The sequence below is a fragment of the Sphingomonas sp. Leaf30 genome, from assembly GCF_001422525.1.
GTDB lineage: Bacteria > Pseudomonadota > Alphaproteobacteria > Sphingomonadales > Sphingomonadaceae > Sphingomonas > Sphingomonas aerolata.
Genome location: NZ_LMKZ01000002.1, coordinates 438,972 through 495,970, shown reverse-complemented (window position 1 = coordinate 495,970; position 56,999 = coordinate 438,972). Strand labels below are relative to the sequence as shown.

50 protein-coding genes and 1 other annotated feature (1 of these 51 only partly in view) are annotated in these 56,999 nt (G+C 65.9%); of the genes, 24 read left to right on the top strand and 26 right to left on the bottom strand.

Annotated features, from left to right (window positions below; all coding sequences use genetic code 11):
- Positions 1 to 904, top strand: the 3' portion of a protein-coding gene (locus tag ASE89_RS08915) for an anhydro-N-acetylmuramic acid kinase (RefSeq protein ID WP_056676220.1). Its footprint begins 194 nt before the window's first position; 904 of the gene's 1,098 nt are visible here — the last part of the coding sequence; its start codon lies off the left edge, out of view; its stop codon occupies positions 902 to 904.
- Positions 905 to 962: 58 nt separating this feature from the next.
- Here ASE89_RS08915 and ASE89_RS08910 read toward each other — a convergent pair whose 3' ends face one another.
- The 5 genes from ASE89_RS08910 to ASE89_RS08890 form a co-directional block, all read right to left on the bottom strand.
- Complete coding sequence (locus ASE89_RS08910; protein ID WP_056676217.1) at positions 963 to 1,271, bottom strand: hypothetical protein; 309 nt, start codon at positions 1,269 to 1,271, stop codon at positions 963 to 965.
- An 83-nt stretch (positions 1,272 to 1,354) separates the two neighbouring features.
- Entirely contained in the window at positions 1,355 to 2,533 is a 1,179-nt protein-coding gene (locus ASE89_RS08905; protein WP_056676210.1) for a vWA domain-containing protein, read from the bottom strand.
- Positions 2,534 to 2,597: 64 nt separating this feature from the next.
- Positions 2,598 to 3,143 (bottom strand): CHAP domain-containing protein, encoded by a 546-nt coding sequence (locus ASE89_RS08900; RefSeq protein ID WP_031394952.1) that lies wholly within the window; start codon positions 3,141 to 3,143, stop codon positions 2,598 to 2,600.
- A 73-nt stretch (positions 3,144 to 3,216) separates the two neighbouring features.
- Entirely contained in the window at positions 3,217 to 4,656 is a 1,440-nt protein-coding gene (locus ASE89_RS08895) for a hypothetical protein (protein ID WP_056676207.1), read from the bottom strand.
- 93 nt (positions 4,657 to 4,749) lie between these two features.
- The gene (locus ASE89_RS08890) at positions 4,750 to 5,604 is read right to left on the bottom strand and encodes an AAA family ATPase (RefSeq protein ID WP_031394950.1); all 855 of its coding nucleotides are present in this window, start codon (positions 5,602 to 5,604) and stop codon (positions 4,750 to 4,752) included.
- 171 nt (positions 5,605 to 5,775) lie between these two features.
- Between ASE89_RS08890 and bla the strand changes: the two genes are divergently transcribed.
- The gene (bla, locus tag ASE89_RS08885; protein ID WP_156363371.1) at positions 5,776 to 6,642 is read left to right on the top strand and encodes a class A beta-lactamase; all 867 of its coding nucleotides are present in this window, start codon (positions 5,776 to 5,778) and stop codon (positions 6,640 to 6,642) included.
- Between the two features lie 18 nt (positions 6,643 to 6,660).
- Here the strand turns inward: bla and ASE89_RS08880 are convergent, their stop codons facing one another.
- Positions 6,661 to 7,329 (bottom strand): DUF6975 family protein, encoded by a 669-nt coding sequence (locus tag ASE89_RS08880; protein ID WP_056676204.1) that lies wholly within the window; start codon positions 7,327 to 7,329, stop codon positions 6,661 to 6,663.
- 401 nt (positions 7,330 to 7,730) lie between these two features.
- Between ASE89_RS08880 and ASE89_RS08875 the strand changes: the two genes are divergently transcribed.
- Positions 7,731 to 9,935 (top strand): S9 family peptidase, encoded by a 2,205-nt coding sequence (locus ASE89_RS08875; RefSeq protein ID WP_056676202.1) that lies wholly within the window; start codon positions 7,731 to 7,733, stop codon positions 9,933 to 9,935.
- A 98-nt stretch (positions 9,936 to 10,033) separates the two neighbouring features.
- On the top strand, positions 10,034 to 11,062 hold the full coding sequence (locus tag ASE89_RS08870; RefSeq protein ID WP_056676199.1) for an aspartate-semialdehyde dehydrogenase: 1,029 nt from the start codon (positions 10,034 to 10,036) through the stop codon (positions 11,060 to 11,062).
- Positions 11,063 to 11,246: 184 nt separating this feature from the next.
- Here the strand turns inward: ASE89_RS08870 and ASE89_RS08865 are convergent, their stop codons facing one another.
- Positions 11,247 to 11,888 carry a YitT family protein gene (locus ASE89_RS08865; RefSeq protein WP_056676197.1) on the bottom strand — a complete coding sequence of 214 codons (642 nt, stop codon included), beginning with the start codon at positions 11,886 to 11,888 and terminating at the stop codon, positions 11,247 to 11,249.
- Positions 11,889 to 12,222: 334 nt separating this feature from the next.
- On the opposite strand from ASE89_RS08865, the gene ASE89_RS08860 reads away from it, so the two are divergent.
- Together ASE89_RS08860 and ASE89_RS08855 are read left to right on the top strand one after the other, a co-directional pair.
- Entirely contained in the window at positions 12,223 to 12,984 is a 762-nt protein-coding gene (locus ASE89_RS08860) for an alpha/beta fold hydrolase (RefSeq protein ID WP_056676196.1), read from the top strand.
- Positions 12,985 to 13,160: 176 nt separating this feature from the next.
- Positions 13,161 to 14,993 (top strand): M2 family metallopeptidase, encoded by a 1,833-nt coding sequence (locus ASE89_RS08855; RefSeq protein ID WP_056676500.1) that lies wholly within the window; start codon positions 13,161 to 13,163, stop codon positions 14,991 to 14,993.
- A 161-nt stretch (positions 14,994 to 15,154) separates the two neighbouring features.
- Here the strand turns inward: ASE89_RS08855 and ASE89_RS08850 are convergent, their stop codons facing one another.
- The 3 genes from ASE89_RS08850 to ASE89_RS08840 all read right to left on the bottom strand — a co-directional run bounded on the left by ASE89_RS08850 (position 15,155) and on the right by ASE89_RS08840 (position 17,735).
- Complete coding sequence (locus tag ASE89_RS08850; RefSeq protein ID WP_056676194.1) at positions 15,155 to 15,619, bottom strand: hypothetical protein; 465 nt, start codon at positions 15,617 to 15,619, stop codon at positions 15,155 to 15,157.
- A gap of 78 nt (positions 15,620 to 15,697) precedes the next feature.
- Positions 15,698 to 17,134 carry an AMP nucleosidase gene (locus tag ASE89_RS08845; RefSeq protein ID WP_056676192.1) on the bottom strand — a complete coding sequence of 479 codons (1,437 nt, stop codon included), beginning with the start codon at positions 17,132 to 17,134 and terminating at the stop codon, positions 15,698 to 15,700.
- Between the two features lie 121 nt (positions 17,135 to 17,255).
- Complete coding sequence (locus ASE89_RS08840; RefSeq protein WP_031394784.1) at positions 17,256 to 17,735, bottom strand: peroxiredoxin; 480 nt, start codon at positions 17,733 to 17,735, stop codon at positions 17,256 to 17,258.
- A 109-nt stretch (positions 17,736 to 17,844) separates the two neighbouring features.
- Here ASE89_RS08840 and ASE89_RS08835 point away from each other — a divergent pair, with 109 nt between their 5' ends.
- Both ASE89_RS08835 and ahcY read left to right on the top strand, forming a co-directional pair.
- Positions 17,845 to 18,405, top strand: a complete 561-nt coding sequence (locus ASE89_RS08835) for a YqgE/AlgH family protein (RefSeq protein ID WP_056676187.1) — start codon at positions 17,845 to 17,847, stop codon at positions 18,403 to 18,405.
- Positions 18,406 to 18,578: 173 nt separating this feature from the next.
- Entirely contained in the window at positions 18,579 to 20,012 is a 1,434-nt protein-coding gene (ahcY, locus tag ASE89_RS08830; RefSeq protein ID WP_037530116.1) for an adenosylhomocysteinase, read from the top strand.
- A gap of 107 nt (positions 20,013 to 20,119) precedes the next feature.
- Here ahcY and ASE89_RS08825 read toward each other — a convergent pair whose 3' ends face one another.
- From ASE89_RS08825 to ASE89_RS08815, 3 genes are read right to left on the bottom strand one after another with little or no spacing between them, the layout of a single operon-like run.
- Positions 20,120 to 21,466: a cell wall hydrolase gene (locus tag ASE89_RS08825; protein ID WP_056676497.1), complete on the bottom strand. Its 1,347-nt coding sequence runs from the start codon at positions 21,464 to 21,466 to the stop codon at positions 20,120 to 20,122.
- Positions 21,467 to 21,471: 5 nt separating this feature from the next.
- Entirely contained in the window at positions 21,472 to 22,392 is a 921-nt protein-coding gene (cysK, locus tag ASE89_RS08820) for a cysteine synthase A (protein ID WP_056676184.1), read from the bottom strand.
- Entirely contained in the window at positions 22,389 to 23,741 is a 1,353-nt protein-coding gene (locus ASE89_RS08815) for an MFS transporter (protein ID WP_056676181.1), read from the bottom strand. The genes cysK and ASE89_RS08815 overlap by 4 nt, the downstream gene beginning before the upstream one ends.
- A gap of 218 nt (positions 23,742 to 23,959) precedes the next feature.
- Here ASE89_RS08815 and pdhA point away from each other — a divergent pair, with 218 nt between their 5' ends.
- Together pdhA and ASE89_RS08805 are read left to right on the top strand one after the other, a co-directional pair.
- On the top strand, positions 23,960 to 25,009 hold the full coding sequence (gene pdhA / locus ASE89_RS08810; protein WP_031394777.1) for a pyruvate dehydrogenase (acetyl-transferring) E1 component subunit alpha: 1,050 nt from the start codon (positions 23,960 to 23,962) through the stop codon (positions 25,007 to 25,009).
- Complete coding sequence (locus ASE89_RS08805) at positions 25,009 to 26,433, top strand: pyruvate dehydrogenase complex E1 component subunit beta (protein ID WP_056407660.1); 1,425 nt, start codon at positions 25,009 to 25,011, stop codon at positions 26,431 to 26,433. The genes pdhA and ASE89_RS08805 overlap by 1 nt, the downstream gene beginning before the upstream one ends.
- An 87-nt stretch (positions 26,434 to 26,520) precedes the next feature.
- Here the strand turns inward: ASE89_RS08805 and ASE89_RS08800 are convergent, their stop codons facing one another.
- Genes ASE89_RS08800 through ASE89_RS08790 form a run of 3 tightly spaced genes read right to left on the bottom strand, consistent with a single transcriptional unit; the run spans position 26,521 to position 29,443 of the window.
- Entirely contained in the window at positions 26,521 to 27,129 is a 609-nt protein-coding gene (locus tag ASE89_RS08800; protein ID WP_056676177.1) for a TadE/TadG family type IV pilus assembly protein, read from the bottom strand.
- A gap of 38 nt (positions 27,130 to 27,167) precedes the next feature.
- Entirely contained in the window at positions 27,168 to 27,794 is a 627-nt protein-coding gene (locus ASE89_RS08795) for a TadE/TadG family type IV pilus assembly protein (RefSeq protein ID WP_056407663.1), read from the bottom strand.
- The gene (locus ASE89_RS08790) at positions 27,791 to 29,443 is read right to left on the bottom strand and encodes a TadE/TadG family type IV pilus assembly protein (protein ID WP_082451345.1); all 1,653 of its coding nucleotides are present in this window, start codon (positions 29,441 to 29,443) and stop codon (positions 27,791 to 27,793) included. Before ASE89_RS08790 ends, ASE89_RS08795 begins: the two co-directional genes overlap by 4 nt.
- A gap of 69 nt (positions 29,444 to 29,512) precedes the next feature.
- On the opposite strand from ASE89_RS08790, the gene ASE89_RS08785 reads away from it, so the two are divergent.
- Both ASE89_RS08785 and ASE89_RS08780 read left to right on the top strand, forming a co-directional pair.
- Positions 29,513 to 30,202 carry a squalene/phytoene synthase family protein gene (locus tag ASE89_RS08785; RefSeq protein ID WP_056676170.1) on the top strand — a complete coding sequence of 230 codons (690 nt, stop codon included), beginning with the start codon at positions 29,513 to 29,515 and terminating at the stop codon, positions 30,200 to 30,202.
- A 79-nt stretch (positions 30,203 to 30,281) separates the two neighbouring features.
- Positions 30,282 to 30,761 carry an EF-hand domain-containing protein gene (locus ASE89_RS08780; RefSeq protein WP_056676166.1) on the top strand — a complete coding sequence of 160 codons (480 nt, stop codon included), beginning with the start codon at positions 30,282 to 30,284 and terminating at the stop codon, positions 30,759 to 30,761.
- Here ASE89_RS08780 and trmFO read toward each other — a convergent pair.
- A complete protein-coding gene (gene trmFO / locus ASE89_RS08775) occupies positions 30,697 to 32,064 on the bottom strand; it encodes a methylenetetrahydrofolate--tRNA-(uracil(54)-C(5))-methyltransferase (FADH(2)-oxidizing) TrmFO (protein WP_056407672.1) in 1,368 nt (455 codons plus the stop codon). The genes ASE89_RS08780 and trmFO overlap by 65 nt on opposite strands.
- Positions 32,065 to 32,122: 58 nt before the next feature.
- On the opposite strand from trmFO, the gene ASE89_RS08770 reads away from it, so the two are divergent.
- Both ASE89_RS08770 and ASE89_RS08765 read left to right on the top strand, forming a co-directional pair.
- Entirely contained in the window at positions 32,123 to 32,554 is a 432-nt protein-coding gene (locus ASE89_RS08770) for a DUF488 domain-containing protein (RefSeq protein ID WP_056676163.1), read from the top strand.
- Between the two features lie 190 nt (positions 32,555 to 32,744).
- Positions 32,745 to 32,800 (top strand) — a sequence feature (sul1 is cis-regulatory element that is thought to sense ions involved in sulfur or methionine metabolism; They are found in Alphaproteobacteria).
- A gap of 71 nt (positions 32,801 to 32,871) precedes the next feature.
- Positions 32,872 to 34,353: a SulP family inorganic anion transporter gene (locus tag ASE89_RS08765; RefSeq protein ID WP_056676160.1), complete on the top strand. Its 1,482-nt coding sequence runs from the start codon at positions 32,872 to 32,874 to the stop codon at positions 34,351 to 34,353.
- 101 nt (positions 34,354 to 34,454) lie between these two features.
- Here ASE89_RS08765 and ASE89_RS08760 read toward each other — a convergent pair whose 3' ends face one another.
- The 4 genes from ASE89_RS08760 to yaaA form a co-directional block, all read right to left on the bottom strand.
- The gene (locus ASE89_RS08760) at positions 34,455 to 34,805 is read right to left on the bottom strand and encodes a DUF952 domain-containing protein (RefSeq protein WP_056676157.1); all 351 of its coding nucleotides are present in this window, start codon (positions 34,803 to 34,805) and stop codon (positions 34,455 to 34,457) included.
- Positions 34,802 to 37,582 (bottom strand): DNA gyrase subunit A, encoded by a 2,781-nt coding sequence (gene gyrA, locus ASE89_RS08755; RefSeq protein ID WP_056676154.1) that lies wholly within the window; start codon positions 37,580 to 37,582, stop codon positions 34,802 to 34,804. Before gyrA ends, ASE89_RS08760 begins: the two co-directional genes overlap by 4 nt.
- A 198-nt stretch (positions 37,583 to 37,780) precedes the next feature.
- Entirely contained in the window at positions 37,781 to 38,467 is a 687-nt protein-coding gene (locus tag ASE89_RS08750) for an SDR family NAD(P)-dependent oxidoreductase (protein ID WP_056676150.1), read from the bottom strand.
- Positions 38,464 to 39,213: a peroxide stress protein YaaA gene (gene yaaA, locus ASE89_RS08745; protein WP_056676147.1), complete on the bottom strand. Its 750-nt coding sequence runs from the start codon at positions 39,211 to 39,213 to the stop codon at positions 38,464 to 38,466. The genes ASE89_RS08750 and yaaA overlap by 4 nt, the downstream gene beginning before the upstream one ends.
- Positions 39,214 to 39,376: 163 nt before the next feature.
- Here yaaA and ASE89_RS08740 point away from each other — a divergent pair, with 163 nt between their 5' ends.
- Entirely contained in the window at positions 39,377 to 40,669 is a 1,293-nt protein-coding gene (locus ASE89_RS08740) for a hypothetical protein (RefSeq protein WP_056676144.1), read from the top strand.
- 100 nt (positions 40,670 to 40,769) lie between these two features.
- Here the strand turns inward: ASE89_RS08740 and ASE89_RS08735 are convergent, their stop codons facing one another.
- Positions 40,770 to 41,237 (bottom strand): Lrp/AsnC family transcriptional regulator, encoded by a 468-nt coding sequence (locus ASE89_RS08735; protein WP_031393257.1) that lies wholly within the window; start codon positions 41,235 to 41,237, stop codon positions 40,770 to 40,772.
- A 195-nt stretch (positions 41,238 to 41,432) separates the two neighbouring features.
- Here ASE89_RS08735 and ASE89_RS08730 point away from each other — a divergent pair, with 195 nt between their 5' ends.
- From ASE89_RS08730 to ASE89_RS08720, 3 genes are read left to right on the top strand one after another with little or no spacing between them, the layout of a single operon-like run.
- Positions 41,433 to 43,250 carry a histidine kinase dimerization/phospho-acceptor domain-containing protein gene (locus tag ASE89_RS08730; RefSeq protein WP_236701681.1) on the top strand — a complete coding sequence of 606 codons (1,818 nt, stop codon included), beginning with the start codon at positions 41,433 to 41,435 and terminating at the stop codon, positions 43,248 to 43,250.
- Positions 43,247 to 44,233, top strand: coding sequence for a polysaccharide deacetylase family protein (locus ASE89_RS08725; RefSeq protein ID WP_236701680.1), 987 nt, complete (start codon positions 43,247 to 43,249; stop codon positions 44,231 to 44,233). The genes ASE89_RS08730 and ASE89_RS08725 overlap by 4 nt, the downstream gene beginning before the upstream one ends.
- A complete protein-coding gene (locus ASE89_RS08720) occupies positions 44,230 to 44,796 on the top strand; it encodes a DNA-3-methyladenine glycosylase I (protein WP_082451344.1) in 567 nt (188 codons plus the stop codon). Before ASE89_RS08725 ends, ASE89_RS08720 begins: the two co-directional genes overlap by 4 nt.
- Before the next feature lie 22 nt (positions 44,797 to 44,818).
- On the opposite strand, the gene ASE89_RS08715 is transcribed toward ASE89_RS08720, so the two are convergent.
- Positions 44,819 to 45,088 carry a hypothetical protein gene (locus tag ASE89_RS08715; protein ID WP_031439915.1) on the bottom strand — a complete coding sequence of 90 codons (270 nt, stop codon included), beginning with the start codon at positions 45,086 to 45,088 and terminating at the stop codon, positions 44,819 to 44,821.
- A gap of 131 nt (positions 45,089 to 45,219) precedes the next feature.
- Between ASE89_RS08715 and ASE89_RS08710 the strand changes: the two genes are divergently transcribed.
- The 6 genes from ASE89_RS08710 to ASE89_RS08685 all read left to right on the top strand — a co-directional run bounded on the left by ASE89_RS08710 (position 45,220) and on the right by ASE89_RS08685 (position 54,969).
- Positions 45,220 to 47,436 (top strand): ribonuclease R family protein, encoded by a 2,217-nt coding sequence (locus ASE89_RS08710; protein WP_056676138.1) that lies wholly within the window; start codon positions 45,220 to 45,222, stop codon positions 47,434 to 47,436.
- Between the two features lie 71 nt (positions 47,437 to 47,507).
- Complete coding sequence (gene lepA / locus ASE89_RS08705) at positions 47,508 to 49,331, top strand: translation elongation factor 4 (RefSeq protein WP_031395119.1); 1,824 nt, start codon at positions 47,508 to 47,510, stop codon at positions 49,329 to 49,331.
- Between the two features lie 109 nt (positions 49,332 to 49,440).
- On the top strand, positions 49,441 to 52,839 hold the full coding sequence (locus ASE89_RS08700; protein ID WP_056676136.1) for a polysaccharide deacetylase family protein: 3,399 nt from the start codon (positions 49,441 to 49,443) through the stop codon (positions 52,837 to 52,839).
- Positions 52,840 to 52,913: 74 nt separating this feature from the next.
- Entirely contained in the window at positions 52,914 to 53,675 is a 762-nt protein-coding gene (gene modA, locus ASE89_RS08695) for a molybdate ABC transporter substrate-binding protein (RefSeq protein WP_056676485.1), read from the top strand.
- Positions 53,676 to 54,380, top strand: a complete 705-nt coding sequence (gene modB / locus ASE89_RS08690) for a molybdate ABC transporter permease subunit (RefSeq protein WP_037530133.1) — start codon at positions 53,676 to 53,678, stop codon at positions 54,378 to 54,380. It abuts the gene before it with no gap.
- Positions 54,370 to 54,969 carry an ATP-binding cassette domain-containing protein gene (locus tag ASE89_RS08685; RefSeq protein ID WP_056676133.1) on the top strand — a complete coding sequence of 200 codons (600 nt, stop codon included), beginning with the start codon at positions 54,370 to 54,372 and terminating at the stop codon, positions 54,967 to 54,969. Before modB ends, ASE89_RS08685 begins: the two co-directional genes overlap by 11 nt.
- Positions 54,970 to 55,034: 65 nt before the next feature.
- Here ASE89_RS08685 and rpsI read toward each other — a convergent pair whose 3' ends face one another.
- From rpsI to ASE89_RS08670, 3 genes are all read right to left on the bottom strand, one after another.
- On the bottom strand, positions 55,035 to 55,592 hold the full coding sequence (rpsI, locus tag ASE89_RS08680) for a 30S ribosomal protein S9 (RefSeq protein ID WP_043157976.1): 558 nt from the start codon (positions 55,590 to 55,592) through the stop codon (positions 55,035 to 55,037).
- Complete coding sequence (gene rplM / locus ASE89_RS08675; protein WP_037530138.1) at positions 55,593 to 56,072, bottom strand: 50S ribosomal protein L13; 480 nt, start codon at positions 56,070 to 56,072, stop codon at positions 55,593 to 55,595.
- A gap of 115 nt (positions 56,073 to 56,187) precedes the next feature.
- Positions 56,188 to 56,999: COX15/CtaA family protein (locus ASE89_RS08670; RefSeq protein WP_236701679.1), on the bottom strand; the 812-nt coding region annotated here is incomplete at its 5' end.

Here is a 56,999-nt window from a genome sequence, read left to right as displayed (position 1 = left end):
CGTCGCGGCGGGCGATCTCATCACGCGTACGCATGTCTTCGCGGTACACAAGCTGCTGGCGGATGCCGGTGTCGCCGCGGCGGATGTCGACGTGATCGGGTTTCACGGCCAGACGATCGCGCATCGTCCCGATCGCGGCTGGACCTGGCAGATCGGCGACGGCGCGGCGATGGCGCGCGCGACGGGGATCACGACGGTATCCGATTTCCGGTCGGCCGATGTGGCGGCGGGGGGGCAGGGCGCGCCGCTGCTGCCGGTCTATCATGCGGCGCTGGCGTCCACGCTCGACGGGCCGGTCGCGGTGTTGAACCTGGGCGGGGTCGGCAACATCACCTTCATTCCCGGCGCGACAAATGGCAACGACTCGCTGGTCGCGTTCGATACGGGGCCGGCGAACGGCCTGATCGACAGCTGGGTCGAGGCGGAGACGGGCGCGCGCTACGACAAGGGGGGCGCGCTGGCGGCGGCGGGGCGCGTCGACGAGACGGTGCTGACGGCGATGCTCGATCACCCGTTCTTCGATGCACCGCCGCCCAAGTCGCTCGATCGCAATGATTTTACCATACAGCCGGCGCGCGGGCTGTCGGCGGCGGACGGTGCGGCGACGCTGACCGCATTCACCGCGCAGACGGTTGCGGATGCGATCCGGCATCTGCCCGCGCGACCCAAGCGGCTGCTGGTCGCGGGCGGTGGACGTCACAATCCGACGATGCTGGCCATGATCGCCGCGGCGACCGGGCTGGGCGTTGAAGCGACTGACGCGCTCGGTTGGAACGGCGATGCGCTGGAGGCGGAAGGCTTCGCCTATATGGCGGTGCGGATGCTCCGCGGGCTGCCGATCAGTTTTCCGGGGACGACGGGGGTGCCGGCGGCGATGGCTGGCGGGGTCGTCCACGCGGTTTGAGGCCACTGAACATGCCAGAGGTGATGGCCCGCCTTTGTCGGCGGGCCATGCATTTCGATCAGTGGGCCTTCTTCGGCTTGCCGGGCTTCTTGGGCGCGGGCTTTGGCGGGGTCTTCTTTTCCGGTGCGTCCTTTGCGCGGAGCGCAGGTGCGGCAATCGCAGCAGCGATCCCGGCGACCAGCGTGGCGCCGACCGCGATCGCGGTCTTCGGGTGCGATTTCACCGCGTCGGTGGCGGTGGCGATGCCGGCCTTGGCGGCATCCGTCGCATCGTCCATCCAGTCGCCCTTCGCGGCGGGGGCCGGCGCGGCGTCGTCGTCATGCTTGACCTTGGCATGCGGCATGGCAGAATTCGGGATCGACGACATAAGCTATTCCTCGCACAGGGATGATGCACGCTAAACCGACCGGGTCCATGACGGTTCCGTTACGGGATCGCGCAGGCGGGGCCTTAGCGCTTGCGGGTCAGTTCACGCATCGCGTCGTCGAGACCGGCGAGTGTCAGCGGGTACATGCGGTCGGTCATCAGTTCGCGCATGATGCGGACCGATTGCGAATAGCCCCATTGCGCCTCGGGCACGGGGTTGAGCCATGCCGCAGACGGATAGGTCGTCGTCAGGCGCTGCATCCACACCGCGCCCGGCTCCTCGTTGAAATGCTCGACCGAGCCGCCGGGATGGGTGATCTCGTACGGGCTCATCGATGCGTCACCGACCAGCACGAGTTTGTAATCATGGCCGAACTTGTGGAGCACGTCCCACAAGGGCGTGCGTTCGGCAAAGCGGCGCGTGTTGTCCTTCCACACGCCCTCGTAGGGGCAATTGTGGAAATAATAGAATTCGAGATTTTTGAACTCGGTGGTCGCGGCCGAGAAGAGTTCTTCGCAAAGCTTGACGAAGGGATCCATCGATCCTCCGACATCGAGGAACAGCAGCATCTTGATCGCATTGCGGCGTTCGGCGCGCATGACGATGTCGAGATAGCCCTGGCGCGCGGTGCCGGCGATCGTGCCGTCGATGTCGAGTTCGTCCGCGGCGCCGTCGCGTGCGAAGCGGCGCAGGCGTCGCAGCGCAATCTTGATGTTGCGCGTGCCGAGTTCGCGCGTGTTGTCGAGGTTGCGGAATTCCCGCTGGTCCCAGACCTTCAGCGCGCGCTTGTGCCGGCTCTCGCCGCCGATCCGCACGCCTTCGGGATTGTAGCCGCCATTGCCGTACGGGGAGGTGCCGCCGGTGCCGACCCATTTGTTGCCGCCCTGATGGCGTCCCTGCTGTTCCTCAAGCCGCTTCTTGAGCGTCTCCATGATCTCGTCCCACGAGCCCAGCGACTGGATCGCGGCCATCTCGTCGGGGGTAAGGAATTTCTCGGCGACCGCCTTCAGCCAATCCTCGGGGATGTCGGTCGGCGTCGTGCCATAGCTCGTGGCGAGGCCGCGGAAGACCTTGGCGAAGACCTGGTCGAAGCGGTCGAGGAGTCCCTCGTCCTTCACATAGACCGCGCGGGAGAGGTAGTAGAAATCCTCTGGCGTGCGCTCGATCACCTCGGCGTCGAGCGCCTCAAGCAGGAGCAAATGCTCCTTGAGGCTGGCCGGGATGCCCGCGCTGCGCAGCTCGTCGAGAAAGTTGAGAAACATCGCCCCATCCTGCCTCTTGAGCCCCGCGAAGTCGAGGGGCGAGTCGAGGATCGGGTATGCGCGCTCAGCTGCCCGGGACGTATGCGTCGATCAGCGCGCCGACATAATCGGGATTGCGACTGGTCAGTTCGGCCGCGGGTCGCGCATCGCCGTGGATGAAGCCGTAGACGGGGTAGATGCCGCCGCCGAGGCCGTCGACATCCTTGTACCAGACCTTGACGCGGCTCCAGTCATTGGCGGGCGAGACGTCGAACAGCGTGACGTCCTGTTCGGCATGACCGCGTTCGCCGTTCTGGCGCGACCAATTGGCATGGGTCAGCATCACGACGCGCTTCTCTACGACGCGGCTGATGACCGCGACATGCCCCATCGGCAGGCGGGCCGTCTTCGCGAAGACGATGACGGAGCCCGTCTTCGGCCGATGCGTGCGCTCGTAGCGGCCATCGGCCTGACGCCACCATGTCCAGGCATCGCCATAGATCTCGATCCCCGAGGCCGCTCGCGCAAACGGAACGCACTGCCCGACATAGTCGAGCAGCGATGCCTGTGCAGCGGACCCCGCGCCGATCGTGAGGACAGCGGAGAGAAGGGCGCGACTGAAGCGATTCATCCCGTGATCCTAAAGGCCGTCCCATGACCGCCATGTTGCTGCCTGTGGTTAATGGCATGACGATGCGCCAGCCTCAATATGGATTAGTCGCCAAGGCGTTGCGTGCGCGCGGTAGCCCGTAAAGCGCCCAGTCGGTTCCCGACAGCATCCCCCGGCGGCGGACGGTCCGGAGCGTATAGACGCGTCCGCAGCGTCGCGTCGTGGCCGCCGCCGCGCCGCCGTCGTCGAGATCGACGAAGACGAATTGCACAGGTCGGCAGTTGCCTGTCAGAACGAGCGGATAACGAGCCGTTGCGGCTGCGACCCGAAGCGGGGCAACGGGCTGGAGGTGATCGACATGAACGCGTGCGCCGCCCGGTGCTTCGATGCGGACGCGGGCGATGGCGGCATCGATATCGCCGCGTCGTCGCGCGATGTCCTGCGTGATGTCGTGGTTCATGCCGATCGCGAGGAGGGTGAGGGCGAGTGCGGCCAGCATCCTTGACCGCGGGCCTTTCGTAAGCGCGGTGGCGATCAGGTCGGTCAGGAGCAGCAGTATAGCCACGCTGGAGAGCAGGAAATATCGCGGCATTCCCGTGTTGGCGATGTGAAGCGTGGCGAGGGCGATCGGCAGTCCTGCAATGGCGAGCATTGCCAGCCACGCCACGGGTCGTCGTTGCGCCACGGCGGCCATTGCAGCAACGCATAGTGTGAGCGCGAGGACCGCAATCCACCAACGTGGCAAGGCGGAAGCGCCGAGCGTCGTCGCCAGCATGACCTGCAGCGCGCTGGCCAGGCTCGCGAACGAGAAGGGCACATAGTCGCCGACCTGCATGCCGCCGGGGCTTGCGGCGGCGGCGCCGAAGACCAGGGTGAAGACGAGCATGACCGCAACGACGCTCGGCAGCATCAGCCGCGCGGTCATCGCAGCGGCCGTCCCTGTGGCAACCCGCTGGCGCAGCGTCAGCGCGACCCAGCCGGCGATCGCAACCACGAAGAACAGCATCGTCAATTGCGACAGGAGTCCGAAAATGGTCAGCAGCGCGAGCAGCCCCGGCGCATGGCGGGGCGCAGAGGCGGGGGCGTCGAGCCAGCGTGCGGCGACCAGGATCGCACCCAAGGCGCACAGCAGCATCGGCGCATAGCCGCGCGCTTCGCTGCCATAGTTGACCAGGATCGGCGACAGCGCGAACAGTGCCGCACCGACCAGCGCATGCGCCGCGGAGCGCCGCGCACCGATCGCGGCAACGACCAGCACCGTGGCGGCGCCGGTGACGATCGACAGCGCACGCAAGGCCAGCGGCGGCGTGGCGTAGCCGACCGCCTGCATCCACAGGCTGTTCAGATGGTGATTATTGTCGTGGTTGATCGAGGTGAACACGGCCCAGGGTGTGTCCGCCCTTGCCACCAGCACCGCAGACCACGCCTCGTCGACCCACAGCCCGCCATGGGCCGATAGGATCCGGACCCAGACCGCGACGCCCAGGATCGCAAGCAGAGCGTACGCCGCTGGGAGGGACTGGTTGTGACGCACCCCCGGAGCATTAGCGCGAAACTGATTAAAACCGCGTTTTCAGCGTCGCTCAGGCGGACCGTTCCGGCCGCGGCTGTCTCGTCGCTCCCGAAGCTACCCCTGGTTCTTCTGCCGCTTCGCCATGAAGGCGAGGCGTTCGAACAGCATCACGTCCTGTTCGTTCTTCAGCAGTGCACCGTGCAGCGGCGGGATCGCCTTGGTCGGATCGCGGTTCTGCAGCGTCTCGAGCGGCATGTCCTCGTGCAGCAGCAGCTTGAGCCAGTCGAGCAGTTCGGAGGTCGAGGGCTTTTTCTTGAGGCCGGGGACGTCGCGGACGTCGTAGAACAGGTCCATCGCGCGCGAGACGAGCATGCGCTGGATCCCGGGGAAATGGACGTCGACGATCGCCTGCATCGTGTCGCGATCGGGAAACTTGATATAGTGGAAGAAGCAGCGCCGCAGGAACGCGTCGGGCAGTTCCTTCTCGTTGTTGCTGGTGATAATGACGATCGGACGCTCGACCGCGCGGACGGTCTCCTTGGTCTCGTAGACGTGGAACTCCATCCGATCGAGTTCCTGCAGCAGGTCGTTGGGGAACTCGATATCGGCCTTGTCGATCTCGTCGATCAGCAGGACGGGCGGCGCCGGCTGGGTAAACGCCTCCCAGAGCTTGCCCTTGCGAATGTAGTTGCCGATGTCGTGGACGCGCTCGTCGCCGAGCTGGCCGTCGCGCAGGCGGGCGACCGCGTCATATTCGTACAGCCCCTGCTGCGCCTTGGTCGTCGACTTAATGTTCCATTCGATCAATGGCGCGCCGAGCGCCTTGGCGATCTCATAGGCGAGCACGGTCTTGCCGGTGCCGGGCTCACCCTTGATCAACAGCGGGCGGCGTAACGTCACCGCGGCATTCACCGCGACCTTGAGGTCGTCGGTCGCGACATAGCTCTGCGTGCCTTCGAAGCGCTTCATGCCCATTTCCGTCAGAATCGAATTCCCGGTACGGATAGAAGCTGTTGGGCATCCGACGCAACCCGGACGATGGCGACACCGACAGCGATCGGGTTTCGTTGCAAGGCCTGGACGGTGTACCGAGCATCCGCGCGGCGAAACGACGCGGCTGGAGGAGGCATCACGATCATCATGCTGAACAGGCGGGCTCTCCTGTCAGGCGTTTCCGCAACGCTCGTTACGCGTCCGGCCTTCGCACGCAGCGAGGCTCCTCCGCCCGGCGTCGCCGACTATGAGACCGCGAGTGGCGGCCATGTCGGGCTCTACGCGCGCAACCTGACGACGGGGAGGGCGATCGCCTGGCGTGCCGATGAGCGGTTCGTCATGTGCAGCACGTTCAAGGCGTCGCTCGCCGCGTGCGTGCTGAACCGGGTCGATCGCGGCCGGGCCCGGCTTGCGGACAGGATCGCGCTATCGCCCGCAGACCTGCAGGACTGGCACGCACCCGTTGCCCGTCAGAATCTGGCGCGCGGCGAGATGTCGCTTGGCGAGATGTGCCAAGCGGCAGTCGAGCAGAGCGACAATAGCTGCGCCAACATCTTGTTGCAGCGGATCGGCGGACCCGCCGCGCTCACCGCCTATTGGCGGGGTCTCGGCGACGATGTCAGCCGGCTCGACGATATCGAGCCGTTCCTTAACCGTACGCCGCCGGGTGGGTTGCGCAACACGACGACGCCGAGGGCGATGGCGTCGACGATCGGACGGCTGACACGTGGTCCGGTATTGTCGCCCTCGTCGCGCGCGCTGCTCATGCTGTGGCTCCGGCAATGCCGGACCGGCGCCGCGCGGTTGCGGGCCGGTCTGCCGCGCGGATGGGCAATCGGCAACAAGACGGGGAACAACGGCAAGGACGCGGCCGGCGACATCGGGCTGTTGTGGCGCGATCCCGACACGCCGATCATCATCAGCGTCTACACGCGTGGCGGCTCGCCCACCGAGGCACAGTTCAAGAGTTTGTTTTTAGAGGTTGCCCGGGGAGTTGCTACGACACTGGCCTAGGCTGCGTGTGCAACCCGTTCAGAGATCGCCGCGCGCGCTGGCGCGGGCTTCGAGCAGCGACCAGAGGCCGCGATGCTGGGCGTAGAGCTGCTGCGCGCCGAAGGTAATGGCGCGCCGCGTACCGGGCGTCGCACCCAGCGTCGCCAGCGCCTTGGCGCTGACGTCAGCGGGCGGGAGCGCGCGCGGCGGCGCGACGATGCCGAAGCGGGTCGCGGCAAGGTCGAGCACATCGCGCGTCACCGCCCAGTCGTGGAGCAGCGCGGCCACCGCCCCCGTGGCGCAACCGGCGCGCTCCGAACCGGACAGGATCTCCAGCGCGTTGCGCACGCCCGCGAGGGCGGCCTCGGTCGCCGCCTGACCCGGTGTCGAGGGCAACGGCCCCACGGCCGCGGTCAGCTGGGCGAGATAGCCGCGTTCGATCGCGAACCCGGTCGCTGCGGTTTCGAGCCAGGGCAGCGAACCCAACTGTGCGCCACGCAGCAAGGCGTCGTCGATCATTCCGGGGTGCCGTCCATAGACGTCGCACAACGCATGCACCGCATCCGACAGGTTGCGCTGGGCGGGGGCGGATTGGATCAGCCGCGCCGTGTGAGGGTGCGCGACAGCACCGTCGACGGCGCCAAGGCGCGCGACGACGTCCCAGGCGCCGGGCCGTGTTTCGTCAATGGATGCCGTCGTCGAAGCCATTAGTCCCCGGTCATGTCTGGGATGCCCGCGCGCCATATGCGTGCGGACGTCCGGCCACGGGTCCTCGCACGCGACCTGTAAAGACGGCGTGCACATGACGTTAACCGGCTGCTAACCATCCGCCGGCGAGTCCGGTCGGCCTGGGCGTGACGGCTTGGTCGCGGGCAAGCGCGTGACGCGGGGTTTACGGCTTTACGGGGGCGGGACGCGCCGCGATAACGCGCGCGGCACCGGCGCCGCGCTGGAGCCCGTCCATCGGAGACTATAGGATGCGTACATGGTTGCTTGGGCTTGCACTTGCTTCGGTCGGAACCGCCGCGATGGCTGCTGACGGCGCGTCCGCGCAAACGGCTGGCGGAGCCGACGGCGTCGCCAAGCCGAGCGATCCGGCAGCGGCTCCCATGCCAGCGGCTGCCCCGGCCGGCGATCTGACGCTGGCGCGGGTGTTCGGCAATCCCGACCTGTCGGGCCCGCAGCCGCGCGCGGTACGGCTGTCGCCCGACGGTGCGCTGTTGACCTCGCTGCGCAACCGGGCGGACGAGAAGGAGCGGTTCGATCTTTGGGCGGTCGATACCGCCACGGGCCAGGAGCGGATGCTCGTCGATTCGAAGAGCGTCGGCAGCGGCGCCGAGCTGAGCGAAGCCGAGAAGATGCAGCGCGAGCGCGCGCGGATCGCAGGTTCGAAGGGCATCGTCGCCTATGACTGGGCCCCCGATGGCAAGTCGATCCTCGTGCCGCTCGACGGCGACCTGTACATTGCGACCCTCGACGGCAAGGTCCGGCGGCTGACCGATACACCGGGTGGCCAGCTGAACCCCGTGATCAGCCCCAAGGGCGGGTTCGTCTCCTATGTCCGCGACCAGAATCTGGTCGTCCAGCCGCTCGCGGGTGGCGAGGCGCGCGCGGTCACCAAGGGCGGCGGCGGCACCGTCCATTTCGGCGAGGCGGAGTTCGTCGCGCAGGAGGAAATGGATCGCCGCACGGGCTATTGGTGGTCGCCCGACGAGCGCTATGTCGCGGTCGAGCGCTTCGACGAGGCGCCGGTGCGGATCTTCACGCGCGCGTCGATCGGCGCGACCGGGACCAAGGTCTATGATCAGCGCTATCCCGCCGCGGGCACGCCCAACGCGCTGGTCGACCTGTACGTGATGAAGCCCGACGGGTCGGGCCAGGTGAAGGTCGATCTGGGCACCAATCCCGACATCTATCTCGCGCGGGTCGACTGGACGCCCGACGGGACGATGTTGCTCGTCCAGCGCCAGAGCCGCGACCAGAAGCTGCTCGAGATGCTGCGCGTCGATCCGGCAACGGGCAAGTCGACGATCCTGTTCACGGAGAAGTCGGGGGTGAAGAGCTGGCTGAACCTGTCGGACGCCTACCGCGTGCTGAAGGACGGCAGCCTCATCTGGCGGTCGGAGCGCAGCGGCTATGGCCATCTCTACCGGTTCGCGGCAGGGCGCTGGACGCAGCTGACCAAGGGCGACTGGGTCGTGACCGGCCTGGTCGGCGTCGACCAGGCCAAGGGGCGGCTGTTCTTCACGGGCAACAAGGACGACGTGCTCGAGCAGCAGCTCTACTCGGTCGATATCGCCAAGCCGAACGCGATCACCAAGCTGACCGAGAGCGGCTGGTGGAACAGCGCGTCGATGGACGGCGCGGGGACGCGGTTCATCGTCTCGCGATCGAACCCGTCACAGCCGACCCAGGTCTATCTGGCGGATGCGACCGGCAAGCGGATCTCGTGGATCAACGAGAATGCGGTGAAGGAGGGGCATCCCTATCATCCCTATGCCGCCAGCCATCAGCAGACCAAGTTCGGCACGCTGAAGGCCAAGGACGGCACGACGCTCTATTACGAGATGATCACCCCGCCGATCGAGCCGGGCAAGAAATACCCCGTCTTCTTCCAGCATTATGGCGGCCCGGGCACCGGCCAGCAGGTCACGCGCGGCTGGCAGGGGCCGCTGCCGCAATATCTGGTCGATCAGGGCTGGATCTTCTTCCAGATCGACAATCGCGGCTCGTACAACCGCGGCAAGAAGTTTGAGGACGCGATCTATCATGCGATGGGCACGGTCGAGGTCGAGGACCAGCTGGCCGGGGCGGAGTATCTGAAGACGCTGCCGTTCGTCGAGCCGAGCAAGATCGCGACCTATGGCTGGTCCTATGGCGGGTACATGTCGCTGAAGATGCTGGAGAAGACGCCGGGAGTCTATGCCGCCGCAGTCTCGGGCGCGCCGGTCACCGACTGGCAGCTTTACGACACGCATTATACCGAGCGGTATCTGGGCGATCCCAAGACCGATCCGGCGAGCTATGCCACGTCGGCCGCGGTCGAGGATGCGGCTCTGATCAAGGATCCGCTGCTGCTGATCCACGGCATGGCGGACGATAACGTGTTCCTCGACAATTCGACCAAGGTCGCGGCCAAGATGCAGGCGACTGCGACGCCGTTCGAGATGATGTTCTACCCGGGCTATACGCACCGCGTCGCGGGGCCGGGGATCAGCGAGCATGTCTGGGGGACGATCCTGAACTTCCTCGACCGGACGGTGAAGGACAAACCGGTTCCCGGCGAAGGGACGAGCTTGCCCACGACGAAATAAAGTTATCTGGCAGGGCGCGCCGGAGACGTATACGGACGCGCCCGGATGAAAATCGGCAATGTCGCGATCGTTTCGCGGCGGCATCAAGGGACGACATAATGGGTTATCGGATCGTGGTCGCAGGGGCGACCGGCAATGTCGGGCGCGAAATGCTCAACATCCTGGCGGAGCGTGAATTTCCGGCGGACGAGATCGCCTGCGTCGCATCGTCGCGCAGCCAGGGCGAGATGGTCGATTTCGGTGACACCGGCAAGCAGATCAAATGCCAGAATATCGAGAATTTCGACCCCAGCGGCTGGGACATGGCGCTGTTCGCGATCGGGTCGGAGGCGACCGCGGTCTATGCGCCGCAGTTCGCCGCGGCGGGCTGCACCGTGATCGACAATTCGTCGCTGTACCGGATGGATCCGGACGTGCCGCTGATCGTGCCCGAAGTGAATGCCGACGCGATCGACGGCTACAAGGTCCGCAACATCATCGCCAACCCGAACTGCTCGACCGCGCAGATGGTCGTCGCGCTCAAGCCGCTGCATGACGCCGCGAAGATCAAGCGCGTCGTCGTCGCGACCTATCAGTCGGTGTCGGGCGCGGGCAAGCAGGGCATGGATGAGCTGTTCGAGCAGAGCCGCAACATCTTCGTCGGCGACCCGGCCGAGGCCAAAAAGTTCACCAAGCAGATCGCGTTCAACGTGATCCCGCACATCGACAGCTTCCTCGACGACGGGTCGACCAAGGAAGAGTGGAAGATGGTGGTCGAGACCAAGAAGATCCTCGACCCGAAGATCAAGGTCACCGCGACCTGCGTCCGCGTGCCGGTGTTCGTCGGCCATTCGGAAGCGATCAACATCGAGTTCGAGAACGAGATTTCGGCCGAGGAGGCGCAGAACATCCTGCGCGAGGCGCCCGGGGTCATGCTGATCGATAAGCGCGAGGATGGCGGCTACATCACGCCGATCGAATGCGTCGGCGAGTTCGCGACCTTCATCAGCCGCGTGCGCGAGGATTCGACCGTCGAGAACGGCATCAACCTGTGGTGCGTGTCGGATAATCTGCGCAAGGGCGCGGCGCTGAACGCGGTGCAGATCGCCGAGCTCCTGGGTCGTCGGCATCTGAAGAAGGACGCGTAAGCGGGGGAGCGGGAGGGGGAGCCTCCTTCCGCTTATCCGACGTCGAGCGCGGGATGACGTATCGCGGGCGTCATCCTGCGTGGGCGGACACGGGCAAAGCCCGTGTCGTCGACCGGCGCTGAGTGCGCCGTCGGCCGATCTTGCCTATGCGATCCTGCTTCGCTGGATCGTCTTATGGCTGCGATCAATGACCGATATACCGTCCCGGCCTATGCCAGGCGATCAGGATCAGGCTGATCGCGGCCGCGCTTAGGACTGACCAGCCGAACTGACCCGCGCTGACGACAGGGATCGCGGCGGCTAGGATTACCACGTCGAGTGCGATCTGCGTGCGGCCCGCATTCCATCCCCGCGTGCGCTGCAGCCACAGCGTCACGACCCCGGTGCCGCCGACCCCGGCCTGATGCCGCGCGAGGACGAGGATGCCGAGCCCGATCACCGTGCCGCCTACGATCGCGGCGAAGAACGGGTGCATCTGATCGACGTGCATCGATCCGCCCGCGAAGGTCGAGAAGGCGGCGATCCCGGCATTCACCAGCATCGTCTTGATCGCGAAGCGGCGGCCCATCGCGTAATGCGCGAACAGGAAGAAGGGCAGGTTGATCAGCGTGAACAGGACGCCGGTCGGCAAGGGCACCAGATAGGACAGCAGCAGCGCGATCCCGGCGATCCCGCCGGTGACGAGCCCCGCCGCCTTTAGGAAGACCAGCCCGATCACCAGCAGGATACAGCCGATGACGAGCGCGTAAAAATCCTCCGCGATACTGTGCGGGCGTCCCAGGGGAAGGGTGGCTAAGGGGAGGGTGGCGTCGGCAGATGGCGGCATTGCGGGTCCTTGGTCGGGCCCTTCGCGCATCCTCGATGAATCGTCCGACGCGATCCTTGCGCCTTAGCTAAAGGAGTTTGCGTGTCACACTACCCCTTTTTGCAATGTCGTCGTGCGGCGGGGCCATAACGATGGGCGCTCGTCATCCTGACGAAAGTCAGGATCCAGGATACCAAGCGCCGCATACGTGGCTCTGGATCCTGACTTTCGTCAGGATGACGTAGCGGTGGGTCGCGGATACTCCTCGGAGCGCGTCTCTTCGTGGCGGTTGACAGCACGGTGTCGTGTGTCGGACGGGGGCGGCAACATCCTAAGATTATAGGGATCTGGATCCGTGGCACATTCCCCGACCGAGACGCAGTATTTCCAGAGCTTCGACGGCACGCGTATCGCGTGGCGCGAGGTCGGCGAGGGGCGGCCGGTGGTGCTGATCCACGGCTATTTCTCCGACGCGAAGACCAACTGGATCCGCTACGGCCATGCCGCCAAGATCGCGGCTAAGGGGTTCCGCGTGATCATGCCCGACCTGCGCGCGCACGGCGAGAGCGGCAAGCCGCATGGGCTGGAATTCTACCCCGCGGATGCGCTGACGCTCGACGGCCATGCGCTGGTCGATCATCTCGGGCTGACCGATTATGATCTTGGCGGTTATTCGCTCGGCGCGCGGACGACGTCGCGAATGCTGGCGACGGGCGCGACCCCCAGGCGTGTGATAATTTCCGGGATGGGGCTCGCCGGGCTGACCGAGACGTCGCGGCGCGCGGGGCATTTCCGCAATATCCTCACCAATCTGGGCAAGCATGTTCAGGGCACGCCCGAGTGGCTGGCCGAGGCGTTCCTGAAGACCACGGGCGGCGATCCGGTCGCATTGCTCGGGATCCTTGAGACCTTTGCAGATACACCGATCGAGGCGGTCAAGGCGATCGAGCAGCCGGCGCTGGTGGTGTGCGGCGCGGAGGACGAGGATAACGGGTCGGCACCGGACCTCGCCGCGGTGCTGCCGCATGGCCGCTATGTCGCGACGCCGGGCGGGCATATGAGTGCGGTGGTAAAGCCTGAGCTTGGCCAGGCGATCGCGGATTTCCTGGCGCGCTAAAGCCTGCCGTCATCCTGACGAATGTCAGGATCCAGAGTTACGGAGGGCGGCACTGCTTGGCTCTGGATCCTGACTTTCGTCAGGATGACGGGGCGGGGTGCGCAGGCCGCATCAAGGGGCGGGTTGACCATCCGGCGGCGGATCATCCATCAGGGCCTAACGATAAGGGGATGATGATGGTTCGGTTCAGCGTTTCGATGTTTGCTCTCGCCGGCGCGCTGTGCGCCGCGCCGTCGGTGGCCGGTGCCCAGGCCGCCGCTGCTCCGTCCAGCCCGACCGCCGCGCAGGCGGATGCATTCGTCGCCGAGGCGGAAAAGGTCTTTGCGGCCAAGTCGGTCGACGCAGCGCGCGTGGCGTGGGTGAACGCGACCTACATCACCGACGATACCGATGCACTGGCGGCGAAGTCGGGCGCGGAGATGACCGATCTCGGCGTGAAATATGCGCTGGGCGCGGCGAAATACGCCAATGTCCCGGGCCTGTCGGTCGACACGAAGCGCAAGCTCGACCTGCTCCGCGGGGGGCTGACGCTGCCCGCGCCGACGCGGCCGGGCGCATCGGACGAACTGTCGATGCTGACGACGAAGATGTCGTCCTCCTATGGCAAGGGCATGGGGACGCTCGACGGCAAGCCGATCAACGGCTCGGACATCGAGGCGGCGATGGGCGAGAGCCGCGATCCCGCCAAGCTGCAGGAGATGTGGACGAGCTGGAACGACGCGGTCGGCGCGCCGATGCGCGGCGACTATGCCAAGATGACCGCCATCTCGAACGAGGGCGCGCGCGAACTCGGCTACAAGGATGTGGGCGCGCTGTGGCGGTCGGGCTACGACATGAGCCCCGAGCAATTCGCCGCGCTGACCGACAAGATCTGGAAAGAGGTCGAGCCGCTCTACATGGCGCTGCACACCTATACGCGGTGGAAGCTCAACGAGAAATATGGCGATGCGGTCCAGGCGAAGACCGGGCCGATCCGCAGCGATCTGCTCGGCAATATGTGGGCGCAGGAATGGGGCAACATCTATGACATCGTCGCCCCCAAGGGGTCTGGCGATCTCGGCTTCGACACGGGCGAGCTGCTGAAGGCCAAGGGCTATGACGCGGTGAAGATGGTGAAGCAGGGCGAGGGGTTCTACTCGTCGTTGGGCTTTGCGCCGCTCCCCGAGACCTTCTGGAAGCGGTCGCAGATCACCAAGCCGGCGGACCGCGACGTGATCTGCCATGCGTCGGCCTGGGATCTCGACAATCAGGACGATATCCGGATCAAGATGTGCACCAAGGTGAATGCGGACGACTTCGTCACGATCCACCATGAGCTCGGCCACAATTACTACCAGCGCGCGTACAAGGCGCAGCCGATGCTGTACAAGAACGGCGCGAATGACGGCTTCCACGAGGCGATCGGCGATACCGTCGCGCTGTCGATCACGCCGGATTATCTGGTGAAGATCGGGCTGCTCGACCAGGCACGCGTGCCGAGCGCGGACAAGGATATCGGCCTGTTGCTGCGTCAGGCGATGGACAAGGTCGCGTTCCTGCCGTTCGGGCTGCTGATCGACAAATGGCGCTGGGGCGTGTTCTCGGGGCAGATCCCGACGACCGGCTATCAGGCGGCGTGGGACCAGATGCGGCTGCAATATCAGGGGATCAAGCCGCCGGTCGCGCGCGACGAGACGAAGTTCGACGCGGGCGCGAAATATCACATCCCGGCGGCGGTGCCCTATACGCGCTACTTCCTCGCGCGCGTACTGCAGTTCCAGTTCTACAAGGCGGCGTGCGAGCAGTCGGGGTGGAAGGGGCCGCTGCATCGCTGTTCGTTCTACGGCAACAAGGCGGTCGGCACGAAGCTGAACGCGATGCTGAGCATGGGCCAGTCCAAGCCCTGGCCCGACGCGCTGCAGGTGTTCACGGGCAGCCGCGAGATGTCGGGCGCGGCGCTGGTCGAGTATTTCAAGCCGCTCAAGGCGTGGCTGGACGTGCAGAACAAGGGCAAGCCGACCGTCTGGTGAGGCAAGGCTGTCATTCAACCGCCCCGTTTCCCCGCGAAAGCGGGGATCCAGGGCCGCGAGCGCGCTTCGGATTTTAGCTGGGCCCCTGCGTCCGCGGGGGAACAGTCCCGCACCTCCCCGGTCTTAGCCGGGGGGAACCGGTCGCGCGGTCCCGGGGACGATTATTCCGGGATCGTCCCTTCGTCGGCAATCCCGGCCTCGAACGACTTCGACGAATCCGTTCCGTCCGCCTGATGTGCATGCTTGCCAGCCGGTTTGGGCGGCTTGGGCGTGCTGCCGCGAAGGGTCAGCAGCGCGGCGGCGGCGCCGAGTACCGCGACGCCGCCCGCGATCGCGGCGGCACCCCATTTGCCGCCGACCTTGTCGATCGGCTTGGCGACGGGCGGCGGTGTCTTGCGCGCCGATATCGGTCGAGGCGTGCTGCGCTTGGTCGAGCGCGGCTTGGGGGCGGGCTTGGGCTTGCGCGAGACGGGGACCGCCTTTTCGGATGCCGGCTTGTCGAGTGCCGGCGCGGCCGGCGCAACCACTGGCTTTGCCGGCTTGGGTGCACTGGCCTTGCGCGGCGCGCGGCGGCGCGTGACGACGGGCTTCTTGGCGTCCGTTTCAGGCGGGTCGGTGTCGGCCACGGCTATGCTCCCTCACAAATGATCCCGCGGGCGTAACGCATCGGCCTGCGATGCGCTCCGAAAATCGCGCGGCAGGCCTTACCGGAACGGCGGCTCGTCGAACGCGCGCAGCTTGCGGCTGTGCAGCTTGGCGCCCTCCTGGCGAAGCTGCTCGCAGGTCTCGATCCCGATCCGCAGATGCTCGCTGATCGCGCGTTCATAGAAGCGGTTGGCCTGACCCGGCAGTTTCAGCTCGCCGTGGAGCGGCTTGTCCGAGACGCAGAGCAGCGTGCCGTAGGGAACGCGGAAGCGATAGCCCTGCGCGGCGATCGTCGCTGATTCCATGTCGATGCCGACCGCGCGCGACAGCGAGAACCGCAGCGCCGATTTCGAATAGCGCAGCTCCCAGTTGCGGTCGTCGGTGGTGACGATCGTCCCCGTCCGCAGCCGGCGCTTCAGGTCCTCGCCCGACTGGCCCGAGACGATCTCGGCGGCCTTGGCCATCGCCACCTGGACTTCGGCGATCGCGGGGACGGGGATCTCGGGCGGAAGCACGTCGTCGAGCACATGGTCGTCACGCAGATAGGCATGCGCGAGCACATAGTCGCCGATCCGCTGGCTGGGTCGCAGGCCGCCGCAGTGACCGATCATCAGCCAGGCCTCGGGACGGAGCACCGCAAGATGGTCGCAGATCGTCTTGGCGTTGGACGGGCCGACGCCGATGTTGACGAGCGTGATCCCGGTGCGGTCGTCCGCCATCAGGTGATAAGCGGGCATCTGATGCCGCCGCCATGCGCTGTCGGAGATGATCTTGTCGATATCGTCCCCGGACGTGATCGTGATCCCGCCCGCGCCCGACAGCGTCGTGAACCGGCTGCCTTCGCCAAGCTGGGTACCCGCCCAGCGAACGAATTCATCGACATAGCGGTGATAGTTCGTAAACAATACGAAGCGCTGCGCGTGTTCGGCCGGGGTGCCCATGTAATGGCGCAGCCGTGCGAGACTGAAATCGGTGCGCAAGCCATCGAACAGCGCGAGCGGGCGTGTGTCGTCCTGCGCCACCCAGAGACCATCGGCAATCTCGTCGCCGATATGCGCGAGCTCGGTGGCGGGAAAGAATCGTGCGAGCTCGGTCGCAGAGACCTCGTCGAGGCTCAGCGCGTGGCCGGGATCGATGACGTACGGGAAGGGGATCTCCTGCCGCCCTTCGACGGCTTCGACCTCGACGTCATAGTCCTCGATCAGCAGGGTGAGCTGTTCGGTCAGATAATCGGCGAAGATCGCGGGCTTGGTCACGCTGATCCGGTATTCTCCGGGATTCACCATGCGTCCGAAGGAGCGGAGCGGGGTGGGGCGGTCAATGCCACCTTTGTAGATCAGCCGGATTTCGGGATAGGCGAACGAGCCATCGCTGCGGGTTGCCGGATCGGGCACGGTGCCGTCGGCGATATACGCACTCATGGCGGACTGGAGCCGCGCGACGGAGGCGCGGTAGAGGCGGTCGAGTTCGGCGACCAGGTCGGATGCGATTGTCATCGCCCAGTGTTACGCGGGAGAGATTACGGAGGCAAGACTGGCACGCGTGCGGCGCCAGCTCCGTCATTCCCGCGTGCGCGAGGATGACGGAGCGCGACGTTCAATCAGGCGCGCGACGCGATCAGATCTCGCTGAGCAGATGCTCGGCGGAGCTGACCTTGAACTCACCGGGGGCCTCGACGTTGAGCTGCTCGACGACCCCGTCATTGACGATCATCGAATAACGCTGGCTACGCGTGCCCATGCCGAAACCCGAGCCGTCCATCGTCAGGCCGACCGCCTTGGCGAAATCGCCATTGCCGTCCGCGAGCAACGTGATGTCGCCGGCGCCAGCCGACTTGCCCCATGCGTCCATCACGAACGCGTCATTGACCGAGGTGCAGGCGACCTCGTCGATGCCCTTGGCCTTCAGCGCAGCTTCCTTTTCGACGAAGCCCGGCAGGTGCTTGGCAGAGCAGGTTGGGGTGAAGGCGCCGGGGACGGCGAAGAGCGCGACCCTGCGGCCCGCGAAGAAGGTCTCGGACTCGACCTGATCGGGGCCGTCCGCGGTGGCCTTGACGAGAGTGGTGTTGGGAAGCCGGTCGCCGACGCTGATCGTCATGGAAATTCTCCTGTCGCCGCGAGATCGTCCCGGGCGGACGGTACCTCGTATGGGAGGCGCGCGATTTCAAGCGTGGCGGCGGGGCCGTCGCGACGCTATGGTCTAGGGCATGGACAAGACGGCTTTTCTTTCCGGGCAACTCCTCCTTGCGATGCCGGGGATGAGCGATCCGCGGTTCGCCCGCGCGGTGATCGCAATGTGCAGCCACGACGAAAACGGCGCGCTCGGGATTGGTCTCGGCGCCACCGTCGACGGGCTCGGCTTTCACGATCTGCTCGACCAGTTCGAGATCCCACCCGGCGACGCGCCCAATGCACCGGTGCATTTCGGCGGACCGGTCGAACCCCGTCGCGGCTTCGTCATCCATTCGTGCGACTGGGGCGGGCAGGACACGATCGAGGTCGCAGGGCTTTGGGCCTTGTCGAGCACGATCGACGTGCTCCGCGCGATCGCGGAGGGGAAGGGACCGTCGCAATGGGTCGTCGCGCTCGGCTATGCCGGATGGGACAGCGGGCAGATCGAGGGCGAACTCGCACGCCCCGGCTGGTTCAACGTCGCCGGCGCTGCCGATCTGGTGTTCGACACCAACGCGGATGAGCGCTGGAGCAGGGCGTTCGAGCGGGCCGGCGTCGACCCGCGGCTGCTGGTGGCGGATACTGGTACGGCGTGATGATCGCCGCACGCATCCGCGGGTCAAGATGACATTCTAGCGCGGCGGAGACCGCTCCGGGCATCATATAAAGATATCTTTATATTTGATTTGGGCGGCCCGTTCCTCTATGCGCCCCTGCATCCGGCACGGGCATGAGGCCCGCCGATCAAAGATTTCCAGGAGATATCCTCGTGGCCACCACGCTCGCGCCCCAGAAGACGGACGGCAAGACCGATTATGTCGTCGCCGACATCAGCCTTGCCGATTTCGGCCGCGCCGAGATCAACATCGCCGAAACCGAAATGCCGGGCCTGATGTCGCTCCGCGAGGAATTCGGCGCCGCGCAGCCGCTCAAGGGCGCGCGCATCACCGGTTCGCTGCACATGACGATCCAGACCGCGGTGCTGATCGAGACGCTGACCGCGCTCGGCGCCGACGTCCGCTGGGCGACGTGCAACATCTTCTCGACGCAGGACCATGCCGCCGCCGCGATCGCCGCGTCGGGCGTGCCGGTGTTCGCGATCAAGGGCGAGACGCTCGCCGACTACTGGAACTATGTCGGCGACATCTTCTCGTGGGATCGCGACGTCGAGGGCCAGACCGCCAACATCATCCTCGATGACGGTGGCGACGCGACGATGTTCGCACTCTGGGGCGCCAAGCTCGAAGCCGGCCACACGATGCCCGAGCCCGAGAATGAGGAAGAGGTCGAGATGCAGCGTGCGCTGAAGGCGTATGTCGCGAAGAACCCCGGCTATCTGACCGAGACCGTGAAGAACCTGAAGGGCGTTTCGGAAGAGACCACGACCGGCGTTCACCGCCTGTACGAGATCGCCAAGAAGGGCGAGCTGCCGTTCCCCGCGATCAACGTCAACGACTCGGTCACCAAGTCGAAGTTCGACAATCTGTACGGCTGCAAGGAATCGCTGGTCGACGCGATCCGTCGCGCGACCGACGTCATGCTCGCCGGCAAGGTCGCCTGCGTCGCCGGTTTCGGTGACGTCGGCAAGGGTTCGGCGCAGTCGCTCCGCAACGGCGGCGCACGCGTGATGGTCACCGAAGTCGATCCGATCTGCGCACTGCAGGCGGCGATGGAGGGCTTCGAGGTCGTGACGATGGAAGACGCCGTGAAGCGTGCAGACATCTTCTGCACCGCGACCGGCAATGCCGACGTCATCACCGCCGATCACATGAAGGCGATGAAGCCGATGTCGATCGTCTGCAACATCGGTCACTTCGATTCGGAAATCCAGATCGCCGCACTGTCGAACTATGACTGGACCGAAGTGAAGCCCGGCACCGACCTGGTGAAGTTCCCGGACGGCAAGCAGATCATCATCCTGGCGAAGGGTCGCCTCGTGAACCTGGGTTGCGCCACCGGCCACCCGTCGTTCGTGATGTCGGCCTCGTTCACCAACCAAACGCTCGCGCAGATCGAGCTCTGGACGAAGGGCGAGAACTACAAGAACGAAGTCTATGTCCTGCCGAAGCATCTCGACGAGAAGGTCGCAGCGCTGCATCTCGAGAAGCTGGGCGTGAAGCTGTCGCAGCTGACCCCGAAGCAGGCCGGTTATATCGGCGTGCCCGTCGAAGGCCCGTTCAAGCCGGATCACTATCGCTACTGATCGCCCACGCGATCTGAAGCGGAAAAGGCCGCGTCTACCGAAGGGTGGACGCGGCCTTTTCTTTTGGACCTGACTGTTGCGTGTCGACTGGTATGCCGGTCTTTCCGTTACATCTCGGTCGCTTGCGGTGCTTTCCTGACGTCCGGCTTCAACACCGGGGCTGCGGCCGCCGCTGCCGTGGCGGGCGTCTTGCGCCGCACACCGTCGAGCTCCTGCGGCGCATCCGCCGGGGGTGCAGCCTTGTCCGCCGCCGCGGGGGCCGCGCGCAGCGTTTGTCGCGCGCGCATGCACTGCGTCGGATCGGGCCGGCGGACCTGCTGGCAGTTCCACAGCGCCTTTTCGTAATCGGCCGAGCGATCGCGCAGATAGCTGAACGTGATCGCCGCGCTCTGTGCCGGCGTCAGCGGCGTGGACGTTGCGGCCTTGGTTTTGTCGGCCCATGCCATGAACCGGCAAAAGGCGCGATCGCCGCAGGCGATCGTCGCAAGCGTCGGGTAGGCGTTGGGGAGAACGCCCGGCGAGAAGGTCATCAGCACGGTATCGCCTTCGGCCGTCGCGAAGGGCGTCGAGGCGGCGTTCGCGAGGTCACCGGCGACCGCGTCATCGCCCAAAACAAAGCCGAGCGCGGCGGATGCCTCGGCAATCGCGGCATCGGCTTCTGACAGCGCCGCGGCGGTGCGGTGCGCATCCGAAATAGGCGCGAGCTGCGCTATGACCGGTTCGCCCTGCTCGGGCGCACGTCGGAAGGCCGGGGGTGTGCCCCACCAGCCCGACCAGCGGAAGAACAGGTGCGATCCGACCGCGACGATCTTGTCGAGGCTCGACTGCCAATAGGGAACGACCCAGTCTGTGTGGTAATGCGTGGCATAGCCGACCGATCGATAGACATTGCCCGACAATGCGGCGGTCGCGACGCTGCGCGCCCGGCGCCAAGCGTCGTCGGAGGGCTTCCAGCGGAGCAGCGCGCCGTCGCAGCTGAAGCTGAACTGGCATCCCGTCGCGCGCGTCTCGCCTTCGAATACGACCCCGCAGACGGTTTTCGGGAAGGCGGGATGACGCAGGCGGTTCAGCACGACCTGCGCGACGGCGCGCTCGCCGACCGTGTCGTCCCCCGCCTCGTACAGCGTGCCGGCCGCGAGGCAGTCGGTTGCGCGTGCGAGGTCGTCTGCGGTACCGGCGAAGCGGAACGGCCGTGCAGCGGGGTTCGGATCGGTCGAGAACGGCACCGTGGCGTTGAACGCCCGCGCGTCCTCGGGCGCGAGGTCGACGAACCGGACCGGCTCGACCGGGGGCAGCTCTGCCTGGGGCACGACGCGCTGCTTCGGCATCGCGGCGCGCGCCGGGTGGGGCAGCGCCGGGGGATTGGTCACGACGAGCGTCGGTCCGACGATCGCCGCAGCCGCGATCGCGAGTACCGACACGCGCAGATAAACGGCGCCACGCGCATCGGTCATCGTCGTCACTGCTCCGGAAGGAAGTCCGGCACGGACAGATAGCGCTCGCCGGTATCATAGTTGAAGCCGAGGACGCGGACGTCGTCGGGAAGATCAGGGAGCTTCTGCAGGATCGCGGCCAGCGTCGCGCCCGAACTGATCCCGACCAGCATGCCCTCTTCGGCCGCCGATCGGCGTGCCATGTCCTTGGCGACCGCGGCATCGACCTCGATCACGCCGTCGATCGCCTGGGTGTGGAGATTGGCGGGGATGAAGCCTGCGCCGATGCCCTGGATCGGATGCGGGCCCGGCTGGCCACCGGCGATCACCGGCGAGGCGGCGGGCTCGACCGCATAGACCTTCAACTCGGGCCAGTGCGCCTTCAGCGCCTCGGCGACGCCCGTGATATGGCCGCCGGTGCCGACGCCCGTGATGATCACGTCGATCGGCGTATCCCGGAAATCCTGGAGGATTTCCTGTGCTGTTGTACGGACATGCACGTCGATGTTCGCAGGATTTTCGAACTGCTGCGGCATCCAGGCGCCGGGCGTTTCGGCGACGCGCTCGCGCGCGCGTTCGATCGCGCCCTTCATGCCCTTCTCGCGCGGGGTCAGGTCGAAGGTCGCACCATAAGCGAGCATCAGACGCCGACGTTCGACGCTCATGCTCTCGGGCATCACGAGGATCAGCTTATAGCCCTTGACCGCTGCGACCATCGCAAGGCCGACGCCGGTGTTGCCGCTGGTCGGCTCGATGATTGTGCCGCCGGGCTTCAAGTCGCCGGACTTTTCCGCGGCCTCGATCATCGCCAGCGCGATACGGTCCTTGATCGAACCGCCCGGGTTCGACCGTTCGGATTTCACCCAGACTTCGGAATCGGGGAAGAGCTTCGACAGGCGGACGTGCGGCGTGTTGCCGATCGTGTCCAGGATCGAGGAGGCTTTCATGGCTTGGCTTCTCCGTGCTGTGGTTCGGTCTCTAGGATCTCGGGGGGATCAAAGGTCTTCGCCGCCCCGAGTTCCGGGAACAGGCGCGCCCAGCCGATCGTGACGGCAATAGCACCAACCCCGCCGAACACCACTGCACCGACCGGGCCGAGCAGCGACGCCATCACCCCGCTTTCGAATTCGCCGAGCTCGTTCGAGGCCGAGATCGTCAGCTGCGACACCGCGCTGACCCGGCCGCGCATCACGTCGGGCGTGTGCAGCTGGATGAGCGACTGGCGGACATAGACCGAGATCATGTCCGCACCGCCCGCGACGATCAGCGCGACGAGGCTGAGGACGAACGCAGGATGAATGGGGAACCCCGCAATCGTGCCGGGGGTGAGCCCGATCAGCTCGACGATCGGCGTCGCGACCCCGAAGGTTAAGATCGCGATGCCGAACACGATCACCGCAACCAGCATCTTGACCCCGACATTGCGCGACATCGGCCGAATCGAGAACCAGATCGCGGTGACCGCGGCACCGATTCCCATGCCCGCGGCAAGCACGCCGAGCCCCTGCGACCCGACATGCAGGATATCGCGGGCATAAACCGGCAAGAGCGACGTAGCACCCGCCAGCAGTACCGCGAACAGGTCGAGCGTGATCGTCGCGAGCACCAGCCGGTTGCGGCGGACATAGGTGAAGCCCTCGATGATCCGCGCGAGGGGGCGATGGTCGGTCTGCGCGGCGGGCTGTGCCACCGGGCCGATCAGGAACATGAACACCAGCGCGACGAGGAAGAGCAGCGTCGCCACGCCGTAAGCGACCTCGGGATGGATTGCGTAGAGCAGCCCGCCGACGCTGGGGCCTGCAATCGTTCCGACCTGCCACGCGATCGAACTGATCGCGATCGCGGTGGGGAGCACAGCCCGGGGCACGAGATTGGGCGCGAGCGCCGAATAAGCCGGGCCGGAAAAGGCGCGCGCGACGCCGAAGGCGACCGCGGCGGCGAACAGCGCGCCGAGCGTGAGATGGCCGGACCAGGTCAGCAGCCAGAGCGTCGCGGCGGTGAGCACCAGCAGCGTGGTCGTGCCGCGAACGATCCAGCGCCGGTCGAAGCTGTCCGCGACGAGCCCGGTGATCGGGGTCAGCAGGAACAGCGGCACGAACTGCGCAAAGCCGATCATCCCGAGCATGAACGCCGCCTGGCGGATGTCCATCGTTTCGCGCGCGAGGTTGTAGACCTGCCAGCCGATAACGATCGACATCGCGCTGACCGCGATCGTGCCGGCGAACCGCGACAGCCAATAGGCGCGAAAATTGGCGATCCGGAAGGGATGCTGATGCGGGTCGATCGTCGGGTTCATCGCCCCGGGCTTTAGGGGGTCGGGCGCGGGAAGGGCAACCGGAGCTTTGCTTGGGGCGGGGATAGGGGCGGGGGCGACAGCCCGCGTGTCGGGCACGACGGATCGAGGCTCGCGGGACATTCGCAAAATCGCATACCCCAGACGGGAATTGATGTTCGGCCCCGTCCGCGCCTATAGGCTGCGGCAACTCCCCTACGGAAAACGAGGTTTCCCACATCGTGGCCAAAGCCCCCCCAGCACGTGCAATCGCCGAGCCCCCGATCACCAACCGTGAACGGCCGGCCGAACCCAAGCCCTATGAGGCCAGCAAGGACGAGCTGCTCGCCTTCTACAAGCAGATGCTGCTGATCCGGCGTTTCGAGGAAAAGGCGGGCCAGCTTTACGGTCTCGGCCTGATCGGCGGCTTCTGCCATCTGTACATCGGCCAGGAAGCCGTCGCAGTCGGCCTGCAGTCCGCGCTCGACGGCGAGACCGATTCGGTCATCACCGGCTATCGCGACCACGGCCACATGCTCGCCTACGGGATCGACCCGAAGGTGATCATGGCCGAGCTGACCGGGCGCGGCTCGGGCATCTCGAAGGGCAAGGGCGGGTCGATGCACATGTTCTCGACCGAGCATAAATTCTACGGCGGGCACGGCATCGTCGGTGCTCAGGTGTCGCTGGGCACCGGCCTCGCGTTCAAGCATAAATATTCGAACGACGGCGGCATCTGCATGGCCTATTTCGGCGACGGCGCCGCAAACCAGGGCCAGGTGTATGAGAGCTTCAACATGGCCGAGCTGTGGAAGCTCCCGATCATCTTCGTGATCGAGAACAACCAGTACGCCATGGGCACGAGCGTCAATCGCGCCTCGGCCGAGGACCAGCTCTATCGCCGCGGCGAATCGTTCCGCATTCCCGGCATCCAGGTCGACGGCATGGACGTGCTGGCGTGCCGCGGGGCCGCCGAAGAGGCGATCGCCTGGGTCCGCGCGGGCAAGGGCCCGGTCATCCTCGAGATGAAGACCTATCGCTATCGTGGCCACTCGATGTCCGATCCGGCGAAATACCGTACGCGTGACGAGGTCCAGGCGGTCCGCGACAAGTCCGACCCGATCGATCACATCAAGAAGCTGCTCGACGAGCAGGGCGTGACCGAGGCGGACCTGAAGTCCATCGAACAAGAGATCAGGAAGACTGTGAACGAAGCCGCCGATTTCGCCGAGCAGACCCCCGAGCCGGATGTCGCCGAGCTCTACACCGACGTTCTGGTGGAGTCGTACTGATGGCGATCGAGATCAAGATGCCCGCGCTCTCCCCGACCATGGAAGAGGGTACGCTCGCCAAATGGCTCGTCAAGGAAGGCGATAGCGTCAAGTCGGGCGACATCATGGCCGAGATCGAGACCGACAAGGCGACGATGGAGTTCGAGGCCGTCGACGAGGGCACGATCGGCAAGATCATGGTCGCTGAGGGTACCGACAATGTGAAGGTCGGCACCGTCATCGCGACGCTGCTCGAAGAGGGTGAAAGCGCCGACAGCGCGCCGACCGAGGCGCGCGCGGGCGAGGCCGCCAACGCCGCACCGAAGGAAACGCCGTCGGACGACAAGGCGCCGCCGGTTCCCGAAGGCGCGTCGCCTGCCAAGGCCGAGAGCGGGACGCAGCAGCTCGTCGCGTCGGCGGAGAAGGTCGGCAAGACCGATCCGGCGATCCCGGAGGGTACCGAGATGGTCAAGACGACCGTCCGCGAGGCGCTACGCGATGCGATGGCCGAGGAAATGCGCGAGGACGACCGCGTCTTCGTGATGGGCGAGGAAGTCGCGCAGTATCAGGGCGCGTACAAGGTCACGCAGGGGCTGCTCGACGAGTTCGGCGAGCGTCGCGTGATCGACACGCCGATCACCGAATACGGCTTTGCCGGTATCGGTGCAGGCGCGGCGATGGGTGGCCTCCGCCCGATCGTCGAGTTCATGACCTTCAACTTCGCGTTGCAGGCGATCGATCACATCATCAACTCGGCGGCCAAGACCAACTACATGTCGGGCGGCCAGATGCGTTGCCCGATCGTGTTCCGTGGTCCCAACGGTGCCGCGTCGCGCGTCGGTGCACAGCATTCGCACAACTTCGCGGCCTGGTATGCGAGCGTTCCTGGCCTGATCGTGATCGCGCCCTATGATGCCGCGGATGCCAAGGGGCTGTTGAAGGCGGCGATCCGTACCGACGATCCGGTCGTGTTCCTCGAGAACGAGCTGATGTACGGCCGCAGCTTCGACGTTCCCAAGCTCGACGACCATGTCCTGCCGATCGGCAAGGCGCGGATCGTCCGCGAGGGCAAGGACGTGACGATCGTCAGCTACTCGATCGGCGTGGGCATCAGCCTCGAAGCCGCCGAGAAGCTCGCCGAGGAGGGCATCGACGCAGAGGTCATCGACCTGCGCACGCTGCGCCCGCTCGACACCGACACGGTGCTGAAAAGCCTCGCCAAGACCAACCGCATGATCATCGTCGAGGAAAACTGGGCAACCTGCTCGATCGCGTCCGAGATCGTGTCGGTGGTCATGGAGCACGGCTTCGACGACCTCGACGCGCCAGTGCTGCGCGTGACCAACGAAGACGTGCCGATGCCCTATGCGGCGAACCTCGAAAAGCTGATGCTGGTCGATGTCGCCAAGGTCGTCGATGCGGCGAAGAAGGTGACGTACCGGTAACGGCTTGCCGTTCGAGCGAGGGGCTGCGTGCGGTGTCTGCCGCCCAGCCCCAAGCCCGTTTCGTCGTGTTTTCGCGATCCGACGCCGTCAGGCGCTGAACTGAGTGCAAGGCGAGGCGGTGCCTGTCGATTGCACGTCGTTGACCTTACGCTCGCGTACCGTCATCCCGGTGATCGATCGCAGTGTGCGCGAACCGAGAAAACTGTTCGAGATGAGCGGCTGATAGGCATAGACGACCTCAACGAAGATGACTTCATCGTTGGGACCAGCGGCGATCTTGCGCCCAGATGGTCCGATTCCCGCGATCCCCAATGACGCGCCGGCAGCGCCATAGGACGACGTTACAGCCAGAGCGCCGGAACAGCGTTGCCACCGGATCCTCTGATTGGTTACTGTGCCGGCTGAGTCCAGGATCGGCTGCACGCTCGAAACAATGATGCGGCCGTTCGCGGCAAAGCCCATCGTCGATCCGATGTCCTTGATCCCGTTCAGTGACTCGGTGATGTCGCCCTCGCTGATGCCGATCCGGATGCGCGCGATCTGGTCCGTCGTGAGTGTCGCGACGTCACCGACTTTCTGCGATGCATAAGCAAGATTGACGGTTTCCATCCCGACCATCGTCAGGCCGACGAAGATCGGTAATGCCAGCGCGAATTCCATCAGCGCGATGCCGGACCGATCGCCGAGAATTGCCATGACGCGCCGTCGCGTTGGGCGTAATTTGGGGGAGGTGATCACGATTTACACCGGATGGTCGGGGCGGTCTGCGCTTCGAACGGCTGGCGACGCACCACCGTGCTGGCCTGTGTGCCGGTGCGCGACGATCCGCCGATAAAGCGGTTGATCGGCAGCAACCGGTCATATGTCACGGTCACGGTGTATTTAACGATGTCGTCGGCCCCGCCGATCGAATTCGCGCCCGTGGTTACGATGTTGCGGACACCGTTATTGTCGACGTCTTCCCAGCAGTCCGACTTGTCCTTCACGCCATTACCATCGGTATCGACAGGACCGTCAAGAATGCCGTTGTTGTTGAGATCCTGCGTCAGGCGCTCGAGCGTGCCGAAGCTGTTATACCGGTTCACGCTACCGCGCACGATGTCCACCGTGGCGGAAGGCGCGACGCGTCGGATCTGCGCGCGCAGTTCGGTTTCCCCGACGCTCGCATCGGCATTCTGGAGCGTAACCGCACGGGTCAGCGTCTCGACTGCGCCAAGCGTGACGGACCGGACATAGGCCTGATAGCCGACCTCCATCGTTCCCATGATCATCACGCAGAGCGGGGCAAGGATCAGTGCGAACTCGGTTACCGTCGCACCGCGCCGGTCCTGGGTGATTGCGGGGAGGAGGCGGTATGTCACCGCGAGAGCCTCAGCGACCCGATATTCTCGCCGATGTCCTGGAACGCCTTGTTGAGCGCATCGCTGTCTGCGGCGCGATAGCCGTAGCCGGCGCCCGACGAACAGGCCTGAAGGGCAGCAGACAGGGTCGATCCGTTGCCGAACGAGATCGCGTAGATTTCCGCTTCCATATTCTTGATCGCGTCGCAGGTCATCAGCAGACGCTTTTCGTGGTTTTCATCCGACGTGTCGCGGTTGCCGTTGTTCGTAATGCGCCTCCAGAACAGCTCCTGCGCATAAGCTCCATAGCCGACGTTGCCGGTGTCCATCTCGCCGTCGGTCATCAGGATGACATAGCGTTTGACCGGGAAGCCATTGTAAATTGCCGGATTGTCACTTCCCCATAATCCGTTTCGCGACAACAGCCGTGCCGCCCACAACATGCCGATATCAAGATAGGTGCCGCCGTTCGCAACAAAGCCAGTGTTGAACGCGAAATAGTCATTGAACGCGTTTGCCGTCATCGGCGCGAGCTCGCGCATTGCCTTGGGGCAGGCATATTGCGCGACTCCAGTCGCCTCCGTGTCGGCCATCGTCCAGCGCGTGTCCGTGCTGTTGGGGACGACGTCGAATTTCAGATCTTGTGCATTCCCCGGAAGATTTCCGGGAATTTGATAGCCTGAGTTGGCCGTGATCAGGTTGCTCGTGCCGCGTTCCTCGACACACCCATCCCATTTTCTGGCGATCCAGTCAGCGTCGTGAGATGTCGTTGCAGGCGCGTAGGCACAGGACGTGGACGCTGAGCCGCACCAGGAGTAGCGGTAGGATCCGCTGGCATTGAACCAGCCGGGATTGCGGGCATAGAGCGTCGCTCCCGTCGCACCGGTGCTGAACCCGGGGTTCGTCATCTGTGAGAACGGCACGATCGCCCAGCGAATGCGCTTGCGGGAGCTGGAGGACGCAGCGGAAAATTGCGATTCGATGATTGCCATCTGCGCCTGAAGCGATTTCAGCGCATTGCGCAGCCCTTGCATGCGCGAGATGTTGCCCGTTCCGATCGCACCTTCTTCCGCGACATAGGTCACGTCCTTTCCGGCGACCCGGAGGATGTTGCCCAACTGTGCGTTGGCATAGGTACTGCAACTCGATGCCGTGCGTGCCGGCGCGCACGCCATCGAGCCGGTGGTGTCGAGAACCAGCACGATGTCGATGTTCGCATAGTCGTCACGGGCGCTGCAATTGACCGTCACCGCGACGGTGCTTGTCCCGAACAGCCGCATGATCGCGGTGTTCATTGTCGTCGACAGCGTCAGGTTGATCGTATCCGTCGCGCTGGTGAGCGTGGGGGCGATCGTGAACGGCGCAGTGTCGTATGACGTCTGCGGGAAGTTGAAGTTGACGAAGCTTGCGATCTGCCCGGAAACGCTGGTGGATAGCGACCCTCCGGCGCCCATCGCCCGCCGCCCGGCCAGTACGCCGGCGTCACAGGCCTGCTGAAGTCGCGTGCGCACGAGATAGGCACGGCTGAGATCGAGACCGGCACCGATAAAGGCCGTCATCGGCAGGATCGCCGCCGCGACGATTGCCAGGACATTGCCCTTGGTGTCTCGAGCTAGCCTGCCTAGAAAGCCACGGGCCGGCGAAGATGCCTTATTCCTACAGAATCGCATTGTGCGCCATCGAACGAAATTGGAAGTGCAGGTCTTGCACCGGAAGTCGATAAGCGGAGCACAAGCAATATGGTTAACGAGACTGCCTCGGCGCAGACGGCACCTCCAGTGCCGGCCGTCAATCCCGAGCGCGCGCTTGCCCTGAGCTATGCGCCGGCCTCGACCCGGCCCGGGCTCGAGGCGCTGTTCGCGCTCGACACGGCGCTCGGCACGATCCTCAAGACGACGCGCGAGCCGATCGTCGGGCAGATGCGGCTGACCTGGTGGTATGAGGCGCTCGGCCGGCTTGACACCGCGCCGCCGCCGGCCGAGCCGGTGTTGCAGGCGCTCGCACGCCATGTCGTGCCGCAGGTCGGCGGCGCGACGATCGCGACGATCGCCGAGGGGTGGGAGGCGCTGCTCGAAACGCCGCTCGACGATGCGGCGGTCGAGCGCTTTGCCCGTCTCCGCGGCGGACAGTTGTTCGCGGCGGCGGCATCTCTGCTGGCGGTGTCGGACGATCGCATCGCGGCGGCGGGCGAAGGATGGGCACTGGCGGATCTGTCGCTGCGGCTGTCGGATCCGGCACGCGCAGCAGGCGTGGCCGCGATGGCGCGCGGGCGGCTCGACTCGGCGCTCCACGGTCACTGGCCACGACGCGCCCGATCGCTCGGCGCACTCGCACTGCTGGCGCGGGCCGATCTTGCGGCGCCGGAGCATCCGGCTGGCAGCCCGAAGCGGGTCGGCCGCCTGCTGCTGCACAGACTGGTCGGATACTGACCGGTTCGTTTGAGATCGGCGCGCTGCGGGACTAGCCTTGCGCCTGGACGGGGACGTCCGGGGGCGGGGGAGACCGGGGATGTGGCGATACCTGACGGGTGGCGCGGCGCTGATCGCGCTGATCGGTGCGGCGATACTGGGCTTTGGCGGCAAGGTGCGATCCGGGCCAGTGCTGGCACCACAACCGACTGCACAAGCGCAGACCCAGGCGCGGCCTGACGGCGGTACCGATCCTCTGCCGATCATGGCACCGCGCGCGAACGATGCCACGCGCGAACAGCGGCGATTTCAGCGGTACGACAAGGATCGCGACGGTGCGGTGACGCGCGACGAATATCTGGTCGCGCGGCGCAAGGCCTATACGAAGCTCGACGTCGATGGCGACGGGCGGCTGTCGTTCGAGGAATGGGCGGTCAAGGCAACGACCAAGTTCGCCGGTGCGGATGCGGACAAATCGGGCGCGATGACCGCGCCCGAATTCGCCACCACCGCGGTCAGGCGGAAGCCGTCGTCTCGGGCTGCCTGTCCGCCGGTTCCGCCGTCGTCTGAGGAGAGTTGAGCCACGCCGCCAGCGCCGCGCGGCCGCGATCGGTGTACATCCGCTTGCGATCGGTCTTCTTGGTGCGGCCGGGGATCGGCGGGAACAGCCCGAAATTGACGTTCATCGGCTGATAGGTCTCGGCCTCTGCGCCACCGGTGATATGGCCGAGCAACGCGCCGAGTGCGGTCGCAAAGGGCGGCGGCGTCAGCGTCTGGCCGGTCAGTTCGGCGGCGGCGAACCTGCCCGCGAGCAGGCCGATGCCGCAGCTTTCGATATAGCCCTCGCACCCCGTGATCTGCCCGGCGAAGCGGATGTTCGGCCGCGATTTCAGCCGCAGCGTCGCGTCGAGCAGCTCGGGCGATCGGATGAAGGTGTTGCGGTGAAGGCCACCCAGCCGCGCGAACTCCGCATTCTCGAGGCCGGGTATGGTCCGGAACAGCCGGACCTGATCGGCATGCTTCAGCTTGGTCTGGAAGCCGACGATGTTCCACAGCGTGCCCTGCGCATTGTCCTGGCGCAGCTGGACGACGGCGTGCGGCCAGCGCCCGGTCTTGGGATTGTCGAGCCCGACGGGCTTCATCGGCCCGTAGCGCAGCGTGTCGACGCCGCGCTCCGCCATCACCTCGATCGGCATGCAGCCGTCGAAATAGGGCGTGTCCTTCTCCCAGTCTTTGAACGGCGTCTTCTCGCCATCGACCAGACCCTGATGGAAGGCGAGATACTGGTCCTTGTCCATCGGGCAGTTGATGTAGTCCTTGCCCTCGCCCTTGTCCCAGCGCGAGGCGAACCACGCCGTCTCCATGTCGATCGAGTCGCGGTGGACGATCGGCGCGAGCGCGTCGAAAAAGGCGAGTGCCTCGCGGCCGGTCTCGGCGCCAATCCCTGCGGCGAGCGAGGCGGCGGTGAGCGGGCCGGTCGCGACGATCGTCGGGCCGTCGGGCAGCGCGTCGATGCGTTCGCGGACGAGCGTAATGTTCGGATGCTGGTCGATCGCCTCCGTCACGCTGTTCGAGAAATTGTCGCGGTCGACCGCGAGCGCGGAGCCGGCGGGGACGCGGTGGATATCCGCCTGACGCATGATCAGCGAGCCGAGCGTGCGGAGTTCCTGATGGAGCAGGCCGACCGCATTGCTCTCCGCATCGTCGGATCTAAAACTGTTCGAGCAGACGAGTTCGGCGAGGCCGTCGGTCTGGTGCGCGGGCGTGGCTTCGCCGCTGCCGCGCATTTCGGAGAGGCGGACCTTGAGGCCGGCTTCGGCGAGCTGCCAGGCGGCTTCGGATCCGGCGAGGCCGCCGCCGATAACATGGATGTCGTGGGTCATGGCCGTCAGATAGCGCCGGACGCTTGCCGTGTCAGCGGTCCAATCCCACTTCGTCCTCATGAAGATCTTCACGATCGGCTATGAAGCCACCACGATGACGGACTTTCTCGCGGCGCTGACGCGGGCCGGGGTCGAGCGGGTGATCGACGTCCGCGCGCTGCCGCTGTCGCGTCGGCCGGGCTTCTCGAAGACATCGCTTGCGGCGTCGTTGCGCGAAGCCGAGATCGATTATGCGCATCTGAAGGCGCTGGGGACGCCTAAGCGCGGGCGCGATGCGGCCAAGAAGGGGGACGTCGCGACACTGACCGCGGTGTATGACGAACAGCTCGAATTGCCCGAGGCGCAGGCGCAGGCGGCGATCATGCTCGCGCTCGCGGCGGAGAAGCCGAGCGCGCTGCTGTGTTACGAGCGCGACCCCTGCCATTGCCACCGGACCCTGCTGTTGCAGGCGGTGGGCGAGGGGGTCGAGGTGGTGGACCTGTTTACGTGATTTTCGGGAACCTCATTTATCCGTCATCCTGACGAAAGTCAGGATCCAGAGCCAGGAACGGCGCGGTTTAGCAACTCTGGATCCTGACTTTCGTCAGGATGACGGGGGCGTCAGGATGACGGGGTTGTTGAACCACAGTGGCAGGCCGTGTTGCAATGCAGCACCGTATCCGCTAGCAGGCCTGCATTCGCTTGGACCCGGTGCAATTCCGGGTGGCTATTCCGGCCGCCGATCCGCCGGACAACGCAACGACGCCATTGTGAAGACCCGCGACCGAAAGCGTCGCCGCGGTTCGTGCGTCCTATGCGGACACATCCATGACAATTTCTGCTTTTTCTCGTTACCGCGCCGAGTGGTATAGCGGCCCGACGGCCGCGCGGCGTGACATTCTCGCCGGCATGGTGGGTACTTTCGCGCTGATCCCCGAGGTTATCGCCTTTTCCTTCGTCGCCGGCATCGATCCCGAAGTCGGCCTGTTCGCCTCGTTCGTGATCGGCATCGTCATCGCCCTTGCGGGCGGGCGCCCCGCGATGATCTCTGGCGCGGCGGGCTCGGTCGCGCTGGTCGCTGCCGCGCTCGTTCATGCGCACGGGCTTCAATTTCTCCTCGTCGCGACGATCCTCGCGGGCATGCTGCAGATCGCGTTCGGGCTCGCCAAGCTCGATGTGCTGATGCGGTTCGTCTCGCGCTCGGTCCATGCGGGGTTCGTCAACGCACTCGCGATCCTGATCTTCTCGGCGCAGGTGCCGCAGATGGTGGGGGTCAGCTGGCAAGCCTATGCGATGATCGCGGGCGGGCTTGCGATCATCTATCTCGTGCCGCGGATCTCGAGTGCGATCCCGTCGCCGCTGATCTGCATCGTCGTGCTGACCGCAATCGCGATGTGGTTTCCGATGCCGCTGAAGACGGTCGGCGATCTCGGGCGGCTGCCCGATTCGCCGCCGTCGTTCGGCTTGCCCGACGTGCCGCTCAGCTGGGATACGCTGCGCATCGTCGCCCCCTATGCGCTTGCGATGGCGGCGGTTGGGCTGCTCGAATCGATGATGACCGCCAATGTCGTCGACGAGCTGACCGAGACGCGTAGCTCGAAGGCGCGCGAATGCACCGGGCTCGGGCTCGCCAACATCGCCGCGGGCGTGTTCGGCGGGATCGCCGGGTGCGGGATGATCGGCCAGACGGTCGGCAATGTCCGCTATGGCGGCACCGGACGGCTGTCGACGATGGTCGCTGGTGTGTTTCTGCTCGTCGTGATGGTGCCGTTGCGTCCCTGGGTCGCGCAGGTGCCGGTCGCGGCGCTGGTTGCGATCATGATCATGGTGTCAATCAGCACCTTCTCCTGGGGGTCGCTGCGCGATCTGGTGCGGCATCCCAAGGTGTCGAGCGTCGTGATGCTGGCGACGGTCGTCGTCACGGTTGCGACCCACGACCTGTCGCTCGGCGTCGGGGTGGGCGTGCTGCTGAGCGGCGTGTTCTTCGCGTGGAAGGTCACGCGGATGATGGACGTGGCGGTCGAGTACGATGCGGCGAGCGATACGCGCATCTACAGCGTGACGGGGCAGGTGTTCTTTGCCAGCGCGGATATCTTCGCGGACCGGTTCGACCTGCGCGAGGAGGCCAAGCATGTGCGGATCGACCTGACGGGCGCGCATCTCTGGGACGTCACCGCGGTCGGCGTGCTCGACGATGTGGTCGCCAAGCTGCGGCGGCATGGTGCGGTGGTCGAGGTCGTCGGGCTGAACCAGGCAAGTGCGGTGCTGGTCGACCGGCATGCGCCGTTGATGCGCGATCTGGCGGCGTGATCGGGTAACGGAGGGGCGGTCTGAACGACGGTCGTCGCTGCCGCCCCCTCGGTCAGGCTCTGCCTGCCACCTCCCCCTTGCGGGGGAGGATGGTCAGGGCTTCAGCCGGCTACGGGCAGCTTAACCTGGCCGGCATCGTCGCGTTCGAGCGGGCTGTAGGACAGCACCGTCTCGAGCAGCAGTGGACCGTTATAGATGTGCGGGAAGAGCTGGCCGCCGCGTGATTCCTCCCAGGTCACGTCGTCGCCGATCGCTTCGAGATCGACCGCGGCGACGTACAGGTCGGATTGACCCGCGAAATGCTTGTCGACCGTCTCGGTCAGCTGCGCCGCGGTCGAGAGATGGATATAACCATCCGCCAGATCGACCGGCGCGCCGGCGAAGCTGCCGCTTTCCAGCGACGCCAGCTGCTCGCCTGTCAGCACCTTGTAGGCGATAGGATCGCGGCTCATTCGCCGTCCTCCTGGCCTTCGGTCGGATCGCCCGCCGCCGTGTCTTCGCCGATCGTCGCGCCGGTGTCGGGCGCCAGCTCTGGCGTTGCGTCGGCCAAGTTTACTTCGGCGTCTTCCTCGGTTTCCTCGATCCGCGCGGCCGAAACGACATGCTCGCCCTTCGCCACGTCGAACAGCTTCACGCCGGCCGAATTACGGCTGATGACGCGCAGCGATGCAAGCGTCGTGCGGATCAGCTTGGCCTGGTTGGTCACCAGCATCAGCTGATGGCCCTTGGCCGCGGCGAAGCTCGCCACGACCTGGCCATTGCGCGCGATATTGTCGATGTTGGTGATGCCCTGACCACCGCGACCCGTGCGGCGATAGTCGTACGCGCTCGACAGCTTGCCATAGCCGTTCTCGCAAACCGTCAGGATGAACTGCTCGCGATCCTTGAGATCATTGTAGCGTTCGTCACCCATCCCGTGATCACCCTCGCGCTCGCCCTTCCAGGGGGCGAACTTCAGGTACGTCTCGCGTTCTTCCGGAGTCGCGCCGACACGGTGAAGGACCGACAGCGAGATGACCTCGTCGTCGCCCTTCAGCGTCACGCCGCGCACGCCGGTCGATGTGCGGCTCTGGAACTCGCGGACGTCGTCGCCGGCAAACCGGATCGCCTTGCCAAGGCGTGTCGCGAGCAGCACGTCGTCATGCTCGGTAAGCAACGCGACGCCGATCAGCTTGTCCTCCGAACCCTCTTCGAAGCGCATCGCGATCTTGCCGTTCGACGGCACGTTGGTGAACGCATCCATCGCGTTGCGGCGCACGAGCCCGCGCTGCGTCGCGAACATCACGTGCAGGCGGCTCCACTCGCTCAGATCCTCCGGCAGCGGGAGAACGGTCGAGATCGTCTCGCCCGGCGCCAGCGGCAGCAGATTGATCATCGGGCGCCCACGGGTTGCTGGGCCACCCTCGGGCAGGCGCCAGACCTTGTAGCGATAGACCTTGCCGAGGTTCGAGAAGAACAGCACCGGCGTGTGCGTCGAGGTGACGAACAGCTCGGTGACGACATCCTCGTCCTTCGTCGACATGCCCGCGCGGCCCTTGCCGCCGCGTGCCTGCGCACGGAATGTGTCGAGGCTGGTGCGCTTGATATAGCCCTGCATGGTCACGGTGACGACCATGTCCTCGCGCTCGATAAGATCCTCGTCGTCGATGCCGTTCGCGGCCGCGGCGATCTCGGACCGGCGCGGGGTCGCGAATTCGTCGCGGATCGCGATCAGCTCGCCGCGCATCACCTCGTACAGCTTGGCGCGATCGGCGAGGATGTGGAGCAGTTCGGCGATCGATGCCGCGAGCGTCTTCAGCTCGTCGCCGATCTCGTCGCGACCCAGCGCGGTGAGGCGGTGGAGACGCAGATCGAGGATCGCGCGGACCTGCGGCTCGGACAGCTTGTAGATGCCCTCCTGCTGCTTGTCCTCGACCGCCTCGACCAGCGCGATGTACGGCGCGATCTCGGCGACCGGCCATTCGCGCGCGAGCAATTTGCCGCGTGCTTCGGCGGGGCTCGACGATCCGCGGATGATGCGGACGACTTCGTCGAGATTGGTGACCGCGATGACGAGGCCGAGCAACAGATGCGCGCGCTCGCGGGCCTTGGCGAGCTCGAACTTCGAGCGGCGGGTGATAACCTGCTCGCGGAAGGTGATGAACGCGCCGATGATGTCGCGCAGATTCAGCAGCTCGGGGCGGCCGCCGCGGATCGCGAGCATGTTGGCGGGGAAGCTGGACTGTGCGGGGGTGTGCCGCCAGAGCTGGTTCAGTACCACGTCGGGGGTCGCGTCGCGCTTCAGGTCGATGACGATGCGCACGCCCATGCGGCTCGATTCGTCGCGAATGTCGCTGACGCCCTCGATACGCTTGTCCTTGGCGGCTTCGGCGATCTTCTCGACCAGGCCGTTCTTGCCGGTCTGGAACGGGATTTCGGTTAGCACGATCGAGCGACGGTCGCCCTTGCCCTCCTCAACGACGTGGCGCGAGCGGACGATGATCGAGCCGCGGCCGGTCTCATAGGCGGACTTCGCGCCCGCACGGCCGAGGATGATCGCGCCGGTCGGGAAATCGGGGCCGGGGACGATCTCGAACAGTTCCTCGGTCGTGATCGCGCCATTGTCCATATAGGCGAGGCACGCGGCGATCACTTCGCCGAGGTTATGCGGCGGGATGTTGGTCGCCATGCCGACCGCGATGCCGCCTGCGCCGTTGACGAGCAAATTGGGGAAGCGCGCCGGCAACACCGACGGCTCGCGCTCCGAGCCGTCGTAATTCGGCGTGAAGTCGACCGTATCCTTGTCGAGATCGCCAAGCAGCGCGTTGGCGACCTTGCCGAGGCGTGCCTCGGTGTAGCGCATCGCCGCGGGTGGATCGGGATCCATCGAGCCGAAGTTGCCCTGACCGTCGATCAGCGGCACGCGCATCGACCAGTCCTGGGTCATGCGGGCCAACGCGTCGTAGATCGAGCTGTCGCCGTGCGGGTGATATTTACCCATCACGTCACCGACGATACGCGCCGACTTGCGATAGGGCTTGCCCGCGACGAAGCCGCTCTCGTGCGCGCCATAGAGGATGCGGCGATGAACGGGTTTCAGGCCGTCGCGGACGTCGGGGAGCGCGCGCGCGACGATCACGCTCATCGCATAGTCGAGATAGCTCGACTTCATCTCGTCGACGATCGAGATGGTGGCAATGCCGGCTGGCTCGCCGCCGGTGGGTTCGGCGAGCATGGTCTCGTCGGTCAAATCTGAAGGCTTTCGGCTTGTTTCGGTACGATGACACACCTTAGCCGAGGGGGGACCACCTTACTACCCCCGCGCACGCGTACGCGCGGGGAGAGGAGAGGTTTCATCGGTATTTGCGGGTGATTGCCGGTTGTCGGCACGATGCGTTTTACCAGCGTTCGCTGGGGTGACGGACTTCAGGGCGGGCGAAGGCCCGGGTCAGGGGGTAATCTCGACCCCGTCCCAGGCGAACAGCTTCCCGCTGTCGGGCGCGCGGAGGCCGTCGATCACGTCGAGCAGCTGGACCGCCGCCCGGTCCGGCTTGAACAGCGTGCCGGGCGTCACATTGCCCTGGAACGGCTGCGACAGGCCGGTGTCGACCGTGCCTGGATGAAGCCCGACGACGATGCCGCTCGAATTGCGGCGCTTGTCCTCGATCGCGATCGTGCGGACGAGCTGGTTGAGCGCCGCCTTCGACGCGCGATAGCCGTACCAGCCACCGAGCTTGTTGTCGCCGATGCTGCCGACCCGCGCCGAGAGGACCGCGAACACGATCCGCCCCGCCTTGGGCATCGTCGGCAGGAAATGCTTGGCGACCAAAGCGGGACCGATCGCGTTGATCGCGAAGTTGCGCGCCATCCACACCGGATCGAGATCGCGCATCGCCTTTTCAGGCCCCTTGTCGCCCGCATGGAGCAAGCCCGTCGCTACGATCACGAGCGTCGGCGATCCGACCTTCGTTGCAGCCGCGACAATGCTCGCTTCATCCTCCAGGTCCAGATGGCGATCACCATCGGCCGACCGCGAGAAGCCGTGGACGGCATCGAATGTGCCCTCGTCGCGCAGCGCCTCTTCCAGCGCTTTGCCGATCCCGCCCGAGGCGCCGATGACGACCGCGCTGCTCATCGGCGAACGAACCGCCACTGCGCGTCGGTACTGCCAGCCGCGTCATAGGCATAGCCGTCGGTGTCGAAGCCCTTCATCCCCTCGATATCGTCGATGCGGTGCTCGAGCATCCAGCGCGCCGCCATCCCGCGCGCCATCTTGGCGTGGAAGCTGACGAATTTCTGGGCCTCCCCCTCGCGGAAATCGAACGCGACGACGCGGATCCCGGCAGGCAGCTTGCCATCGGCCGCCGCCCAATATTCCTGGCTGGCGAGATTGAGGATCGTCCCCGAGCCTTCGGCCGCGACGTCCTCGGCCAGAAGCTTTGCGATCCGGTCGCGCCACCAGTCGGTTAGCTTCTTCTGACGGGGTGCCCAGCGTGTCCCCATTTCGAGCCGATAGGGGCGCATCGCATCGAGCGGACGGAGCAGGCCGTAAAGCCCGGAAAGCATACGCAGATGATCCTGCGCATAGTCCACCGCCGCCTCGTCGAGCGTCTTCGCGTCGAGCCCGGTATAGACGTCGCCCGCGAACGCGAACAGCGCGGGGCGTTCGGGCAGCGTGTCGAAATCGCTGAACCGGTCGGCATTGAGCTTCGCGAGCGCCGGCGAGATGTGCATCAGCTCGCTCAGCCGCTTCTGCGTCAGATGCGCCGCCGCATGCGCGAGCGTCGTCGCCTCGTCGGCGAACCGCGGCTGGGTGGGGGTGACGGAGGGCAGGGCGGTCTCATAGTCGAGCGTCTTGGCGGGCGAGAGGACGGCGATCATGCGGGTCACCTAGCCGTGCAACCCGGCGCGTTCAATCGGCGTTCAGTGCGCGGGACACATAAGGCGTGTCTTCACCCTGATTCCCGCTGCTTGCTTGAACGCAATCGGCCACACCCATATAGCGTCGCGCCAAGTCGCAGATACGCACGAGGAGAGTTCCCGCATGAAGACCATTTCGAAACTCGCACTGGCCGCGGTGCTCGCCACCGGGGTGAACGGCATGGCACTTAGCGTTCCGGCCATGGCCAAGGACAAGAAGGAAGAGGCCAAGGGCGGTCTCAAGCTGAGCCCCGAGGTCCTGAAGGCCGCGCAGGTCGCACAGCCCGCGATCGCTGCGAAGGATTTCGCCGCCGCAGAGCCCGCGCTCGCGCAGATCGACGCAGCCGCGAAGACCGACGACGACAAATATATCGGCGCCGCGCTGCGCTATGATCTGGAACAGCAGAAGCTGGCCGCCGCACAGGCCGCCAACCCCAATGCTCCGATCAACGAGACGGTCCTGGCCGGGCCGCTCGACGTGCTGATCGCCAATCCGAGCACGCCTGCCGACATGCGCGGGCGCTATACCTATCGTCGCGGCGCGCTCGCGTTCAACGGCAAGCAGTATCCGGTCGCGATCCAGTATTTCCAGAAGGCCAAGGCGCTCGGCTTCACCGATCCCAACCTCGACCTCCAGATCGTTAAGGCGAAGATGGAAAGCGGCGACGTGAAGAGCGGCCTTGCCGATCTCGACGCGTCGGTGACGGCATCGACCGCGGCCGGTCAGAAGGCACCCGAGGATTTCTATCGCTATGCGATCAGCAAGGCCAATGCCGCCAAGCTGAAGCCCGAGACGTTCGCCTGGCTGCAGAAATACGCGGTGGCCTATCCCTCGCCCAAGACGTGGCGCGACGTGATCGTAACGTTCGGCCTTCAGCAGAACGGCGTCGTCACGCTCGACGAGACGCAGAAGATCGACCTGTTCCGGCTGATGCGCCAGACCAAGTCGCTCGCCGATCAGAACGACTATCTTGAATATGCGGACAGCGTGAACCGTCGCGGTCTGCCGAGCGAGGCGCAGGCCGTGCTCAAGGAAGGCATGGCTGCGGGCAAGATCCCTGCGACCAACACCATGGCGAAGACCCTGCTGGCGGATACCGGCACGGCGATCCGCAACGACGGCCCCCTGTCCGGGCTCGAGAAGAAGGCTGCGAGCAACGCTGATGGCAAGCTGGCTGCCGGCACTGCTGACGCCTATCTGGGTCAGGACAATTACGCCAAGGCGATCGAACTCTATCGCCTCGCGCTCAGCAAGGGCGGTGTGAATGCCGACGACGTCAACCTGCATCTCGGCATCGCGCAGGCGAAGTCGGGCGACAAGGCTGGTGCCGCGACCTCGTTCGCAGCGGTGAAGACCACGCCGCGTTTGGAGACGGCGCAGCTCTGGACGGCCTGGATGAACGCCCCCGCCGCCTGAGCGGGTGGCAGGAATGGAAAAGGGGGCGGCAGCGATGCCGTCCCCTTTTTTTGTGCCCCGCGTCGGAGGGGGCGCCGCGGATGCCGCGTTGAGCTTGAGTCTAGTCGAGCGTGACGGGAATGCCGGACAGCGCCTTGGCGGTGCGGATCGTCAGCGAGGTCTTCACGCTGGCGACATTGGGGGCAGGGGTCAGGTGCGTGGTCAGGATTTCTTGGAAGCTCTTCAGGTCGGCGGCGACGATCTTTAGGATGAAGTCGATCTCGCCGTTGAGCATGTGGCATTCGCGGATCTCGGGAATGTCGGCAATATGCGTTTCGAACGCGGCTAGGTCGTGCTCGGCCTGACTGCGCAGGCTGACCATCGCGAAGACGGTGATCGGGAAGCCAAGGCGGCCGGCGTCGAGGTCGGCATGATAGCCGCGGATCGCGCCCGCTTCTTCCAGCGCTCGGACGCGGCGCAGGCATGGCGGCGCGGTCAGCCCGACCTGGTCTGCCAGGTCGACATTGGTCATCCGACCGTCGGCCTGCAGAAGCGACAGGATCTGACGATCGATCCGGTCAAAACTCATTACGTGTAACTCCCATGAAACGCGTCAAACACGGCGATCGACCCTCCATAGCGATAAGATTGTTGCGGCGAAACGCAATTGTCCCACATCGCCACGGCATAACCATGCACGCCAATTCTGTTGTTCCTTCCAAGGCCGCGTCGGGGTATGACACCTTGATGACGCAGGCGGTGCAGCGTCCATTCGGGGAACTCCGTGCGCTTCGACGACAGCCTGAAGACCGTGCTATCTGCCGACATGGCCACGGATTTCGGTGCTCAATCGGCGTGGCGTCAGATGGTCGACCTGATCGGCCGCGGGCGTAGCCCGGCCGATGCTGAGTCGCTGGCCCGGTTGCAGGCGCTGCGCAAGCTGGTCCCTGACACGGTTCGCGCGGCAAGCGCGCGTGCGCTGGCGTTTGCGAAGCCCGATGTCGCACTGGTAGGGTTTTTTGCCGAAGACACCTTGGCGATCGCCGCCCCCGTGTTGCGGACCGCGATGCTGCCGGCGGATGACTGGCTTGCTCTGCTGCCTCAGCTGACCCCGGCGGGCCGATCCGTTCTGCGGCATCGGAGAGATCTGCCCGAGCCCGTCTGCCGCGGTCTTGAGAGTTTCGGATCGACCGATTTCGTCCTCGCGCATCATCCGGCGCCGTCCGAGGATGCTCCCGCGATCAACTCCGGTGCAGAGGTGCAGCTTTCTGTCGATGACGCGGTGCCCGCCCCTGCCGTCGAGGCTCCAGCGGAATCACCGTCGTGTCCGACCATGCCGCGCACCGCGTCGCCCTTTGTCACGCTCGGCGCGATCGCGCGCGGTCTGCCGGTCGTGGCCGAAGCGCTGCGCCACGCGGCGGTACCGGCGACCGACGTCGCGCCCGAGCCCGTCGCGAAGCCCGAGCGGTTCGAGATTTCCGACCTCGTCAAACGCATTGACGCGTTCAATCGCGACCGGATCGTGCCTGACGCGACGGACTTTGCCGCGGAGGTTGCCGACAGCTTCCGCTACGAAACCGATCCGACGGGCGTGATCCGCTGGGTCGACGGCGTGTCGCGCACGGCGCTGGTTGGCGCCTCGCTGGCCTATGCCGCCGTTCAGGGTGAGGTTCAGATCGACGGAGTCGCGGCAGGCGCCTACCGGCGGCGCTCCGCCTTCGACGCGGCGCGGCTCCAGATTGGCGGTCTGTCGAGCGCTGCCGGTGCATGGCGTATTTCGGGTGTTCCGGCCTTCGATCCCGCATCGGGGCGGTTTACCGGGTTTCGCGGCACCGCCCGCCGGCCGCGCCGCGACGAGGTCGCGTCGCTCGGGGAGCCGTTGGCCGCGCCCAAGTCGCCGGTTTCCGATTCGTTGCGGCAACTGGTGCACGAGTTGCGCACGCCGACCAATGCGATTGCGGGCTTCGCCGAACTGATCGAGACCGAATTGCTCGGCCCGGTCCCTGCAACCTATCGCGAACGCGCGGCGATGATCCGGAGCCAGGCGTCCGAACTGCTGGCCGCGATCGAGGATCTGGATACCGCGGCACGGATCGAAGGCGATGCGCTCGAGCTGCGCCCGACGATCGTGCCCGTCCTGCCGTTGCTCGACGGCGTGGTGCGTGACCTCGCGCCGCTGGCAGCGTTGCGCGGCGCCCAGGTCGTCATCGATCCGTCGGCGGCCCATTGCGACATCGCCGGTGACGACCTTGCGGTCGAACGGCTGGTGGGGCGCCTGCTGGCGACCCTCGTATCGGCCTGCAGCGCGGACGAGATGCTGATGGTCGCGGTCCTGTGCTGCGGCGATACGGTGGCGCTGCGCTTTGACCGGCCTCGCGCGATGGCGGTGCACGACACGAACATCCTGCTGAGCATCGACAACGACCGCGGTCACGAGCGCGATGGCGCCCCGTTGCTGGGTACCGGATTTGCGCTGCGGCTGGCGCAGAATTTTGCGGTCGAACTGGGTGGGCACATGGCGTTCGAGGCCGAACACATCATCCTCACGCTACCTGCCGTCGCGGCCGAACGGATGGAGCGCGTTCTCGACCGGTTTCGGTGAACGACGCGCGGTACAGGCTGGCTTCACCGCCGGACCCCATCGTCTGGCGTCCGGGTTTCGCACCGCGCTACACGCTGTTCGTCGATGTCGAGGAGGAGTTCGACTGGACCGCGCCGTTCGAGCGTACGCGACATTCGACGAGTGCGATGGCGGCATTCCCCGACGCGCATGCGCGGTTCCGCGAGCAGGGCGTCGCGCTGACCTGTCTGGTCGATTATCCGATCGTCGACGATCCCGCCGCCGTCGAGATCCTGCGCGACGTCGTTGCCGATGGCCGGTCGGAGATCGGCGCGCAGTTGCACCCCTGGGTCAACCCGCCCTTTGGAGAGCCGCTGACCCCGGCGATGAGCTTTGCGGGCAATCTTCCCGAAGGCCTCGAAGCCGCGAAGCTCCGCTTTCTCACCGACGCGATTGCTGCGGCGTTCGGTCGACGCCCGCGTGCCTATCGCGCCGGTCGCTACGGGGTTGGCCCGGACACGTTCGCGACACTCACGGCGCTCGGCTATCGCCTCGATAGCTCGGTCCGGCCCGGCTATGACTATTCAGCCGAGGGCGGGCCAGACTTTTCGTCGAGCGACCCGCGTCCCTGCCGCCGGGGCGCGCTTCTCAGCGTGCCGTTGTCGACGCTTTATGTCGGCGCGCTGCGTGGTCACGGTGCGGGACTGTATCGCGCGCTGGGGCGGGTGCCCTATGCGCGCGGTGTCGCGTCGCGACTGGGCCTGCTGTCGCGGGTCGCGTTGACGCCGGAGGACATGCCGATCGGCGCCGCGCTGGAGGCGGTGACGATCGCGGTGGGCGAGGGGGTCGAACTGCTCAATTTCGCGTTCCATTCACCGTCGCTCGTCCCCGGCAACACGCCCTATGTCCGCGACGCCGCCGATCTGCGCGCGTTCCATGACTGGTGGTCGGCGATGCTGACCCGGCTCGACCGGCTGGGCGTGCGCAATGCGTCGCTCGACGACATCCTGGAGAATGCTTTGTGACGACGCACCCTTCGCGCTGTGGCTGGGCGGGGCATGATCCGCTGATGTGCGCCTATCACGACACCGACTGGGGCGTTCCCGAACGCGACGGACGCGCGCTCTGGGAGAAGCTGATGCTCGACGGTTTCCAGGCGGGACTTGCCTGGATCACCGTGTTGCGCAAGCGCGAGGCGTTTCGCGCCGCCTTTGCCGGGTTCGACCCGGAACAGGTCGCGCGCTTCGACGAGGCGGACATCGCCCGGCTGATGGGGAACGCCGGCATCATCCGGTCGCGGGCCAAGATCGAGTCGACGATCGGCGGCGCGCGCGCGGTCCTCACGATGCGCGATGCGGGGCTGGACTTCGCGACCTATTGCTGGTCGTTTACCGATGGCAAGGTGCTGATCGGCGACGGTACCAAGCTGGTCACGCAATCGGCATTGTCGGCCCAAATCGCAGCCGATCTCAAGAGTCGTGGGTTCAAGTTCGTCGGTCCGACGATCGTCTATGCCTGGATGCAGGCGGTAGGCATCGTCAACGACCATGAAGCGACGTGCTTCCGACGCGCGGAGCTCGGCGGCTAGGACGCGACAGGTCGGCGCGTGGTCAGAACGCGCGCCGGTGCTTTCCGCCATAGCGACGGCCGATATAGTCGCCGATATGCGCGACCTCGATCGCCGCTTCGCGCACTGCGCCGTTCTGGCAGGGCATCGGGTCGCTGGCCGGTTCGGCGGCGCGGCGCTGGACCGTGGCGCAAAGCTCCTCGATGTCGGCGCGCGACAGAATGTTCTTCTCGCGCAACAGGCAGATCAGGCTTTGCAGGATGACGAGGTTCTTGTCCTCGGGATCGGCTTCGAGCCGTAGCGGCGTCGTCACTGTCTCTCTCCTTATGTTTATCCGGTGATGATATGCTCATGGGGTTCAGGCGCAAGGATTGATTTTCGCTGTGTTGCAAAGGCTTGCCGGTAACGGGTGACGCATCGCCCTACGCACCCTATCTGGTGGGGATGTACAAACCGAAAGCCGGTCTTCCGACCCGCCAGCAGATCCTGGACTTCATCGCGTCGTCGGACGTCCCCGCGGGCAAACGCGAAATCGCCAAGGGCTTTGGCCTGAGTGCGCAGGACAAGATCGGACTGAAGGCGTTGCTGAAGGACATGGCGGACGAGGGGCTGATCGACAGCGCCCCCGGCCGCGCGTTCCACAAGATGGGCGGCGTGCCGAAGGTCACCGTGCTGCGGATCGCCGACGTCGACGATGCCGGCAATGTCTGGGCGGTCCCCGAGCGCTGGGAGGCCGAGGGCGTGCCACCGCCGCGGCTGCGCGTGCGCGAACGCAAGCGCGGGGCGCTGGGGGTCGGCGAGCGGATCCTCGCGCGGACCGAGGAGGCCGGCAATGGCTGGACCGCGCATCCGATGAAGGTGCTCGCGCCGGCATCCGAACAGGTGCTGGGCGTGCTGCGCGAGGAGGCGGGGCGGCTGTGGCTGACCGGCGTCGACAAGCGCGAGCGGCGTGAGTTCGCGGTTGCCGATGCCGGCGGCGCCGCGCCGGGCGATCTGGTGCTGGCCGAACTGGCGGGCAAGCCGCCGCGGATCGCCGCGCGGGTCGTCAACAAGCTGGGCGACCCGTTCGCCGCGCGCAGTTTCTCGCTGATCGCGATCCACAAGCACGGCATCCCCGACGTATTCGCGATCGAGGCGATCGACGAGGCCAAGCGCGTCGCGCAGCTCCCGCTCGGCGACGACCGGGAAGATCTGCGCCACCTGCCGATCGTCGCGATCGACCCGGAAGATGCGCGCGATCATGACGACGCGGTCTGGGCGCAGGCGGACGAGGATCCGGCCAATGCCGGCGGCTGGAAGGCGATCGTCGCGATCGCCGATGTCAGCTTCTACGTGCGGCCCAAGTCCGAAATCGACCGCGAGGCGCGACGTCGTGGCAATTCGGTCTATTTCCCCGACCGCGTCGTGCCGATGCTGCCCGAGATCCTCTCGGCGGACGTCTGTTCGCTGAAGGAGGGCGAGGATCGCGCCGCGCTCGCCTGTCACCTCGTGATCGGCAAGGACGGGTCGCTCAAGTCGTGGCGCTTCACCCGGGCAGTGGTGCGGATCGCGGCGAACCTCGCTTATGAGGAGGCGCAGGCCGCTATCGACGGGACGCTGGCGCTCGACATGACCGAGACGGTGCTGAAGCCGCTCTGGGGCTGCTGGGCGTCGCTGGCGAAGGCCCGCGATGCGCGCGCGCCACTCGACCTCGACCTGCCCGAGCGGCGGGTGGTGCTCGACGAGAGGGGGCGGATCATGTCGGTCGCACCGCGCGAGCGGCTCGATGCGCACCGGCTGATCGAGGACTACATGATCGCGGCCAACGTCGCCGCGGCCAAGGCGCTCGAGGGCAAGAAGGCGCCGGTCATGTACCGCGACCATGAGCCGCCGAGCCGCGAGAAGCTGATGGCGCTGAAGGATTATCTCGAGACGTTCGGGGTGCCGTTCGCGCTGGGGCAGGTCATCCGGCCAGCGACGTTCAACCATGTGCTCGAGCGGATCGGCGACGCCGACTTCCGGCCACAGGTGATGGAGCAGGTGCTGCGCACTCAGACCCAGGCTTATTACAGCCCCGCCAATCATGGGCATTTCGGGCTGGGGCTTGGCAGCTATGCGCATTTCACCTCGCCGATCCGCCGTTATGCCGATCTGATCGTGCATCGATCGCTCGTCGCGGCCTATGGCCTGGGGGCAGGCGGGTTGCCCGCCGAGGATGCAGCCGGGATGGAGGCGATCGGCGAGACGATCAGCCGACTCGAACGCCGTGCGATGGAGGCCGAGCGCGACACGATCGACCGCTATGTCGCCTCGTTCCTCTCCGAACGCGTCGGCCAGATCATGGAAGTGCGGATCACCGGCGTCACCAATTTCGGATTCTTCGCGACCGTCGAGGGAATCGGCGGGGACGGGCTGATGCCGGTGCGCGACCTTGGCGGCGAGTATTTCCGTTTCGACGAGGCGGCGCGGACGCTGGTCGGCGAAGACAGCGGCGACGTCTATGCGCAGGGGCAGATGCTCGACCTCAAGCTCGCCGAGGCGAACCCCGTATCGGGCGCGTTGCGCTTCGAAATGCCCGAGGGGAAGGGGGCCGCAGGACCGGCACGCGCGCGCAAGCCGGGCCGCGAGATCAAGCGGCGCGGGCGTCCGGCGAACATCCGGCACCAGGGAAAGCGACGCTGATTGTGATCCCCGTTGCCACGGATGATGCGGAAGCTTTGGCATAAGCCCGGCGAGGTGCTAACGGCGCGCGCATGACGACCGAATTGTCCCGCATCCGCAACTTCTCCATCATCGCGCATATCGACCATGGCAAGTCGACGCTCGCCGATCGACTGATCCAGCAAACCGGCGGCCTGACCGCGCGCGAAATGTCCGAGCAGGTGCTCGACAACATGGACATCGAGAAGGAACGCGGGATCACGATCAAGGCGCAGACCGTGCGCCTGGCTTACCGCGCGAAGGACGGCGAGGATTACGTCCTCAACCTGATGGACACGCCGGGGCATGTCGACTTCGCCTATGAGGTGAGCCGCAGCCTCGCCGCCTGCGAGGGCGCGCTGCTGGTCGTCGACGCGGCGCAGGGCGTCGAGGCGCAGACGCTCGCCAACGTCTATCAGTCGATCGAACATGATCACGAGATCGTGCCGGTCATCAACAAGATCGATCTTCCCGCCGCCGAACCCGAGAAGGTCCGCAAGGAAATCGAGGACGTGATCGGCATCGACGCGTCCGGCGCGGTGCTCGCATCGGCCAAGTCGGGCATCGGCATCGAGGACATCCTCGAGGCGATCGTCACGAAGATCCCGCCGCCCAAGGGTGATCCCGAGGCACCGCTGAAGGCCATGCTCGTCGACAGCTGGTACGATCCGTATCTCGGCGTCGTCATCCTCGTGCGCGTGATCGACGGCGTCCTGAAGAAGGGCCAGCAGATCAAGTTCATGCAGACCGGCACGATGCATCTGGTCGACCGGGTCGGGTGTTTCCGCCCCAAGATCGAGCAGCTAACCGAGCTCGGCACGGGCGAGATGGGCTTCATCACCGCGCAGATCAAAGAGGTCGCGCAGACGCGCGTCGGCGACACGATCACCGATGCGAAGCGGCCGGCGCTGGAAGCGCTGGCGGGCTTCAAGGAAGTCCAGCCGGTGGTGTTCTGCGGGATGTTCCCGGTCGACGCCGCCGAGTTCGAAAAGCTGCGAGAGTCGATCTCGAAGCTGCGCCTCAACGATGCGAGCTTCTCGTTTGAGATGGAGACGTCGGCGGCGCTGGGCTTCGGCTTCCGCTGCGGGTTCCTCGGGCTGCTCCATCTGGAGATCATCCAGGAGCGCCTGACGCGCGAATATGACCTCGACCTCATCACCACCGCGCCGTCGGTGGTGTACGAGATCGAGCTGACCCACCCCGATCCCGCGGGCACGACGCATATCGAGCTGCACAACCCCGCCGACATGCCCGAGCCGAACAAGATCGCAACGATCAGCGAGCCGTGGATCGAGGCCACGATCTACGTCCCCGACGAATATCTCGGCAGCGTGCTCAAGCTCTGCCAGGACCGCCGTGGGATCCAGAAGAACCTGACCTATGTCGGCGGCCGCGCACAGGCGACCTACGAGCTGCCGCTCAACGAGGTCGTGTTCGATTTCTACGACCGGCTGAAGTCGATGTCGAAGGGCTATGCGAGCTTCGACTATCACCAGATTGGCTATCGTGAGGGCGACCTCGTCAAGATGGGCATCCTGGTCAACGAGGAGCCGGTCGACGCGCTGAGCATGATCGTCCACCGCGGCACCGCCGAGGTACGCGGTCGCGGGATGGTCGAGCGGCTGAAGGACCTGATCCCGCGTCACCTGTTCAAGATCCCGATCCAGGCAGCGATCGGCGGCAAGGTGATCGCTCGCGAGACGATCAGCGCGATGCGCAAGGACGTGACCGCCAAATGCTATGGCGGCGACGCGAGCCGCAAAAAGAAGCTTTTGGAAAAACAGAAGAAGGGCAAGCTGAAGATGCGCGAATATGGGTCGGTCAGCATCCCGCAGGAGGCATTCATCGCCGCGCTGCGGATGGGCGACGACTCCTGATCGGGTGTTCTCTTTCAGGCTGACGTGACGGATTTGTCATTGTCCCGATCGGTTGCAGGCATGAATGGTGGTGCATGGCGCGCGATCCTGGGGTCGGATAGCGTTGGTCATGGCACTGCATCCTGTTTTCTACGACGCTAGCGGTCGGCGTCGTCGTCGTTTCGCATTGGGTGTCATCGCGTTCGTCGCGCTCGTTTTATTGTCGGTGGCGGTGTTCGCCGTGTCGATCGGCGCGGTCCCGGCGGCACCGTTGCTGCCGTTCGAGCCCGAGCATCCCGGTCTCCACCGTCTTCCGGCACCGCATAGCGGCGTGATCGGCCGGGCGCAGCGCAGCATCGATTATTACGGCAAGGCGCTGTTCGGTGGCCCCACCGCGGGCGCCGGCAAGGCGGGTGCGAAGGGGGGCGTCGGACAGGCACCGCGCGCGACCAACCCGCGGCTGGCCATCGCCTTCCACGTGCCCTGGGACGAATCGAGCGTGGCGAGCCTTGCCCGGCATGTCGAACAACTCGACTGGGTCATTCCCGGCTGGGTGTCGGTGACCGGGGCCGACCACCGGATCACCGTGTTCCGCGATGTCGCGGGCCGCGCGGTGCTCAATCGTGCGATCCATCGCCCGGTGATCCTGCCGATGGTGCAGAACGCCAAGGACGGCGACTGGGACGGCGCGGGCAGCGCCGCGCTGTTTGCGGACGCGAGCGCCCGGCATGCCTTTCTCGATCGGCTGGTCCCGTTCCTTGCGGCGAACCATGCAGGCGGCGCCTTTTTCGATTTCGAAAGCCTGCCCGCGGGTGCGCAGGCGAACTATCGCCTGTTTCTTGCCGAGGCGAAGGCGCGATTCGCGCCGCGCGGCTGGGTTGTCGCGATCGCCGCGCCGGTCGGGAGTGCGGACTGGGACATGCGCGCCTATGCGCGCGTGACCGACAAGATCTTCCTGATGGCCTATGACGAGCATGAGACGAGCGGACCGGCCGGGCCGATCGCATCGCAGCGGTGGTTCGCACGGTCGGTCGCGGATGCCGCGCGCGGTGTCGCCCCCTCCAAGCTGGTCGTCGCGTTCGGCTCCTATGCCTATGACTGGCATGACCGTGGCGGCGATGCGCTGGGCGTCGAGGAGGCATGGCAGGCCGCATCCGATTCAGGCACCGTCCCGACGTTCGACAAGGGCAGCGGCACCAGCAGCTTCGCCTATGCCGATGGCGGGACCCTGCATCAGGTATGGCTGCTCGATGCGGCGAGCGCGTATAACGAGCTGGCCTTTCTTCAAAAGGCGGGGGTGCAGAGTTTCGCGCTGTGGCGGCTTGGGTCGGAGGATCCGGCGCTCTGGTCGATCTTCGGGCGCAACCATCGCCGATTGCCCGACCTGCGTGCGATCAACATGACCCCGGCCGGGACGAATGTCGATATCGAGGGCAATGGCGAGATCCTGAAGATCGGGTCGACGCCGGTGTCGGGGCTGCGTGATACGGTCGCGGCTGCCGACGGGACGATCGCGGACGTCCGCTTCACGCGCATGCCCTCGCCCTACGTCGTCCAGCGTACGGGCTACAGCCCGCGAGCGCTTGCGCTCACTTTCGACGATGGGCCGGACGCCGAATGGACGCCGCAGATCCTGGATATCCTCAAGCGCAAGCACGTGCCGGCGACATTCTTCGTGGTGGGCGAGAATGCGCTGACGCAGCGGAGCCTGCTCGAACGCATGGTGGCCGAAGGGCATGAGGTCGGCAGCCACACCTATACACACCCCAATCTGGCGACGGTATCGGGGCGCCAGGTCGGGTTCGAGCTCAACACGACACAGCGACTGTTCCAGGCGTTCACCGGGCGATCGCTCCGCCTGTTCCGCGCACCCTATTTCGGCGATGCCGAGCCGAGCACCGCGGACGAGATCAAGCCGGCACTCGAGGCGCAGCAGCGCGGCTATGTATCGGTAGGCCTGCACGTCGATCCCGACGACTGGAAGCGTCCGGGCACCGCGGCGATCATCGACCGCACGATTGCACAGGTCGCGGAGGGATCGCCCGAACGCAGCGCCAACATCATCCTGCTGCACGATGCGGGCGGCAACCGCGCGCAGACCGTCGCGGCGCTGCCGGTGATCATCGATCGGTTGCAGGCGATGGGCTATCACTTCGTGCCCGTCTCGGCGCTGGCCGGGCTGACGCGCGATGCGGCGATGCCCGTGATATCCTCGAGCGACCGGGTCGCGGCGGTCGCGGATCTTGCGCTGTTCAGCACGCTGGGTGGGCTGGTAATCGGCCTGCGCTGGATCTTCGGGATCGCGATCACGATCGGCATCCTTCGTGCGCTCGCGCTGTCGGCACTGGCGCTGATCCAGGCACGGCGCGAATTGCGGACGGTGTTCCCGGCGATCGATCCGGCCCGATTCGTCACGGTGATGATCCCGGCGTTCAACGAGGAACGCGTGATCGTCCGCGCGGTCGAGGGCGTGCTGGCGTCGACCGATGTCGTGGTCGAGGTGATTGTGATCGATGACGGGTCGAGCGATGGCACGAGCCAGGCCGTCGCCACCGCCTTTGCCGGCGACGCGCGGGTGCGGCTCATGACTCTGGCGAACGGCGGCAAGGCGCGTGCGCTGAACCGCGGGATGGCCGCGGCGCGCGGTGACATCGTCATCGCACTCGACGCCGATACGCAGTTCGAGCCGCTGACGATCGCACGGCTGGCGCGGTGGTTCGACGACCCGGCGCTGGGGGCGGTCGCGGGCAATGCGAAGGTCGGCAACCGGGTCAATCTGATCACGCGGTGGCAGGCGCTCGAATATATCACCGCGCAGAATCTCGAGCGTCGCGCGCTCGCGCGGCTGAACGCGATGACCGTCGTGCCGGGCGCGGTCGGCGCGTGGCGACTGGCAGCAATTCGCGCGGTCGGCGGCTATCCCGACGATACGCTGGCCGAGGACCAGGATCTGACGATCGCGATCCAGCGCGCGGGGTGGACGGTCCAGTATGACCAGTTCGCGATCGCCTGGACCGAAGCGCCCGAGACGCTGCGCGCGCTCGCCAAGCAGCGGTTCCGCTGGGCGTTCGGGACGCTCCAGTGCCTGTGGAAGCATCGCTCGGCGATCGGCCGCAGCCAGCCGCGCGGGCTTGGCTGGGTGGGGCTGCCCCAGGCGATCGTGTTCCAGATCCTGCTGGCGGCGATCTCGCCGATCATCGACCTCGCGCTACTCGTCAGTGTCGCAACGACCTATGTCGCGGTCTCGGCGCATGGCTGGGCACAGAGCAGCCATGATCTGCAGACCATGCTGACCTATTGGCTGATCTTCACCGCGATCGACCTGCTCGCGGCGACGATCGCGTTCGCACTCGAGCGACGCGAGCGGTGGAGGCTGCTCTGGCTGCTGATTCCGCAGCGGATCGGCTATCGCCAGGTCATGTACTATGTCGTGCTCAAGGCGCTCGCCCAGGCCCTGCGCGGACCGATGGTGGGCTGGGGCAAGCTTGCCCGGACGGGGCGCGTGACGGCGCCCTCCGGGGCGGAATGAACCCCATGTCCGTTGTGGCGTTCAGCGGGCGGCATATTATAGCGCCGTGATCGTTGGCGGCCTGAGGGGACATGATGAAGTATCCGGTATTGCTCGCCATGCTGGCCGTCGGCGGCGTCGCGACGGGCGCCGACGCTGCGCAGCGCGCGGCACCGCTCGTGCTGGCGGCGGCGAGCCTGCAGGAATCGATGACCGCGGCCGCCGATGCGTGGGCGGCAAAGGGGCATGTGCGCCCGACGATCTCGTTCGCGGCCTCGTCGGCGCTGGCACGGCAGGTCGAGGCCGGTGCGACGGCGGACCTGTTCGTGTCCGCGGACGAGGACTGGATGAACGAGCTGGCAAAGCGCCGCCTGATCGTCCCTGCGTCGCGCTTGACGTTCCTGGGCAACCGGCTGGTCGTCGCGGCGGCGGCGGGGACGACGGTGCGGATCCCGTCACGTCCGCCCACTGCGCTTGCGCGGGTCCTGACCGCGGGGCCACTCGCGATGGCGGATACGCCCGTGCCCGCGGGGCGGTACGGCCAGGAGGCGCTGGAGGCGCTCGGCGTATGGAAACAGGTCGCGCCGCGCGTCGTGCGCGCCGAAAACGTCCGCGCGACGCTGGCGCTCGTCGAGCGCGGCGCGGCACCTTTGGGGATCGTCTATGCGACCGATGCCAAGGCATCGACGCGTGTCAGGATCGCGGGCGTGTTTCCCGCATCGACGCATCCCGCCATCACCTATCCGATCGCCCGGTTGTCGACGTCGCGCAATCCGGAAGCCGAGGCGTTCCGCCGGTTCCTGACATCGCGTCAGGGCAAGGCGATCTTCGTGCGTTACGGCTTTTCGGCGCGCTGAGTGACGGATGGGTTCGTCCTGACACCGGCGGAATGGGGGATCGTCGGTCTGTCGTTGAAGGTCGGCGCCGTCGCGATGCTGATCACATTGCCGATCGCGTTCGGCTTCGCCTGGCTGCTGGCCCGCGTACGGTTTCCCGGGCGGATCCTCGTCGATGCGGTGATCCACCTGCCGCTCGTCGTGCCGCCGGTCGTGACGGGGTGGCTGCTGCTGCTCGCCTTTGCGCCGAACGGGCCGGTCGGCGGGTGGCTGCAGTCGTGGTTCGGGGTCAGCGTACTTTTCCGTTGGACCGGTGCGGCGATCGCAGCGGGGGTCATGGCACTGCCGCTGATGGTGCGCGCGATGCGGCTGTCGATCGAGGCGGTCGATGCAAGGCTTGAGAGTGCGGCGCGGACGCTGGGCGCGGGGCCGTGGCGGGTGTTCTGGACGGTCACGCTGCCGCTGAGCGTACCGGGCGTGCTCGCGGGCGCGGTGCTGGGCTTTGCGCGATCGATCGGCGAGTTCGGTGCGACGATCACCTTCGTCTCCAACGTGCCGGGCGAGACGCAGACGCTGCCGCTGGCGATCTATTCGGCACTTCAGCAGCCGGGCGCGGAGATGCTGGTATGGCGGCTCTCGGCGATTTCGGTCGCGCTATCGCTGATCGCACTGGTCGCGTCCGAACTGCTGACGCGGCGCGCGGGCAGGGGGCTGCATGTCCTTTGAAATCGACGTCCGCAAGCGTCTGGGCGATGCCGCGGTCGCGCTGACGCTGGCGGCGGGCGACGGCGCGACGGTGCTGTTCGGACCGTCCGGCGTCGGCAAGACCAGCATCCTGAAGATGGTCGCCGGGCTGCTCACGCCGGACCAGGGCCGCATCGTCGTCGATGGCGTCACGCTGTTCGGGGAGGGCATCAACCTGCCACCGGAACACCGCCGTGCGGGCTATGTGTTTCAGGAAGCGCGGCTTTTCCCGCATCTGAAGGTGCGCGCTAACCTGCTTTACGGCGCCGGCCGCGACACGTCGGGGTTCGAGGAGCGGATCGGCTTCCTGGGGATCGCGCATCTGCTCGACCGCTGGCCGCGGTCGCTATCGGGCGGCGAAGCGCAGCGTGTGGCGATCGGACGGGCATTGCTCAGCAACCCGCGCTTCCTGCTGCTCGACGAGCCGCTGGCGTCGCTCGACCGACCGCGCCGCGAGGAGATCGTCCGCGTGATCGAGCATCTGCGCGATACGATGCGCCTGCCGATCCTGATGGTGACCCACGACCCCGACGAGGCCGCACGGATCGGCACCCGCGTCGTGCGAATGTAGCGCAGGCATGAAAAAAGGCGGCCCGGGAAAACCCGGACCGCCTCTTTCGTAGTTCGGTAAAGCGTTTAGCGCTTTGAGAACTGGAAGCTACGACGGGCCTTCGCCTTGCCGTACTTCTTACGCTCGACGACGCGGCTGTCGCGCGTCAGGAAGCCTGCAGCCTTGACCGATGCACGCAGCACCGGCTCGAAGCGGGTCAGCGCCTGGCTGATGCCATGCTTGACCGCGCCGGCCTGACCCGAAAGGCCACCACCCTTGACGGTGCAGACGACGTCATACTGACCTTCGCGCTCGGTGATACCGAACACCTGGTTGATGACGAGACGCAACGTCGGACGTGCGAAATACACTTCCTGGTCACGACCGTTGATCGTGATCTTGCCGGTGCCGGGCTTGACCCAGACGCGGGCGACGGCGTCCTTGCGACGGCCGGTCGCATAGGCGCGACCCTGCTTGTCGAGGATCTGCTCGCGGAGCGGCATAGGCTCGCGGACCGGCTCGTTCGAGACGGGCGCTGCGATGTCGCCTTCGCTGGTCGGCAGCGACTGTGCGGCCGGAGCAGCCGGTGCGGGCTGGTTGGTCAGGCTCGCGAGATCGGCGAGCGACTGGCGGTTGTCGGTCATTTACGCACCCACCTTGTTCTTGCGATTCATGCTGGCGATGTCGAGAACCTCGGGGTTCTGCGCCTCATGCGGATGCTCGGTACCCTTGAAGATACGCAGGTTGCGCATCTGCTCACGGCCAAGCGGGCCGCGCGGGATCATGCGCTCAACGGCCTTTTCGAGAACGCGCTCCGGGAAGCGGCCGTCGAGAACCTTGGCGGCAGTGATGCCCTTGATGCCGCCGGCATAACCGGTGTGCTTGTAATAGACCTTCTTCGCGGCCTTGTTGCCGGTGAAGCGGATCTTGTCGGCATTGATCACGACGACGTTGTCACCGCAATCGACATGCGGGGTGAACGACGTCTTGTGCTTGCCGCGCAGGACGTTGGCGATGATCGACGCTGCGCGACCGACCACCAGATCCTCGGCATCAACGATATGCCATTTCTTCTCCACCTCGTGCGGCTTGGCCGACTTGGTGGTCTTCATGAGCGCCTTCATGGGGCTGAGACCTTTGCTGAAACGATATGCGCCGCCACGACGGACGGCGCTAACGAGGCGGCAATGGCGAAAAGGGGTGTTTAAGTCAAGCTTTCCGCCGGTTTCATGGCGGGTATCATGATACCTTGGACGGATTGCCGAGGCGGTGCGCGGCAAATACCGTGGCGATCAGCAACAGCGCGGCGTTGGCCTGATGCGCGACCGCGACATGGATGGCGACGCCGGTCATAAGCGTCGCGATCCCCAGAAAGACCTGCAGCGTGACGAGCCCGACCACCCAGAAGCCGGCGCGCGAACCGTGCTGCGTCGCGCGGACCGCGAGCCAGACGAGCCCGGCAGCGGTTGCGAAAGCGAGCCACCGGTGAATGAACTGCACGACGATCGGGTTGTCGACCGCGTTGATCCAGCCGGGTGACAGCATCGGGACGCCGCCCGGGAATAGGCTGTCACCCATCAGCGGCCAGCTTGCAAAGGCATAACCAGCGTCGAGCCCTGCGGTGAACGCGCCATAGACCAGCTGAACGAACAGCAGCGCAAACGCAGTGATCGCGATCGGCATGAGGCGGGCTGGCGCCGCAAGCTTCGAGCGGTGGAGTGCGATCAGGTCCAGCGCCGTCCAGACGATGCCGGCGAGCGTGACGAGCGCGGTCATCAGATGGACCGCCAGACGAATGTGGCTGACGTCGGTGCGAACGGATAGCCCGGACTTCACCATCCACCAGCCGACAGCGCCCTGAAGCGCACCGAGCGCCAGCAGCGCGCCGAGTCGCCAGCCATAGCCGACCGGAATCGCCCGGCGCACTGCGAACCATACTAGCGGAATCGCGAACGCCGCGCCGATCGTCCGTGCCAGCGCGCGGTGGAGATATTCCCAGAAGAAGATCGCCTTGAACCCGTCGAGCGTCATGCCACTGTTGAGCTGGCTAT

Excerpts from the sequence above, each read along its gene's own strand:
- ASE89_RS08875 (WP_056676202.1), top strand. The coding sequence starts at position 7,731 with ATGCCAGCGGCTGCCCCGGCCGGCGATCTGACGCTGGCGCGGGTGTTC.
- ASE89_RS08840 (WP_031394784.1), bottom strand. The coding sequence starts at position 17,735 with ATGACGATCAGCGTCGGCGACCGGCTTCCCAACACCACTCTCGTCAAG.
- ASE89_RS08780 (WP_056676166.1), top strand. The coding sequence starts at position 30,282 with ATGTGGCGATACCTGACGGGTGGCGCGGCGCTGATCGCGCTGATCGGT.
- cysK (WP_056676184.1), bottom strand. The coding sequence starts at position 22,392 with ATGAAAGCCTCCTCGATCCTGGACACGATCGGCAACACGCCGCACGTC.
- ASE89_RS08880 (WP_056676204.1), bottom strand. The coding sequence starts at position 7,329 with ATGGCTTCGACGACGGCATCCATTGACGAAACACGGCCCGGCGCCTGG.
- ASE89_RS08855 (WP_056676500.1), top strand. The coding sequence starts at position 13,161 with ATGGTTCGGTTCAGCGTTTCGATGTTTGCTCTCGCCGGCGCGCTGTGC.
- ASE89_RS08765 (WP_056676160.1), top strand. The coding sequence starts at position 32,872 with ATGACAATTTCTGCTTTTTCTCGTTACCGCGCCGAGTGGTATAGCGGC.
- ASE89_RS08805 (WP_056407660.1), top strand. The coding sequence starts at position 25,009 with ATGGCGATCGAGATCAAGATGCCCGCGCTCTCCCCGACCATGGAAGAG.
- ASE89_RS08750 (WP_056676150.1), bottom strand. The coding sequence starts at position 38,467 with ATGAGCAGCGCGGTCGTCATCGGCGCCTCGGGCGGGATCGGCAAAGCG.
- yaaA (WP_056676147.1), bottom strand. The coding sequence starts at position 39,213 with ATGATCGCCGTCCTCTCGCCCGCCAAGACGCTCGACTATGAGACCGCC.
- ASE89_RS08900 (WP_031394952.1), bottom strand. The coding sequence starts at position 3,143 with ATGAATCGCTTCAGTCGCGCCCTTCTCTCCGCTGTCCTCACGATCGGC.
- ASE89_RS08735 (WP_031393257.1), bottom strand. The coding sequence starts at position 41,237 with ATGAGTTTTGACCGGATCGATCGTCAGATCCTGTCGCTTCTGCAGGCC.
- ASE89_RS08815 (WP_056676181.1), bottom strand. The coding sequence starts at position 23,741 with ATGAACCCGACGATCGACCCGCATCAGCATCCCTTCCGGATCGCCAAT.
- ASE89_RS08785 (WP_056676170.1), top strand. The coding sequence starts at position 29,513 with ATGGTTAACGAGACTGCCTCGGCGCAGACGGCACCTCCAGTGCCGGCC.
- ASE89_RS08740 (WP_056676144.1), top strand. The coding sequence starts at position 39,377 with ATGAAGACCATTTCGAAACTCGCACTGGCCGCGGTGCTCGCCACCGGG.
- ASE89_RS08685 (WP_056676133.1), top strand. The coding sequence starts at position 54,370 with ATGTCCTTTGAAATCGACGTCCGCAAGCGTCTGGGCGATGCCGCGGTC.
- ASE89_RS08710 (WP_056676138.1), top strand. The coding sequence starts at position 45,220 with ATGTACAAACCGAAAGCCGGTCTTCCGACCCGCCAGCAGATCCTGGAC.
- rplM (WP_037530138.1), bottom strand. The coding sequence starts at position 56,072 with ATGAAGGCGCTCATGAAGACCACCAAGTCGGCCAAGCCGCACGAGGTG.
- ASE89_RS08870 (WP_056676199.1), top strand. The coding sequence starts at position 10,034 with ATGGGTTATCGGATCGTGGTCGCAGGGGCGACCGGCAATGTCGGGCGC.
- ASE89_RS08890 (WP_031394950.1), bottom strand. The coding sequence starts at position 5,604 with ATGAAGCGCTTCGAAGGCACGCAGAGCTATGTCGCGACCGACGACCTC.
- ASE89_RS08905 (WP_056676210.1), bottom strand. The coding sequence starts at position 2,533 with ATGTTTCTCAACTTTCTCGACGAGCTGCGCAGCGCGGGCATCCCGGCC.
- ASE89_RS08910 (WP_056676217.1), bottom strand. The coding sequence starts at position 1,271 with ATGTCGTCGATCCCGAATTCTGCCATGCCGCATGCCAAGGTCAAGCAT.
- bla (WP_156363371.1), top strand. The coding sequence starts at position 5,776 with ATGCTGAACAGGCGGGCTCTCCTGTCAGGCGTTTCCGCAACGCTCGTT.
- ASE89_RS08790 (WP_082451345.1), bottom strand. The coding sequence starts at position 29,443 with ATGCGATTCTGTAGGAATAAGGCATCTTCGCCGGCCCGTGGCTTTCTA.
- ASE89_RS08845 (WP_056676192.1), bottom strand. The coding sequence starts at position 17,134 with ATGACAATCGCATCCGACCTGGTCGCCGAACTCGACCGCCTCTACCGC.
- lepA (WP_031395119.1), top strand. The coding sequence starts at position 47,508 with ATGACGACCGAATTGTCCCGCATCCGCAACTTCTCCATCATCGCGCAT.
- ASE89_RS08770 (WP_056676163.1), top strand. The coding sequence starts at position 32,123 with ATGAAGATCTTCACGATCGGCTATGAAGCCACCACGATGACGGACTTT.
- rpsI (WP_043157976.1), bottom strand. The coding sequence starts at position 55,592 with ATGACCGACAACCGCCAGTCGCTCGCCGATCTCGCGAGCCTGACCAAC.
- trmFO (WP_056407672.1), bottom strand. The coding sequence starts at position 32,064 with ATGACCCACGACATCCATGTTATCGGCGGCGGCCTCGCCGGATCCGAA.
- modA (WP_056676485.1), top strand. The coding sequence starts at position 52,914 with ATGAAGTATCCGGTATTGCTCGCCATGCTGGCCGTCGGCGGCGTCGCG.
- ASE89_RS08760 (WP_056676157.1), bottom strand. The coding sequence starts at position 34,805 with ATGAGCCGCGATCCTATCGCCTACAAGGTGCTGACAGGCGAGCAGCTG.
- ASE89_RS08800 (WP_056676177.1), bottom strand. The coding sequence starts at position 27,129 with ATGGCAATTCTCGGCGATCGGTCCGGCATCGCGCTGATGGAATTCGCG.
- ASE89_RS08865 (WP_056676197.1), bottom strand. The coding sequence starts at position 11,888 with ATGCCGCCATCTGCCGACGCCACCCTCCCCTTAGCCACCCTTCCCCTG.
- ASE89_RS08700 (WP_056676136.1), top strand. The coding sequence starts at position 49,441 with ATGGCACTGCATCCTGTTTTCTACGACGCTAGCGGTCGGCGTCGTCGT.
- ASE89_RS08835 (WP_056676187.1), top strand. The coding sequence starts at position 17,845 with ATGGACAAGACGGCTTTTCTTTCCGGGCAACTCCTCCTTGCGATGCCG.
- ASE89_RS08825 (WP_056676497.1), bottom strand. The coding sequence starts at position 21,466 with ATGACCGATGCGCGTGGCGCCGTTTATCTGCGCGTGTCGGTACTCGCG.